Below are 56,584 nucleotides of genomic sequence, written 5' to 3' on the forward strand. Positions count from 1 at the left end.
ATTCAAGCTTTCTGAGTATCGTTTGAGACTCAGAGTCACTGACTCGAATAGGAAGTTCAATAATAAACGTCGGACCGGGCATGGAAGCTCATTTTACTTCAACGACTCACGTCGTTGCACGGATTCCTCCCTCTGTTAAAACAGAGGGCTTCCTCCGTGATTATTCTGCGAGAGAAGACTTCCTGTGCATGAAGCAAAGCTCCGGCTTGCCAAGGCCGTGTGCTAAAGGCGAACGCCTAGCAAAGTCAATGTGATCGGGATCAAAACCGCCGAGAGTATGGTTGAGACAAAAATTGCATTGCTCGCAGCTCCTTCTTCGCTACGAAATTCCGTTGCCATCAGATAAACATTGATGGCAACCGGAAGAGCAGCTGTCAGAACGCAGGCGTTTGTGGTGATTTCATCCAGGCCGATCAATCGGGCAATGATGTAAACCAAAATCGGGTGGATGACGATCTTTAAAGTTGAAATGGTGAAACCCTTAGGAAGTGCGGCGGAGAAGCTATGCCTGGCAAGACCCATACCGACTACGATTAAGGCAATCGGAGTAGTGGCTGAGGTGACGTAATTTAGGGTGCCCGCGAGAAAACCCGGCAGCTCCCATCCGGTCATGCCCCAGGCACTTCCCGTTAAGATGCCGAGAACAACCGGATTTTTGAAAACTTGCAGCATGGATCGTGCAATTTTTCTGAAGTCTTTATGATCGCTCTCTTTACCCAGTTCCACGCTGGCAATCGCTGTGGTCCATAAAAGCAGCACACTGAAAATGATTAACAGACTGATCGTCGGCATAGCCTCGTTGCCCAGGCTGATCTGCAAAATCGGTACCCCAAGCTGCACGTTGTTGCCGAAAATAGCCGCCATGCCGAAAATAGTTTTGCCGGTATTGTCCAGTCCGAAAAATCGACCCGCTGCACGTCCCAATAGGTAAACGATAATGCAAGAGCCGAAAAAGGCGATGAGTACTCGCCAATCCACAGGAGGCATTTCGGAGAGCCTGCTCATGAGCGAAAAAAGCAAAGCCGGCATCAGAAACCGAAAGGTGAAACCTGAGAGTGCCCGGACAATAGTTTGATCAAATAGCTTTCCCTTAATCAGAGCCCAACCGACAATAACCAATAGAAAAAGCGGTGAACAAACTTGAAGGTGGTAGATAAAAAGATCAAACATGATCGTATCTAAAATGGGCAGGGAACCTCTATTGTCAGAAGCTCTCGTGTCGTCGGATGAATAAACCGAATGGCTTCGGCATGAAGGTACAGCCTGTCGGCCGCATGCCCATAAAGATCATCTCCTATGATCGGGGCAGCCAGCCCTTCGGCGTGAGCAGCATGTAATCGCAGCTGGTGTGTTCGGTCTGTTTTGGGGTAAAAAGCCACGCGTGCTTGTCCGTTTTCATTGACATTGAGCACTTTATAGACTGTCTGAGCAGGCTTCCCATAGGTGTACTCGACCATTTGGCGAGGTCGTTCATAAGGATTAAGACAAAGGGGAAGATCAATTTCTCCGCTTGTCTGCGCAGGCGCTCTTTCCAATAAAGCGATATAGCGTTTACGCACTGAACCGTGAGCAAATGCCATCTGTAAAGCACGGTGCGTTGATTTATTTTTAGCGAAAAGTAAAACGCCGGAAGTAGCCATATCCAGTCTGTGTAAGAGCATGGGGCCTGTTGCTTCAGGATAAAGCGTCATCGCCACGGAATAGAGATCATTAACCGGAAGTTTACCGGGAACCGAGAGCATTCCTGCCGGTTTATTAAAGGCGACGAGATCGTCATCTTCGTAAACAATTTCAGGTTTCCAGTCTTTGAAGGTTTGAAGCGATAACTGATTTTTCTCTAATTTTTCGCCCTCGAGCAGGAAGTTGAGCAATTTTTCATGTCGTTCACGAGCAAAACCGAAAAATGTTCCTTCTCCCCGAGCGTCATAGCTTGCCACCGGGCCCCACCAAGACTGCCCCATTGCCACAGGCGCAACCTTTTCGGCATAGGCAACATTCAATAATGCCGGTAACGCTGATCGTAAAATCGCTTTAAGCAGATCCTCTTGATTGAGATAGCCTGACAGAACGTCTAATAAAGTTGCTTTTCGACCGAGTTTATTTTGAAGTTGAATGCTTCCGAGGCGTCTTTTCCATTCATTTTCAACCGCAATGTGAGTGCGATGCTGAAAGTCGGATCGCGCCGCCTCTTCAGCCTGAAGGGCCAGGATGTATTTCAGTTTTAATCGGTCAAGTTCACCGGAATCAAATTGACTGGATGCGATCAGGGCTTCAGGGTTAAAGACGCCGCTTGCTCTTTGACGTTGTCGGTGTTCTTTACGTGCATGTGCAGCTTCTTTGAAATTGAGATATTTTTCCTGAGCAGCAATTTTTTCTTCAAAAGCTTTTTCAATTCGGTCGGTATTAAGCGGTTTTAATTCCTCGCTCGGTAACTGTTGCCAGAAGGTTTTTTCAAAATAGGAATCCGTACAGTCAAATTGATCACAAGCAGCGATAAACCCAAGGACACCATCAGGCATTCGACCGACCAAAACGGCCACCAGGCGTCCCGCTTGGCCGCAAGCGTGTTCATTTAAGTGTTGACGCACGAAGTTGGCCGCCTGAATAACAAGCGGGTGTGCTCTGTAGTGATAAGGATAGGTGAGCACGCCGGAATCGTCCGTGCACTCAGCGTGCTCCAGTTCTTTAAACATGTCTTAACTGAAAAATTTTCTATTCCGAAAGTCTAGCAAATACAAATGTCGAAAGAGGCATAGGAAAAATCGGCCTCATCATTATTTGATGAGGCCGAGAAACATAACCGAACTCGATTATGAAAGGCCTACGATTTTGCCGTTGACTACATCAATATGCAAAGCGGCAGGCTGCTTGGGCAGACCCGGCATGCGCATGATAGCTCCGGTCGTAGCCACCACAAAACCGGCACCTGCATTCAAAATCAGGCGTTGCACCGGAAGGGTAAAGCCCTTGGGAGCTCCTAACCAAGTGGGCTCATGAGAGAGCGAGTAAGGTGTTTTAGCGACACACACCGGTAAGCGATCAAAGCCCAATTCCTGAATTTGCTTGAGGTCTTTTTTGGCGGCAGCGGACAATTCAATATCCTTGGCGCCATAGACATTGGTGGCAAGCTTTTCAATCTTCGTGACCACGTCGTCATCGGTCTCATAAGAGAAGTTCAGAGGCTTGGGTTCGCCGGCCGCGGCTTCCATCACTGCGCGTGCCAATTCAATGGCGCCTTCGCCGCCCTTGATAAAGCCGTCGCAGACCGCAAAGCGCACGCCCTTTTCGGCGCAGCGCTGACGGATGATTTCAATTTCTTCATCCGTGTCCGTGGCGAAGTGGTTTAAGCTCACCACGATTTCAGGACCGAAGTGCTTGAGGTTGTCGATATGCGCATCGAGGTTGCACAAGCCCTTCTTCAAAGCTTCAACATTGGGTTTGCCGATATCGGGCAGCGGCACAAGACCATGCCACTTGAGCGCCTTGGTGGAAGTGACAAGCACAACGGCCGAAGGCGTGAGGCCGGCGGCGCGGCACTTGATGTTGATGAATTTTTCTGCGCCCAAATCACTGCCGAAGCCGGCCTCCGTGATGGCCCAATCACCCAAGGTCATGGCAGCCTTCGTGGCAACGACAGAGTTGCAGCCGTGAGCGATGTTGGCAAAGGGGCCGCCGTGAACAAAGGCAAGATTGCCTTCGAGCGTTTGCACGAGGTTGGGCTTCATGGCTTCAAGAAGCAGCGCCATGAGAGCGCCCGTAGCGCCCAATTCTTTGCAGGTGAAAGCGGAGCCGTCGCGCTTGATGCCGACCACCAAACGATCGATGCGGGCGCGCAGATCGTCAAGGTCGGTTGCCAAGCAGAGCACTGCCATCAATTCACTGGCTACCGTGATGTCAAAACCGGTTTCCGTCGGAATGCCGTTTGCCGGGCCGCCGAGACCGGTGACAATGTTGCGAAGCATGCGGTCATTGACGTCGAGCACGCGGCGCCAAATGACGGTCTTCAAATTGACTTGGCCTTGATGGCGGGCGTTGTCGATCATGGCGGCCAACAAGTTGTTGGCGGCTGTGATGGCGTGGAAGTCACCGGTGAAGTGCAGGTTGATGGATTCCATCGGGAGCACTTGAGAGTAACCGCCGCCGGCGGCACCGCCCTTCATGCCGAAGCACGGTCCCAGAGACGGTTCGCGAAGCGCGACCACAGCCTTTTCGCCTAAGCGCTTAAGACCTTGCGTGAGCGCGATGGAAGTGGTCGTTTTGCCGGAGCCGGCCGGCATGCCGGAGGTAGCGGTGACCAGAATCAGTTTTCCATGGGGTTTACGATCCTTGTGCAAAGCAACCTTGGCTTTGTCACGTCCATAGGGTTCAAATTCATCATCAGACAGACCGGCACTATGGGCTAAATCGTCAATACGGATCAATTTTGCCTCTTGGGCGATCTCGATATCAGACTTCATAGAAAAAACTCCAAAAATAAAAAACAAAAACAAAAACCTAACCTTCGGCATTGAACAACAATCACTGCCGACAGACAAGCATCCGACAAAAGTTTCTGAAGTTGCCGGCCTGCTTTTAAACCATGGGAAAAGTATGCCTGAAAAAACGTATTCGGCGGAAAAACAAAAGAATATTTTTTCTTTAGATTAAACGATTTTTGCTGATCAGTTGATTTTTTCCAGATAGTGTTTATTTCGATCGGGTTACACTTAAAAAGTACGGCAGAAGTTTCTGCCTTCCCCTATGACTGAAAAGGAGAGTTTTATGTGGGATCTGTTAATCAAAGGCGCCACGGTTGTGGATCCGCTCAATCGAATTGAAGCCGTTCGTGATGTAGCGATTGAAAACGGTCAAATCGCTGAGGTCGGAGTGGATTTGCCGGGAGGTTGTGCCCGTGTGGTTGAAGACTACACCGGTAAGGTGTTGCAGCCGGGAATTGTGGACAGCCACGTGCATTTGGGGGAAATGTGGGGTTCGCCCTTCGGTTTTAAGATGTTGGCGATGGCAGGCGTGACGACCTGTCTGGATATGGCAGGCCCCCTTGATAATGTTCTGAAGAACATTCCGACTTACGGCTCCGGCATTAACTGCGCCATCTTGCAATTTGCTTCTCCTCCCTTTACCTTCAAGACCAATGAACCGTCCAAAGAAGAAATGGATGCATTAATTGATCAGTCTATGAAGGAAGGTGCTTTGGGTGTGAAGCTTTTGGGCGGACACTATCCGCTCAAACCCGCGGTCTCTTCTTTACTTATTAAGACGGCCCTTGAACATGGCGCCTATATTGCTTGGCATGCCGGTACCAGTGAACACGGATCCAATATTGAAGGGATGCGTGAAGCAGTGGAATTGAGCCAAGGTAATTTCCTGCATTTGGCTCACATTAATGCCTACTGCCGCGGTGCCATTCGTCCTGAATTGGAGGAAACGAAAGAAGCCATTGAGTTACTTTTGGCGAACGATCACATCCATTGCGAAAGCTACATTTCACCCAGAAACGGTACGCGTCTGACTTGCTTTGAAAACGGCAAGATTCAATCGAAGGTGACCGGAAACTGTCTGAAGCGATTCGGTTTTACCGATGACCGAGACGGTGTTGAGGCAGCATTTAAGGCCAATAAAGTTTGGGCCGTGTATGACGCGGGCGGCTATTCCGATCTGGTAACCGGAGAAGCGGGTCTGAAACTTTGGAAAGAACACAACACCGATGTGGGCGGCTCCTTTAACGTGAATCCGCCGCTTCCTCGTGTGTGGTTGGCAGAGGCCAAACGCCCGGACGGCAGTTTTGTGGTCGATGCAATCTCTACCGACGGGGGCTGCATCCCGCGTAATGTGATTCTGGAGCAGGGACTGTCGCTTGTGAAATTGGGCATCCTCACTTTGTCTGAATTTGCGGCGAAAACTTCTTTGAATCCGGCTCGTATGTTGCGTTTGGATACGAAGGGACACCTGTCAGTCGGCGCCGATGCGGACATTACGATTTACGATCTGGATACGCAAAAACCGGTTGCTACGTTTGTTAAGGGTAAGACGATTTTCAAAAACGGAAAAGTCTACGGCTCAAACGGTACGGTAATTTGCACGAAATATGGTGAAGAATTCGTAAAAGGCTTGGGAATCAATACGCTTGTGGTTGATCCCGGTAAACCCGTTGCCGATCGTTTCGTTGCCTAAAGTCATCTACTGTTAAGATTGAGGGCGCACTGAAGTGCGTCCTCATCGGAACTATTTCTTTTCGTCCAACAACATGACCCCTTCGGGAGGATTAGCGTTAATAGCGCCGACAACCGGGTGAGGGACGTAGCATTGTTCTAAATAATTCATTTCCTCTTCACCGAGCTTAATGTCCATAGCTCTGACAGCATCATCGATGTATTGAGTTTTTGTCGCGCCGATAATAGGCGACGCTACACCTTTGGCCCATAGCCAGGCGAGAGCAATCTGGGATGCTTTGCAGCCTTTTTGCTCAGCCAACTGACAGACTCTTTCAACGATTTTGATATCGGCTTCCTGCATACGATCGTATTTGCCATGTACAACACGATCGGTTTGGCCGCGAAGCGTTGAGCTTTCCCAGGTTGAACGTGCCAGATGACCGCCGGCTAACGGGCTGTATGGCATGAGCGTAACCCCCATTTGTTTGCAAATAGGAATGAGTTCCCGTTCGTCTTCTCGATACAGAAGGTTGTAGTGGTTTTCCATGGCAGAAAATGGAGTCCACCCATGGTCTCTCGCAGCAATCTGCATATTGTGGAACTGATAACCGTACATAGCTGAGGCGCCGAGTGCGCGAACTTTCCCGGCTTGTACCAACTCATGCAGTGTTTGCATGGTCTCTTCGATAGGCGTGTTGTAATCAAAACGATGAATGATGTAGAGATCTAAATAATCGGTTCCGAGACGCTTGAGACTGCCGTCGATTTCTCGAAGAATGGCTTCTCGCGACAATCTTCCGGGATTGAAATACACCTTAGAGGCAATGATCACTTTGTCGCGCTGTACGTTACGTTTCAGAATACGGCCTAAAAATTCTTCGCTAGTCCCTGCCGAATACCCGTTTGCCGTATCGAAAAAATTAATACCTGAATCGAGTGCATGCCGAATAATTTTTTCGCTTTCTGTTTCATCAAGTGTCCAATCGTGCATTAATCCGCGTACACCGAAACTCATGCAACCGAGGCAGATTTTCGAAACCGAGATATCGGTTTGACCTAATTTTGTGTATAGCATTTCTACTCTCTTGGATAAGGATTGACACAAGTCATCTTATCGCCAAAGGACAGAAAAAAGGGTTAGAAATTTTTCAAAAATTTGACTGATCCTCTACGTTTTTTTAATAGAGAAAAAATGGCAGCTCTGAGGCTGCCGGATAAGAAAGTTATTTTTCTCTTAGTACTTTTAGATTGTCCTACTTCCATCCATAAAAATCTTTGACGGTTTTCCAAGCAATGCTTTGTAGGAATTGAGCATCTTTTTGTGCCAACGGTTTTTCACAGCCTCCTAAGAAGTTTGCACCTTCCGGAGAAGAATGGGTGAGCGCAGCATAGATCACAGCTCCTTCCAGATAGGAGCCTGCCGCTGTCGGGTGACGGTTATCCGCAACTGTCATTTTCAGATCAGGACGATCCTTAAGAGCATTCGCAAAAGCAAGTCCAACAGGGATGACCATTGCTTTGTTATCGTTGGCTACTTTAATTGTGGCATCGGCCAGCTGCTTGGTCATTTCCGGACGATCAGCATAAGCCCATGTCATCAGAAACACGGGCTCGGCACCTGTTGCACGGATGTCCTTACTGTGAATAGCAGCATATTTTTCAAAGAACTTTTTCAATTCCGGGTGAATCGGGCCCTGACTGTTGTCCTGAAGAACAACGGCATCGAATACTTTTCCTCCCGGATAATTGTTGAAAATCAGCTTATTGCTACCGTCATTGAGCGTGGAATAACTCAATAGACCATTGGGGCGAAGATAACTCTTGACATCGTGCCAATCCAGACCGGCTCCCCCGATCGTTGCCATAGCCGTGGTGAGCTTGGTCTTTTTATCCTTGGCAATTCCGCTGATGTAGCCACCGACGCCGCAGTTGTAGTACATGAAGGAGTTGCCGACCAAGAGAACTCGATCCGGTTTGCTTTTCAGCCCCTTCACCAGAGGTTCTATTGAATAATTTTCTGCAGCATAAGTCGCAGAGGCAAAGCCAAGAGCCAGTAGGGCGCTGGTTAAAACGGTGAATTTTCTCATCATGAATTTTCCTTTCGCAAACAGAAGTCAGTGGCTATTTCACAGTACGAAGCCACATTTTCAAGTCTTCGGTGAAATGATCACCATCAGGGAATGCTTCGGTTTTTTCAGCTCTCCAACCGTGATTGCCAGAGGGGTATACGTGTAGAGACACAGGCCTGTTGTTTTCAACCATGGCTCGCGTGTACAGCATAGAGCCTAGGCTTCCGGCAAATTGGTCTTGAGCGGAAACTGCAATAAAGGCCGGAGGCGTAGTCAAGCCAACGTGTTTGTAGGCTGAATACGTTGTGTCATATTGGACCGAGCGGTCAGGACCGATCAGATTGTTTCTGCAAGAGCTCTTCGGTTGAGTTTCTTCCTGCATCATCGAAATATTGGGATAAATCAAAATTGAGAAATCCGGGCAGGACTTGTCTTTACACGATACGCTTGACATGGCTGCAAGATGTCCGCCGGCACTCGCTCCCATTACACCCACCGTGTGCAGCTTGTATTTTGAAAAGAGTCCTCGGACTGTTTCGACTGCTTTATTGGCATCGGAAAGAGGAACGATCGGATTACCTTTAGGCAGGCGATACTTCAAAACGAAGGTCGTAAAACCCTCGGAGCGGAAAAGAGGAGCGAAGCTTTGCTCAATGCTACCCATGGAAAGGTTACTGTAACCTCCGCCCGGCATCAGAATAATCGCTTTACCATTGGGCTTTTCCGGCACTTCGACTTCCAGACGGGCACGTGTGACATTGAAAATATTGCCGTTGGCATCGGTTTTCTCTGCCTCAGTAATCGTGCTCTTGTTCGGGGCGCCATTAGGCCACAATTCAATAATCTCAGCTGCCGATAGTGCAGCCGAAGTACTCATTCCAAAAACGGCGATGAGGGGTAATAAAAAAACTTTGACTCGCATTATTAAGCTCCTGTCAGGTTGGGACCGTTTTGAAGTTTATTTACTTAATTATTACAATACAATAATTAAATACTTTTGATTGATAATCAAAAACTAATTTATATGGGATTCAGCGCTTTAGAAATTTTGACTGCCATTGAAGATGAAGGAAGCTTCAGAGGTGCAGCGGAGGCTTTAGGAGTCACGCAACCCTATCTGTCTCAGTTTGTGCAACGATTGGAAAATGAATGTCAGGGAACGATTGTCGATAGAACGAATCGCCCGTTGAGACTGACAGAGCTGGGACAATTTTATTTGGAAAGCCGACGACGAATTGCAATGATTGAGACAGAAACGTCTCGATTTTGTGCGGACTATGCCCATCTTCAAATCGGACATATTCGTATTGCAAGCAATGGCGAGAGAACCAATGCGATGTTGGTGCCGGGGGTATCGGAATTTGTCAGGCGTTATCCGGGTATTCATGTGGAATTAACCTTGGAAAATCATCTGGAAGAAATACCGGATATTCTTCTGGCAGGCAAAGCGGAAATCGGAGTTCTGTTTGAAGGTTTGATGAAAAAAGGTTTGAATGCCTATCCGCTTTACCGTGAGCGTTATTTATTTGCCGTGCCGGATACGGAATTTTTCGCCGATGTCGGATGTCGATATAACGAAGAAAGACAATACCCGAAGTTTTTGGACGCAGATTCTAAAAAATTAACAACCCTACCCTTGTTGCAGACTGTTTTGCACCACGAGCGAACGCTTTTGCTCAGTCGTGCGGTGGGACGAGAATTTACGAATCTGAATATGGATGTTCGACAGTTGGGAACCCGACTGGAATTTGTTGCAAGCGGCATATGTTCAGCGATTTGTCAGGAAAGTTTAATAGGGCCTTATGCAGCAAGAACCAATTGTCGTTTTCTCAGTATGGAAGACGTTTTACCTATACAAACCGTGGTGATTGCTTGGAATGAACATGTTTATCAAAGTCGTGCTTCGAAAATTCTCTGCGAAATGATTAAGGAAGGATTAAAAGGACAAAAACAGTACAAAATCTGAGCAATATCAACCGAATAGTCGAAGAGGTGAGCATCCTATGCAAAAAAGTTAAGCTCAGGGCTTGCATTTTTTTTGGATGATCTATAAAATGCGTCATCTCTTACGGGGGTATAGCTCAGTTGGTAGAGCACTTGCATGGCATGCAAGGGGTCAGCGGTTCGAATCCGCTTACCTCCACCACAATTGGATCGCGTCTCCATCGTCTAGAGGCCTAGGACACGACCCTTTCACGGTCGGTACCGGGGTTCGAATCCCCGTGGGGACGCCAATATTTCTTCCGGCAATCCATTAGGATTGCTTTTTTATTTTCCGATTTATGTAGTTCATTTTTTCTGTGAACTTTCTCCAGGGGCTTGTTAAATCGGATTTCCCATTTTTCACAATAATCTTCAGAACTTCCTGATACAGAGGGCTGTTTTTATTTTCCGAACGACAGTAAACATGTGCTTTGGCAACAGGACGATGCCATTGTGGCATCACGGCGGTAACTGAACCGTCATTAATTTGAGCGCGTACCATGCCAAGGTTAAGATCGATAGCAATGCCGGCTCCGGCTAAAAGCATCTCTTTACAAGTCGTTGCATCTCCGTAATTAATCTTCTCACATTGCCTCAGTTTAAATTGATCAACGCCGTTTTCTATGAAATCAGCATAGTAAGGGCTGCTTGGATAACGAAGTAAAATCGGGCTTTTTATGAGTTCTTCAATTTTTTCGGGCGCTTGGTGCTGATTTAAAAAATTTTGACTGACTAAGAGAAATGTATAGAAATCGTCGACAAAAGTTTCATGCAATCCGGGTTGATTCGATGAATAGAAGCAGAAAGACAGATCGGTTTGTTTATTGAGTAAGGCCTGGAGGCCTCGGTCAGCAGAAATTTCGAAATGAATCTCAGGATGCATAGACTCATACTCGAGTAGAGCAGAAAGAATAGGCGTTCGATCCATATTTACAGGCAGCGATATCCGAAGTGTTCGACGCATCCTGAGATCTTGCTCCTTTCGGATACTCTGCACTGAAGATAAAAGTGCCTCGTGATCTTGTACGAGCCGTTTAATATGAGGAATAAGTTCTTGGGCCTGTGCTGTCAAAGTGGCCGGACGTGTGCGTCGATCAAGAAGAAAAATTTCTAATTCATCTTCAAGACACGCCAACATACGAGAGGCGATCGGAGGGTCAAGCCAAAGTTTCTCAGCTGCCTGCTTTAGTGAACCTAAATTGTCAATGCTCAGTAAAACTTTCCAAGCTAAAAGATTGTCAATCTTTTTCATTTTCATATTAATTGTTTTTTTGACAATTATAGGTTAAAGATCTGTCATTCTCTTTTGGAGTATATCTTCCTACAATTACTAAAACGAAATTCTCTAGGAGAAATATGATGGAAGAGTACGGCAGTACAGATTTTTCGATGGTCCGATATGTTCCATACATGGGGGTGATTTGGACAGTTAACGAAGCCTCGAAACTTGGCTTTTATAACGGTCATCCAGATTGGTGCAATGTGGGGCAAGGTCAGCCCGAAGTGGGAACGATTGAAGGGGCTCCCGATCGCATTGAAAACCTCAAGCTTGAACCCAGTGATGCTGCCTATGGTCCTGTCGGCGGGACTCTTGAAGTCAGAGAAGCCATCGCTGATTGGGTTAATCGCACCTATCGAAAAGGCATGAGCCAATACACTGCAGAAAACGTCAGTTTTGCCTGCGGCGGCCGACTGGCTCTGACACGCTTATACAGCATCTTTAAAGACGGTACGCGCATTGCTTACAAGAATCCTGATTACACAGCCTACGAAGATTATCTTTATCCCCTTCGTCACAATTGTGAATTGATTGAATTACGTGCTGAAGAAAGGGATGGCTTTACGATTCCCGTGGATCGTTTTGAAGACTTTATGCACGATGTGCGGCCGAATGCTTTTGTCTTTTCCAATCCCTGTAACCCGACCGGACAGGTGATCAAAGACGAAGCGATGGATCGCTATATTGATGCAGCCAGAAAAGAAAATTGCTTGCTGGGTGCCGACGAATTCTATGCAACCTTCTCGTATAACGAAGATGGTACACCGGCAGAAAACGCTGTCTCTGCCTTACCGTATGTGAAGGATATTAACCGGGATCCGGTCATTGTTTTTGACGGTATGACAAAGGGGTTCCGTTACCCGGGGTGGCGCGCCGGTTGGGCAATCGGCCCGAAATACCTCATTGAAATGATTAATTGTGCGGCCAGTGCCGTTGACGGTGGCCCGTCCACCATGGTTCAGCGCGCAGTCATTGAAGAGCTCGCGCCGGGGCATGCAGAAGCAGAATTGCTTGCCACACGCAAAGAATTTGCCGTTAAGCGCAAGATGATGATGGATGGCCTAGCGCAGTTGGGTATTCATACACCTGCCAACCAGCCCTTGGGAACTTTTTATCTTTGGGCCAGTATTGAAAACTTGCCCGGCAAGCTTTCCGATGCCGACAACTTCTTCTATGCCTGCCTGCAAAAGAAGGTGATTACGGTTCCGGGGCACTTCTTCGATGTGCGTCCTTTCCGCGTCCGTCCGACAAAAGAACCGTATCGTCATTGGGTACGCTTCTCTTATGGTCCGAACCGTCAAACGATTAAGACGGCCCTTGAACGGATCGAACAAGTAATTAAGGAATACAAGTAATACAACAATAACGGGCTTTGATGCCCGTTATTTTTTAATGGATGGGTGAGTCTATGTCAGAGTCTTTCCACGAACAGCTCGTCGAACAGAGAAGATATTTGCACCAATTTCCCGAAGTGGGATGGACCGAGTTTGAAACCACTTGGTACATTGTTCAGAAGTTGCAAAGTTGGGGATTCAATGTGCATATCGGACGCGAGGTGATTGACGAAAAATCTATACGCGGACGCAATCTTGAATTGGTCAATGAGGCTCGGTCACGGGCTGCCGCCCATGGCGTGCCCGAAGCATTCCTGCAAAAGACCGAAGGTTTGACAGGCTGCCTTGCCGAGATGGACTTTGAAAAAAAGGGCCCTGTTTTAGTCTTTCGATTCGATATTGATGCTTTACCTGTTCAGGAAACAGATTCCGTTGACCATCTTCCCAATCGGGAGGGTTTCCGCTCTAAAAGAGAAGGCATCATGCATGCCTGCGGACATGATTGCCACACTTCAATCGGACTGACAGTGGCTCGCTGGATAGCTGAACACAAAGACGAGTTGAGCGGAAAAATCAAAATTATTTTTCAGCCGGCAGAAGAAGGTTCTCGCGGAGCAAGGACAGTCGCCGCTTCCGGCATCATCGATGATGCGGACTTCTTTTTTGCAAGCCACATCGGTATGCAGGCTAAATACGGAGAGGTGATCATCGATCCTTATGGATTCCTCTGCGGCTCGAAATATGACGTCACTTTCATCGGACGCTCTGCTCACTTGGGAGCCGACCCTCATAAAGGTCGAAACGCTATGGCAGCAGCTTGCTCAGCTACATTGCAGCTTTTGGGCATTGCCAGACACGGCGATGGGATGACCCGAGTCAATGTCGGAACTTTTCATGCCGGCCGAGCCCGCAATGCTATTCCAGATCGTGCCACCATTGAGGTGGATATCCGCGGAGAAACGATGGCAATCAATGACTATATGTGCGAAGAGGCTCAAAATATTTTCGCCGGTTGCGCCAAAAGCTACTCTGTCGGTTTGGAAGTCATCGATCAGGGAACCGTGTGTGATTTGGTCAATGATCGGGAATCAGTTGATGTATTGAGACGCTGTGCTCAAAAAATACCGGCAATCAAAACGATCATTGAAAAATCGGATTTCGGGGGCTCAGAGGATGCGGCGATTTTAGCTCGCCATGTACAGTCCAAGGGTGGATTAGCGGCTTTCTTTGTGGTGGGCGCAGATCATTTGGTTGGACATCATCAGCCGGAATTCGATGTCAACGAAGAGGCACTTGATGTCGGCTTTGAGATGTACGTCAACCTTGTCAAGGAGATTTGCGCAACCTCTTTAGCCTGATTTTGAACGCGCCAACAAAAATACTGTTGCCAAAATACAAAGTGCTCCGATGGCCTCGGTCAAACCAAAAGTGGCTCCCAATAAAAGCACAGAGAGCACAACCGCAGAGAGCGGTTCAAAGCAGGTGAGCATTGAGGCGATCGGAGGCGCGATGAATTCCATACTTTTTAAAAAGCAGCAAAAGGAGACGATGGTGCCGCAAAGCACAATGTGAAGGTAGCAAATGATGCCCATCGTATTCCAGATGACGTTGGTTTCAAAGGGATTGTTGTAGAGACAGGCCGCTGCACCGCTGAAAGTCATTGCCCAGCCGATAACAGGAAAAACAGTCAGTTTTCTGACGACGCGCCCGGGTTGGATCGTACCGACTGCTCCCAACATGGCAGAAGCCAAACCCCAGGCAACACCGGCCATAGAAAATTTCATTGTGTCCCAGTTGCCTTTTGTGATGATGAGAAGAACACCGACCATGGCCAAAACCAAGCAGATCATTTCTAGTACCTTGATGCGTCTGTGATGCGCAATAGCGAGGTAAGCAATGATGAAAAGAGGAGAGGTGAGTACCATGATTGTCGCGGTGGCTGCATTTGAACTCGAAATCGACAGGAAAAAAGTTGATTGAGAACAAAGCAGAGCAAAACCGTAGATCAGAATATCTTTGAAATTCTCTATCTGAAAAACAGCCTTAATGTGTTTGGTACGGTTCCAAAAGAAATCAAGCAAAATCAAAACCAGGCCGGCCCCCAGCAGTCGAATGGACGTTAAATCCAAAACGGTGAATTGGCACTGTGCCATCAAATACTGCGCGGCCACTCCCATTGAGCCCCAGCAGATGCCGGCAATGGAAGCAAGAGTGACACCTTTGAGAGTTTTAATTTCCATGAAAGTTAAATGGTACGGTTTTGTTGTTGCTTGATTGTATGCCTGTCTGTGGGATCTTAGACAAAATAATTATCGGCGTTTTTCAAAGAACAGGTACATTGTTTAGAATCGAGAAAGTTAATTGCTCGAAAATAATTTTGAATATGCGTGTCAAGCGACTGGCAGTGTGGTTTACGTTACTGGGTGCGTTGCCCCAAGCAGTCTCGGCCTTTGAAGTTCAGGTTCAGGGAGTGAGTGGGGACGTACGCGCTAATGTCGAAGCGCTTTTGGGGCCCGTGAGGGAAAATAGCATCACTGAAATCAGACAAACTTATCGTGCTCAAGTTGATCGGGCCATTACTAGAGCATTGCAGGCACTCGGCTACTACCAAAGCATTGTTCATTATTCATGGCGGGAAGCAAAAGGAAAAGATCCGGCCACTCTGATTGCCAAAATTCATCTGGGTGAGCCCGTCCGAATAGACGGGGCATCTTTGACAGTCAGAGGAGAGGCTGCCGAAGAAGAAGCTTTTGAGAAGCTGAAAAAAAATCTGCCTGAAAAAGGGCGGCAGCTCAATCATGGAGAATACGAGAGTTTTAAATCGTCAATAGAACGGGCGGCTGTGCAAAACGGCTATTTTGACGGAGAGTTTTTAGTGAGCGAACTGGGCGTCAATGCCGTTGAAAATAAGGCCTACTGGAGACTCGATTACGATGCGAAAACCCGATATCGTTTCGGAGATATTCATTTTCGTGGCAGCCAAATCAGAGAACCTGTTTTGGTTAATCTCTTACCTTTTAAAAAGGGAGAACCCTACACTTCAGACGATATTTCAGAGCTTAACAGACGACTTTCAGCAACAGGTTGGTTTAATTCCGTAGTTGTTTCTCCCGATATATTTTTAGGTCGCTCGAGTACCGATAAATCTTTACCGGTATATGCCAACGTCACACCGAAAAAAGAAAATGCCGTCGAAACAGGGCTAGGTTTTTCAACTGACGTGGGTCCCAGAGGATCGGTGACATGGCGCAAACCATGGCTTAATGATTCCGGTCATAGTCTTGAGACTTCAACTGAACTATCTTCAAAAGAGCAGTTACTTGACGTAAGCTACAAAATTCCGCTGGAAAAAAGTGCACTGGAGCACTACTGGATTGTCCAGGGCGGTATTAAAAATGAAGATTTAAACGATACGAAATCAAACTCTGCCTCAGTGATGGTCTCTCGGCATTGGGCGCCTTACGAAGGTTGGCAAAGAGATGTACATCTGCGCTGGTCGCTCGATAAGTTCGATCAAGGTGAAATCAGTGATCACACGATGCTGATTTATCCCGGGGTCAGTTTTTCAAAAACAGCTGCCGTCGGGGGACTCATGCCTTCCTGGGGCTTGTCTCAGCGATACACAGTGGATTGGTCCAATGCGATTTGGGGCTCTGACATTGACTTTGTAGTATTGGAAGCACAGCACGCCTTAATAAAAACTTTTGCCCACCGACATCGCGTGGTTTTGCGCGCTCACGTAGGCTGGATTCAGACGGACGACTTCGATCAGGTGCCTCCTGATTTGCGCTTCTTCGCCGGTGGCGACAGAAGCGTTCGGGGCTACAAATATGAGTCTATTTCCCCTGAGGACGAGAACGGGGACTTGACCGGTGCAGAAAAATTGGTGACTGCCAGTGTGGAATACCAATACAAGGTAAAAGGCAATTGGTGGGGAGCGGTATTTTTTGATATCGGTCAGGCAGTCAATAATTTCAACGATCAGGATTGGAAAAAAGGCGTGGGTGTGGGTGTTCGTTGGCAATCGCCCTTAGGGCCCATCAAACTGGATATTGCCAAACCTGTGGGAGACCCTGATAAGCATGCTGTGCAGTTTTATATCGGATTGGGGCCTGAGCTATGAGAGCGGTTAAGATTTTTTCACTGGTCTTTGTGAGCGTCATGGCCCTACTTTGTGCGGCAGTCGCATTTTTGCTCACTACTGCTCCCGGTCTCCATTTTCTGATCGGTCAGGCAAAGGGTTATTTCCCGCAGCTCACGCAAGGGACTTTTAACGGCAGTGTTTTAAGTTTGGATGCGAAGGAAGTCGTCTGGGAACAATCCGGATTGCGTTTTACCGGAGACTTCGGTTGGCACATGGATTTCAATAGCCTGCTCGCAGGCGAAGTTGCCTTTAACGATTTCTATGTTCAAAATGTCCGAAGTACAGTCAAGACAGGCGAACTGGCTTCGGGACAATCCTCAAATGTTAACAGTGGGAGCTCTGCCGAATTCTCTTCTCAGACTGATTTGCAGGCACCGCTGCCGGTACACGTTCACAAGATTACCTTTAAAAACATCTCGATTGATATTGATGCAGAGGTATTAAATCTTCAAGAACTTCAATCTGCTTTTCATTGGACAGGTGACGGGATTGATATCCCTAGCATTGATCTGAATGGTTCTTGGAAAGAATTTCCGCTTACTCTCAAAGGAGCTTTCAGCACAAAACAAGGCGGCAAACTCCTGCATTTGTCTGATGTTGCCATGCATTTTGGCAATAACCGACTGGAAGTTAAGGGAGATGTTCGCTTCCATGCAACGGTGCCGAACCTTGATTTGGCAATGAATATTGATGCAGCAGATTTTTCAGAAATACTAAACGATATCAGAGGGCGTGCCAAAGGCAGACTGCAGGTAAGAGGCCCGGTTTTGATGCCTTTGATTAATGCCGATATGACGGTTCGTGATTTGTTCGCTCAAGGCGTCTCTGTCGGCTCTCTTCGCTTGACGGGAGCAATGAGTGCTGAAGAAAATGTTTCGGGCGGTGCCCGTTTAGCAGTAAAGGGCATTGAATTGCCCGGACTTCGTGTCGATAGCTTTGACGCTGACCTTTCCGGCTCGCAAACGGCTCATGAATTAAAAATTGCCGCTGACTCACGGCTATTTCGGTTAAATGCCGGTTTTAACGGTGCTTTAAATGCGGCGATGGACGCATGGAAAGGGACGTTGAGTCACTTTGAGGTGAAAACCGATTACGGTCCCGTCGCCCTTCGGGATCAGATGCCATTGTCGTTTGATACCAAGGGTTTGCTTTTGGATGTCGGTCAGTTCTGTTTGATTCACCCGCATGCTCTGATCTGCCTGCAAAACGATTTACAGCTTGATTTGCTCAATAAAAAAGCCTTTGATCTTCATGTTGCACTGCAAAAGTTTGATCTTAGCTTTTTCAAGCGCTTCATCCCCGGACAATTTGAGGCGACTGGTGTTGTAAAAGCCGATGCCATGCTCAGGGTGCCTCAAGGGTTTAGCGGTTTGCCGACGGGATCGGTTACCCTAGACGGTCAAGCGCTCTCGACTCGTTATAAGCTCGAACAAAGCGACTTTATGATGGACTTTGACTCAATCCGATTGGGTTTTGCCAATGACGGAGAAAAAATCAATTCGAAGTGGACAGTGAAGTTAGCGCAAAACGGTGAACTTTCGGGTGATGTGGACATTATTGATCCGATGAAAGAGAGACGTTTGGCAGGCAATGTGCAAATTGAAAATCTTTCTGCTTCTGTCTTTAATTCACTACTGTCTCCGGGAGAAACGGCCGAGGGGACTTTGTACGGTGATTTGAGACTGGCAGGCACCTTATCTGAACCTCAGGTTTTCGGTCAGGCCGGTATCCGTCAAATGAGGGTTGACAGTACGAAGTTGCCTTTTGAAATGTTACCCAGTTCATTTGAGTTGGCTTTTAATGGCAATAAAAGCACACTTTCGGGAGAGTTGAAAACACCTAAAGGCGGGTTGACGTTGCAAGGTGATGCCGACTGGAAAACACTGGCTCAAGGCAGCACGAGAATTGCCGCAAAAGGTGTCAAGATGCGCGTAACAATGCCGCCTGCTGTTGAATTTGACCTGACAACTGATGTGCACTGCGAGGCCAGTGCTGAAAAAATTTCTTTAAACGGCTTAATTGATTTACCTTGGGCACGGGTTCAGATTTACGATTTGCCCGCCAGTGCGACGGATGTGAGTGCCGATACGGTTCGCCTGGATCGTCCAAGACTGAAATCAGACGACAATTCCGAGGCCATTCCCATTGAAAGCAATCTTTTTATCAATATCGGCGAGGATGTACGGGTAGATGCCATGGGACTGAAAGCCCGTATGACCGGAAAATTGCATGTTGTTCAGAATAACGGCAAATTAGGTTTGACGGGACAAATAAATGTTCCTCGGGGGCAGTTCAAGGCTTATGGTCAGGACTTGATTGTCAGACGCGGTGAATTCATGTTTGCAGGAGCTGCAGATAATCCTCTTATCAATTTAGAGGCTATCCGAAACCCCGATAAAACGGCCGACGATGTGATTGCGGGGATTCGGGTAACCGGTCAGGCTGATATGCCAGAGGTGACGATTTTTACAGAACCGGAAAAAAGTCAGACTGAATCGTTAAGTTATCTTATGCGAGGTGAAGGACTTGATCCGGCCGGCGAAGATGACAACAGCATGATTACGTCTGCCCTCATTAATTTGGGATTGAGTCAGGGCAGTCGGGCAATTGAAAGCTTAGGCAATGCTGTCGGCATCAGTGGTCTTGGAGTGGATACTGAAGGTGTCGGGGAAGGTTCTAAAGTGGCCGTAAGCGGTTATGTTTTGCCGGGATTGAAGGTGAAATATGCTGTGGGGCTTTTTGACTCGCTCGCTACGCTTACACTGCGCTACCGAGTAATTCCGCGGCTTTATATTGAAGCGGCCTCCGGTGTCGATCAGGCACTTGATGTTTTGTATTCTTTTGAGTTTTAGTGGGCAAAAAATAGGTAGGAAAAAAGAGGTTTTTGCTTTTTAGGATCGTTAAACTGAAAACAGTTTTAAGGAGAGAAAATATGCGTCCTTTTATGGCAGAAGTGGATTTAAATAAGGCCTATCGCCTTTTAAATGTCGGCGGTACAACGCTTGTTTCAGCAGCTTATAACGGAGTCTCCGACATTATGCCTGCAACGTGGGCCTGTGCATTGGATCTGGCACCGACAAAGGCTACTGTCGTGGTCGACAGTTCTCACTTTACGCGTCCTTTAATGGAAAAAAGCGGTTATTTTTCTTTGCAGCTTCCGACTGCCGCGATTGTGAAAGAAACCATGCGTTTGGGAGCCGTAAGCAAATTCGATATGCCCGATAAGGTTGAAAAAAGCGGAGCTAAACTCTTTACTATGCCCGGCTTTGACATGCCTTTGGTTGAGGGGTGCGCGGCCTGGATGATTTTTAAAATTTTATCCGAACCGCACAATCAGAATCAGTATGACCTCTTTATCGGTGAATGCGTTGCCGCTTGGTCCGATACCCGAGTTTTCTCAAACGGACACTGGCATTTTGAAAAGGCTCCCGCTGATCTGCGAACCCTGCACTATGTGGCGGGCGGCCATTTCTATACCATTGGCGAGCCGCTCGTCATTGAAGGCATTCTCCCCGAAGAGGATTAATGCCGGAGCTGACATTGTATGAGGCATTGGCCGGACTTTTTACTTCGGCCTTTGTCTCTGCCACACTTTTTCCGGGGGCAAGTGAGGCGGTATTGCTCACGCTTGTTTCTCGCTGGCCGGAATCGATTTGGACGGCTGTTGCCGTAGCCGCCGTTGCCAACACCTTAGGCTCCATGACAAGCTATGTCATCGGACGATTTTTCCCGAAAAAGGTTTCTAGCCGTGCTTTGGACTGGCTAGCAAAGTGGGGTGGATGGGCGCTGCTTTTTGCTTGGTTGCCGGTGGTGGGTGACACTTTACCGCTTGCGGCCGGTTGGCTCAGAATTTCCTGGTTTAAAAGTTTGATTTTCATTTTTATCGGGAAAGCAGCCAGATACAGTGCCTTAGCCTTTGGATTTGCTCAACTTTTCTAACAAAATTGCTTCACATTGCTCCCGCTGATGCGATAAGATTCAGTGAGTTATAACGGCCGATAAAAATGGTGAATCAACGGCCGTATCGGTAGGGATATTCATGAGAATTTTGATTTCCAATGACGACGGGTATTCAGCACCCGGGATCCGGGCGCTTGCCAAAGCGATGAGACGTTTCGGTTATGTGACCGTTGTAGCTCCCGAATTTAATCAAAGCGGTACCAGTAACGCTTTAACACTGACTCGTCCTTTGCAGGTCCAGGAAGTTGAACCCGGCGTATTTGCTGTAAATGGAACACCGAGTGACAGCGTGCATCTGGCGCTCACAGGGCTTTTGGATGAAAAACCTGATTTGGTTCTCTCCGGTATTAATTGCGGACAAAACATGGGCGAAGATACCATGTACTCGGGAACTGTTGCAGCTGCCATAGAGGGTTATCTGTTTGGGATTGATTCGATTGCCTTTTCACAGATTGAGCGCGGTTGGGGGCATCTAGAGGATGCCGCTACAATGGCACAGGCCATTGTCGAGCGCTTTCTTGAGCGTAAAAAGGACGGAGAGCCGCAACTGCTCAATGTCAATATTCCCAACTTGCCCTTGTCTCAATTGCAGGGGATTGTGGCAACACGGCTGGGACGCAGACACCATGCCGAAAGTGTCATCAAAGAAGTTAGTCCTCGAGGTTTTCCGATTTATTGGGTCGGTGCGGCCGGCAAACCCAAAGATCGTGCCGAAGGAACAGACTTTTGGGCAGTCGAACATAATGCTGTTTCTGTGACTCCGCTTCAAGTGGATTTAACCAATTACTCCGCTGTTCGTTCAGTTGGGCAATGGTTGCATTCAGACAGCAAGCAATAACTGTATGCATAATGTGTAATGAATTGAGGTTTTGGATATGAAATTAAGAGTTTTAGCTGTTGCTGTGATGGCCGGCGGTTTGTTAGCCGGTTGTGCACTGCAGGAAGTGGGTGCTCCCATTTACAACCGAACCGGTTCGACAGGTGTCGGCACCTCGGGAATGGTCTCTGTGACGGGTGATACCTATACGGTTCAACCCGGCGATACGCTCTACAGCATCGCTACTCGCAACGGTTGCAATCCGACCGAATTGGCTCAAGCCAACGGTATTACGGATCCGACTCTTTTATCTCCGGGCACTGTTTTGCGTTTAACCTCTGCCCGCACGCAGCCGGTTACTTCGGTGGCTGTTGATGTTCCGCCGCCTGTTTCGACAGAAGTGACGATCGGTACGGACGTGACGACAGCTACGACGCCCTCAACAACCGATACGGTGACGTTGACGGGAAATACAACAACCGTTACAACTACGCAAAAGATGCTCGGCAACACCCAGCTTTCCTGGCCTGTGGCCCGCGGTCAGATTTTGCGTCAGTTCACCGATGAAAACAGTAAAGGTATTGAAATTGCGGGTAACTTAGGTGATGACGTTCGTGCGGCAGCGGCTGGTCGAGTGCTCTATACCGGTGAAAACGTCAGCGGATACGGTAAACTCATCATTATCACTCACGGTCCCGGCGCTGTAACGGTTTACGGTCACAACAGTGAATTGCTTGTCAAACGTGGTGACAATGTGACCAACGGACAGGTCATTGCCAAGATGGGCAATAGCGATAGCGATTCGGTCAACTTGCTTTTTGAAGTGCGACACAATGATCGACCGGTTAACCCGATAGAATACCTGCCGCAATAAAGTTTTTGTATAAATTCGGTCGGCACAAACCGACCATGACGCAGCGTCCGCTTTGACTACTTGAATGTGTTTCCTTTCGGTCTTTGTCGGGCGCTTCTTTTTTGAGGGAAATTTCCAATGGCAAGAGCCCCTAAAGTTTTAGAAAAATTTACCGTTGATATCGAATCGTTGGATCAGGACGGACGAGGAGTCGCGCACCGAGAAGGCAAAGTTGTCTTTGTTGAGGGAGCTCTCCCCGGCGAGACTGTAACGTATGAGCGTTTCCGCAACAAAAACAGTTATGAGTGCGGTCGTGCCGTTTCTATTGAAAAAGAGTCTTCCCTTCGTGTGAAACCCGCCTGTAAGCATTTCGGACTTGAACCCGGTTGTTGCGGGGGCTGTGCGATGCAGCACTTGGATCCTAACGCTCAGGTAGCCATCAAGCAGCGTGTGCTTTTAGACGCTTTGTGGCACATCGGTAAAGTTAAACCTGAAATGATTTTGCCTCCGATTTTCGGACCTTTCTGGGGGTATCGTCATCGGGCTCGTCTGACGGTGCGTGATGTCGAAAAGAAGGGCGGAGTGTTGGTGGGTTTCCACGAACGATCCTCAAGCTACGTGGCCGATATGACAGAGTGCAAGATTTTGCCTCGAGCTGTCAGCGATTTACTCATCCCGCTTCGCCGTTTGGTCGAAAGTCTTTCTATTCGTCAGCGCTTACCGCAAATTGAAGTGGCCATGGGTGGAAACGGAGCCATTGCGTTGGTTTTCCGTGTGCTCGAAGAACCGACTGAAGCGGATATGAATGCCTTCGAGGCGTTTTCCCTTGAGCATGGCGTCAGCGTCTGGTTGCAGCCCAAGGGACCGGACTCCTGCTATCCGATGCACCCGAGTGATCTCACGGCGCTCAAACTTGAATTGCCGGAATTCGGTGTACACATTTCTTTTAAACCCACGGATTTCACGCAAGTCAACCATCGCTTAAATGAAACGATGGTCTCCCGCGCCATTAATCTGTTGGACGTCAAGCCTGAGCACCGAGTCGCAGACTTTTTCTGCGGTTTAGGCAATTTCACGTTGCCGTTGGCTGTACGAGCCAAGACTGTGGTGGGAATTGAAGGTAGCGAACAGTTGGTCGAACGCGCTCGAGCCGGTGCAGCCGACAACGGTTTGGCTCAAAAAACGCAATTTGTGGCCCGCAATCTCTTTACGTGGTCTACAACAGATTGGGATGCACTTTGGGAACAATTGGGTGGTATTGACCGCGTGTTGATTGATCCGCCCAGAGAAGGCGCACTGGAATTGGCCCGTACGCTTGCGGCGACCGATAAACGACCGCCCCGGATTGTTTACGTTTCCTGTAATCCGGCAACGCTTGCCAGGGACTGCGCTATTTTGCACCACGAGGGTGGATGGCACATTCGAGCCGCCGGTGTGATGAACATGTTCCCGCACACGGCACACGTCGAGAGTATGGCAGTGCTCGAGCCCGGTCCGAAACCTGAAAGAGTGCCCGAACCCGAACAACCGGATGAGGCAATCGCTCAAGTGAGCGAGCCGTAAAAAGTATCCATCAGAAAGACCGACGGGCTTCGGTCTTTCAATGGAATTTCTTACAACGATGTAATTTTTCTTTGAGCGATACTCATGGATTGGGATCTTCATCTTAGCCATTACAAACAGCGGCCTCTGAAAGACGTCATTAAGGAGCTCGCGGAATTTGTTTGGGTGCGAATCCAAGAGACTCAACTCAATCAGGTGGCATCGTCTCTGACATTAACGACCGTTTTATCACTTGTGCCTCTGGTGGCGGTTATTTTGGTCAGTTTTGCGGTGTTTCCCGCCTTTGAAGCACGTCGCGCGGAAATGGAAGCGCTGCTTTTTTCCAGCCTTTTGCCCGAGGTCTACAGCCAGCAGATTATCAGGTATGTTCGGGCTTTTGCCGAGCACGCTCAAGGGTTGACTATTTTCGGTTTGGCCGGTTTAACCATTACGGCTCTCATGTTGATTAACACGGTTGACGGGGCGCTTAACCGCATTTTCCATGTGCGGCAAATGCGACCGATCACGCAGCGGGTGTTGATCTATTGGGCGCTTTTAACCTTAGGCCCTATAGCAATCGGTTTCAGCCTTGTCCTGACTAATGTGCTGACTCAGATTGAAGTCGGCGTTCAGGGGTTGCTGCCGAGTTGGTCTCTTGTGGCGCTTCAGCTTTTGGTGCAGTCCCTTATGTATGCCGCACTTTACGTTTATGTGCCCAACTGTAAAGTGAAGTGGCTCGATGCTTTTATCGGCGGCTTTTTGGTGACAATTGTCGGTGTGGCGATTAAGTGGGGCTTCAGTTATTACTTGAGTACGGGTCCCCTGACCACGATTTACGGCTCATTTGTGTTGATTCCCGTGGTGCTTTTGTGGATATATATTTCCTGGCTTTTGGCACTGTCGGGCGCAGCGATTGCGGCAACAGTGCCGATGCTTACCACCGGTCGGTACAGCGACATGAATAAAACGGGCAACGATTTCATCACCGGGGTGGCTCTTTTGCATGAACTCATGATTGCTCAGGAAAAAGGAGAACCTTCGGTTTCCATTCATGTGCTGTGTAAGGCCGTGGACTCGTACCCGGAGGCTGCCGGTGCCATCCTGGAGCGATTGGCTGAGGTGGGGTATGTGGGTAAACTCAAGGATGACCGCAAGTACGATGAGCACTGGAGTTTATTGGTTTCTCCCCAAACGACTACACTGAGCGCGGCTTTTGATGCACTGGTTGTGGATCCGAGTAACAGCCTCATCTGTCGGGAAAATTCACCGCTTTATGATTGGTACTGTCTGGTAACGGACGCAGAATGGAAAAAGCGGCCGATGGTGGAAACGTTGCGTTTCATCCATCCGATTAACTGAGAAAAATTGAAAAAACAAAAAAGGCGTTGGGACTGAGTCGTCAACGCCTTTTTCTGTAATAGAGTCCCGATTATTTCAAAGCTTCAAAAACACGGTTTTTGATTTCTTCAATCGAGCCCAAGCCGCTGATGCTGCGATACTGCGGAGCAGAGGCTTCACCGGAAGCGGCCAAATCACCGTAGAACTTCACCAAAGCTTCGGTTTGAGCATGGTAGACAGCCAAACGCTTCAAGACGACTTCTTCCTTGTCATCATCGCGTTGGATCAACGGATCACCGGTGATATCGTCTTTGCCTTCAACCTTCGGGGGATTGTAGACAATGTGGTAGGTACGTCCGGAGACCGGGTCTACACGACGACCGCTCATGCGGGTGACGATTTCTTCATCAGGAACGGAAATTTCGAGCACGAAATCAATCGGGATACCGGCAGCCTGAAGTGCTTCAGCCTGAGGAATCGTGCGCGGGAATCCGTCAAACAAGAAACCGTTGGCGCAGTCCGGTTGCGTTAAGCGTTCTTTTACCAACCCGATAATGATGTCATCGGAAACCAATTGGCCCTTGTCCATGACTTCTTTGGCGGCTAAACCGAGAGGGGTACCGGCCTTAACGGCGGCACGCAACATATCTCCCGTGGAGATCTGGGGAATGCCGAACTTTTCTTTGATGAAAGCGGCTTGCGTGCCCTTACCGGCACCCGGGGGTCCAATCAAAATCAAACGCATAATAACAACTCCTCGTTTACTTTCCGATGACTCAGGGATTTGAGTCATACCAACATTTTTATTTTAGACATCTTGCCGGGCGTTCGCTCTGCCCGAAAAGATATATTTCAGATTTTGCCTTGAGCGTATACCTCACGTACCCGATCGAGATCTTCCTGGGTGTCTACACCTGCAGGGAGCGCTCCGGGTAAGACCGCAACAGCGATTTTTACTCCGTAATACAAGGCACGAAGCTGCTCGAGGCTTTCCCATTTTTCGATCGGTGCCTGTTGCCAGTGCGGGTAACGCTTTAAAAATTTCACACGATAGGCATAAAGACCGATATGACGAAGGGGATTGAGACCATCAGGCAGTTTGGTCTTGTCCTCGCGGAAGGCGTCGCGCGGCCAGGGAATCGGGGCGCGGCTGAAAGTGATGGCATTACCTTGTGCATCACGGACGACCTTGACCACATTGGGGTTCATGAATTCTTCAATATCCTCAATGGGGTGGCCTGCAGTAGCCATTTCACATTCGGGGTGGGCCGCCAAAAGCTCAGCCACTTCACGCACGACAGCGGTAGGAATCAAAGGTTCATCGCCTTGAACATTGACAACAATGGCTTCATCGTCAAGTCCTAGCTTGGTGACTGTCTCGGCTAAGCGATCCGTACCGGTGGGGTGGTTTTCGGAAGTGAGAACGACTTTGACGCCGTAGGTTTCGCAAGCTTTGACAATATCGGGGTGATCGGTAGCTACGATAACGTCAGTAGCGCCAGACGCCAGAGCCCGTTCAGCGACACGCACGACCATAGGACGACCCGCGATGTCTTTGAGCGGTTTCTCAGGCAAGCGGGTTGACTTCATACGTGAAGGAATAATGGCATAAAAAGCAGTCATATCATGCCCCTCGTACCATGGATAAACGTTTGGCGTATTCTCGGGCTTGTTCATCCGAGAGCGGCTTAGCCTCTTCGGCAATCATATTGGGAATATTATCTTTGACTTCAAAAGCCAGTTTGCAGCGCGGGCAGACCAACACGGAATTGTCCGCATCCCATACGATTGCTCCTTTGCAGAGCGGGCAAACCAATGTGGCGGTTAATCGAGGATCAAGAGCCATTTTATTTTTGAACCTTTTGCTGAAGTTTGTGTTCAATCAGATCCACAAGATAGGGATCAATATCAACGATGTATTCGACGGTATAAATTCTAGGGTCAGCGGCGATATCAGGGCGCTGACGACACTTGACGGCATCCTTACCCGTGATGAGAATGTATTCTTCTTTCACGTTTTTGAACGGATTGTCATCAAACGCGTAGTGATCGCCCAGTTCCATCTCCGGCCCTTCAATGTCGTGGGCTCGGAGCATGGCAAAAAAGCGTCCCGGAGCAGCGATACCGGCTGCTGCCAATACGGGCTTACCCTTTTGGGCAATTTCTTCAAGCGTCAATGATCGGGTACCGTCCAAAGATTTCGCCAGTCCCAGTGTGGCGGTCGCTGCAAAGCGCGGAGTGCGGCTGTCAAACGTATCTTCCGTTGCATTTAAGACAATCGCATCCACTTCATCGAGCCGTGAAGGCGGCTCGCGCAGGGGGCCGGCAGGTAAAACCCAGCCGTTACCCAAACCGCGGGCACCGACCACGGCAAGCTCAACGTCACGAGCCAGTGCGTAGTGCTGCAGACCGTCATCCGAAATAATAATGTCGCACTCAGGGTGCTTATCCAAAAGTAAGAGCGCGGCAGCAACCCGATCACGTGCAACAGCAACGGGTACTCGTGTTTGGCGAGCGATCAGAAGCGGTTCATCGCCGACACTTTGAGCCGGGCTGTCGGGTAAAACCATGAGCGGTTTGTCATGTTTGCGTCCGAAGCCTCGAGAAACAACACCGGGATGGTGACCTCGTTTGATGAGTTCTTTTACGAGTGCAATAGTGACCGGTGTTTTACCCGTGCCGCCGACATAGATATTGCCGACTACAACCACCGGAACCGGCAATTTGTGCGGTTGAGTTTTTAAACGGCGGTTGCGAGCCACGCATAAGAAAATCAGTGAAAGTGGAGATAAGGCCCAGGCAAGCAGACCGCGTTTGGTCCACTGACGATGCAGCCACGACTCAAATGTGGCTCGCATGGTTGTCTCCGATTAAATGAAAAAATGACTCTCGACCCTCAGGGCCGGAACTGTCAGAAAGCATATGTTTTTACTCTACCTGCTTGAAAAAGCTAATTTTCTAATGTTAGCAAATCTGAAAGCGAACGACACAGACGCACAAACCGATCGGCGTTGAACGTTGTCGTTTTCAGACCAATCGGTTCAGTTAATCAAAATTTAGAGCTCAAAAACTTTTCGAAGTTCTTCAACGGTCAAGCGTTCATCAAAGGGAATAAATTCTCCTTTGGAATTTTTAAACACTCCGTAAGGGACGGCTCGACATCCTGCACGGCGGTGCAGCTTCGTGTTGGTCCAGACTTTATCACGGACATCAACCGGCAAGTCTTCAACTTTTCCATATCGGATGCCGCAAAACTCAATGTCGGTGAAATGCGCAAAATGCTCTTCAAGCTTAGCCAGAGGATCTTTGTCGATCAAGATGGTCGTGGCCTGCGGCTCCGAATGAATATTCATGAAGGCAATCGGGCAGAAAATAAATTCGATTTTGTCTAAAAACGGAACCAGTTTTCTGTGCAGTTGCCAACAGTCGCGACACTGAGTATCAAAGGCCACATAGGCTTTGGGGCGGCCCGTCGGTCCTTTTGAAGAGATACCGGTTGCCTCTTTTTCAAAAGACTCGAACATTTTCTTTCCGTCCCAAATAACAGGAACGTTAGCCGGTTCGGCATAAACGGTCGGTACGGCTGCGGAAGCCAAAGCAGCTAAGGCAGCCCCCAGAGCCTGTCGACGAGAAAAGTTTTGCATGGTGACTCCAAAGAAGACTTGGGTTTATTGTAAGCGTATTTCGACGATTGCTTTTTTTAATTGTGTAACGGGATGCCAATCCTGTTTGGCTTTGCGCAGACCGGGTATCCCTAAATCTTCTTCTCGATTTAAAAATTCAATACAAAGGGGAAGACTTTGCGCAAAGGCCTGGGATAGAGCCGGGTAGGCACCGGGGACCTCTCGGGTGGCTTTTTCAATGTGTACGGAAAGGATGTCAGGGGCACTGCGTGCACCGTATGTCAGACCTAAAATGCGACCGTTTTCGTGCAGAATACCGCCGTAGACCGGAAGCTCTTCCCAGTGTGACAAAACAGATTCAATGGCAGCCCGTTCCTGCAACAGACTGTCATTCATTTCACGCTCTGCATACCAATTGTCCAAAAAGGCATGACAAGCTTCTCGTTTATCCGGCGTGTAAACATCAAAACGCGCCTGAGGACAAGCTTTAAAGAAACGTTTGATGAAGTTTCTTTTGCTGTGAAAATGAGAACCCGGCAGTTCAACAAAATCGGAACAGGCGTAGATATAGTCCCAACGGTCAGGATTGTTTTCAACAATTAATTGAGCACCGGGATAGGCTTGGGTAAGAGTTTGCTCAATAAGGTCAATTCGACCGAAAAATTTCAAAGCGAAATTTTCACTAAGGGCTTTTTGCTGCAAAAGTTCAAAAAGTTCCTTCGGTGTTTCTTGCTGACCGATCGGCATAAAAAAGACTGGATTGTTGGATTCATCCAGTGTGCGTTCAAGTACCAGAAAAGAATGGTCGTATTCAAAAAATCGGATATGCGAATTCACCCCCCGGCTCAGTAAAGAGATCAAACTTAAGTCACAGTCGCCGTTGCCGAATTGAGGGAGATATTTTTTCAAAAGCGGCAGATCGCTAAAAGTTAATTCAGAGAAAGTCATAAAACGAAACCATAACCAAACCTCTGAACATTACGACAGCCGTTCTCAATTTGCAATGAACTTTTCGCTAGAATTTCTGAAAAACTATCAGGTTCATTGATATGTATAACCAATCGGATTTTCACAACCCTGAAAACGTGGTGTGGACTGTCTCGGAACTTAATGATCGGGTATCGCAAACCTTATTTACGCATTTTCCTCCGTTATGGGTGGCAGGAGAAGTCAGAGGTTTTACTCGAGCCGCCTCCGGTCACTGGTACTTCACCCTCAAGGATGCGACCGGAGAGCTCGCCTGTGCAATGTTTGCCGGTCATAACCGCAAAGTCGGTTTTCTTCCTAAAACGGGAGACCATCTGGAGGTACACGGTCAGGTCAGTATTTACCGCGCCAGAGGTTCGTACCAAATGGTTGTGGATTCGGTTCGGCAGGCAGGACTGGGTCAACTGTACGAGCAGTTCTTAAAACTGAAAGAAAAACTGCAGGCTGAGGGTCTTTTTGACAGCTCCCGTAAAAAACCGCTCAAACGAATCTACACAAAAATCGCAGTTGTCACGAGTCTGCAGGCTGCCGCTCTCAGAGATGTACTGACGACGTTAGGGCGCCGCGCTCCCTATGCGAAGGTGATGGTATTTGAAACGGCTGTCCAGGGTGAGGAGGCGCCGGAGGAAATCATTCGGGCCCTGCAAAAGGCTGAGGGTAGTACCGATGTGGAAGTGATTCTGCTTGTCAGAGGAGGGGGATCACTTCAGGACTTATGGGCTTTTAATGATGAACGGGTGGCACGAGCGGTAGCGGCATTGACTAAACCGGTGATTGTGGGAGTAGGCCACGAGAGTGATGTGACGATTGTCGACTGGGTGGCGGATTTACGAGCGGCGACACCGACGGCTGCAGCTGAACATGCAACCGAGAGTGTGGATGTTTTGCGCTCAGAAGTGCTGCAGGCACAAGACAATGTGCGTTTTGTTTTTAACCGCTATTGGTCAGAACTTTCCCAACGGATCGATTCTTTCATGAGAGAAATCCCCGATCCGCGACAAACAGTCAAACAAGCTCAAGAGCGACTGCAAGATACCGATCAACAACTCCGATCATTGATCAAACTCAGTTGGCAGATGCGCAGCCAAAGGCTTCAGCATTGCTCCGAAGCACTCGTTCATCCCGCTATGCGACTTGAAGCAGAAAAAACGACGTTTGTCCGATTAAATCAGGAGCTGTCGCATTCGTTTTCGTCTAAATGGCGTAATTGTCAGCGCGATTGTGTTTCACTGACAGAGCTGTTGACAGAGTTAAGTCCTCAAGCCATATTGCGGAAAGGTTACAGTTATGTAACTGATTCAGAGGGGCGTTTTATAAAGTCAAACAGTGCGGTTAATGTCGGAGAAAATTTAACCGTTCATTGGCAGGATGGACAGTCGCATGTCTCTGTCATAGATAAAACTAATGACGATCCTGCCCATTAGCTATCGAGTCATCTTTTAACAAAATTTTTCTATAGAATCGATCCGAATACATAGGAGAGAAAGAAATGGCATTTCAATTACCCACTTTAGCCTTCCCGATGAATGCGTTGGCTCCGGCCATGTCTGAAGAGACTTTGCAATACCACTACGGTAAACATCATCAGACGTATCTCACCAATTTGAATACGGCTATTCAAGGCACGCCCTTTGAACGCATGTCCTTGGAAGAAATCGTATTGGCGAGCGACGGTATCAATCAAGGTGTTTTCAACAACGCTGCTCAGGCCTGGAACCATGCCTTTTTCTGGATGTGTCTGTCCCCGAAGGGTGGAAAAAAGCCCCAGGGTGAGCTCTTAGGTAAGATCGAAGAGCGTTGGGGTTCTTTTGAAGAATTCAGAAAACAATTCACCGCTGCAGCAGCCGGTAATTTCGGCTCCGGTTGGACGTGGTTGGTTCTCACTCCCCAAAAGACGTTGGAAATCGTCAATACCTCTAATGCAGGCTCACAATTGGCAAGCGATAACACGCCCTTGATGGTGGTGGATGTGTGGGAACATGCCTACTACATTGATTATCGTAATTCTCGTCCCAACTACCTCAATGCGCTTTTCGATCATTTGATCGATTGGGAATTTGTGGCTAAGAACTACTACAACGCCAAATAATTCTGAAAAGGCTTCGAAGAATTTTTTTTTCGAAGCCTTTTTAATAACGAAGTTGCGCACCTTCACGGAGTTTTCTTTTTTCATACCAGCCGCCCGGCATCTCCAGGGCCCATTTGATTTCCTGCGGTGAGCAGTGGGTGTTTCGTGTTTGAGCCTTCATTTGACGAACGGCGATCAGTCGACCGCTTTCATCAAAAAATCCCACATCTAAATCGATTGGCACATCTTTCATCCACATGCAGACTTTTTGTTTTTGAATGAAGATAAAAAGCATGCCTTCGTTTTCTCCCAGCGCCTGAACGCCTTGAAGGCCTTTGTGTTGTTCTTCCGGGGTAATCGCTACCCTAGCCTCGACTCGGTATTGGTCAATAAACAGAGTTTCAGCCAGAACGGGTTGGCAAAAAAGCATCAAACAGACAACAGAAAAACTGCGCGTGTAACGCAAAGTTACTGACCGCGCAGTTTTGAGCTGAGAATAAACAGAGCTCATGGACACAGACAATCCTCTAGCTTGCAGCGTCTTCGGTCTTCATGGGCGAAGGAATCACGCGTGTGGCGTGCAGTCCGCGTTCGGATTGTTCGAATTCAAATTCAACCCGTTGATTGGTCTGCAAAGTCTTGCGACCGGGCATTTCAATGGAACGGAAATGTACAAACACTTCGCGATCTTGACCGTCGGGAATGATGAACCCGTAACCTTTGGCATCCGAGAACCATTTCACAGTACCGGAATTCATAAAAAGTCCTTAAAAAGAAAGCATAGGCAATCTAGAGAGAGTTCTAATTTGTCTGCCTTCCATTTCATCATAGGCCTATTTCTATATTTTGAGTGAAGTTTTTTGAAATATTTTAAGATTTACCGGTGGAACCGAAGCCACCCGCTCCGCGATCACTGGCTTGAAAGTCTTCGACAATATTCATTTGCATCTGAACAACGGGCACAATGACAAGCTGGGCAATTCTTTCCATCGGCTCAATGGTGAAAGAATCCTTGCCTCGGTTCCAAGTGGAAACCATCAGTTCACCCTGATAATCCGAGTCAATCAGACCGACCAGGTTACCCAAAACAATACCGTGTTTATGACCTAATCCTGAGCGGGGAAGGATTAAAGCGGCGTAACCGGGATCGGCCAAATGAATAGCCAATCCGGTTTTAATCAATTTTGTTTCCCCGGGCGCAAGGGTGAGCGGCTCATCGAGCATAGCCCGCAGATCAAGCCCCGCGGAACCTGCCGTTGCATAGGCGGGCATTTTTTCTTTGACTCGAGGATCCAGAATTTTGACATCGACTTGCATGGGAAACTATCTCCTGCGTTTATGACGAACAATGTTCGAAAAAATGGTGATAAAAACGATGAATATGGCTGTGAAGATGAGTTCTTCATCGCCGGTCATCCCACCGTAGGCAAATAATGCGAAGGCCGAGAAAATCAGCATCATTGAAGAAATATTACCGGCCCGGGTAGCGACATTGGTTCGTTTGGTCGGGTTCGGGTCCGGAGAGTCCACTTTAAAAGCATCTTCAGGCTGCGCAATGACCGTATCTCGGTGAGTCGGTACCGGATCAAGCTGATTTTTGGGGCCGGGATTGCCGGTCCATACGCCGGAAGCTGCGCCGTTGAGCTCACTGTTGATCTGTTCGCGCATTAATTCATCATTGACTTGCAACGCTTTTAATTCGCGAACGCTTTTCTCATTGAGCTTTTCAACAAAAGCGGCGAAATCACCGTTTTTCGGTTCCAGCTCGGAAGGATCAAAGCGCTTTCGCATCAGTTAACCTCCTGGGCGATTTTGGCGATAAGAGCCTGAGCGATATGCTCCTTGGTTGCTTTGGCAAGAGGCGTGGCCGCATCGCGCTCGACAAACACCACGGCATTGGTGTCTTGATTCATGGCGTCGCTGACAAGATTGGCCACAATGAGCGGAACGTTTTTACGGAATAATTTGGCCCGAGCATTATCAATCAGATTGTCAGTCTCGGCGGCAAAGCCCACGCAGTAGGGAGCGTTTTCAAGCGCAGCAACGCTAGCCAGAATATCCGGGTTTTCTTCAAAAATGAGATCGGGCGTGCCGGCGTATTCTTTTTTAATTTTATGATCGCTTGCGTTGGCTACACGCCAATCGGCCACTGCTGCCACACTGATAAAGATTTCGTGTTGTGATACTTCGTGCATGACCGCATCGTACATTTCGCGAGCAGTCGTTACATCAATTCGTTTAACACCGGCCGGAGTTTTCAGATCTGTTCGGCCTGCTACGAGCGTCACCTCAGCGCCAGCTAAAACCGCCGCTTTAGCAATGGCAAAACCCTGTTTGCCGGACGATAAATTGGTGATACCGCGCACGGGATCAATGGGCTCGTACGTGGGGCCGGCGGTGATTAAAACACGGCACCGATCCAAAAGTCTCGGTGAGAACGCACCTTGTAAGAGCTCAATAATCTCATCGGGCTCCAACATGCGGCCGCTTCCGCTGTCTCCGCAGGCTTGTTCACCACTGGCAGGGCCCAGGAAAATGGCACCGTCTTGGGTGAGCTGAGTGACATTGCGCTGTGTGGCTTGGTTGTGCCACATGAAGGTGTTCATAGCCGGGGCGTAAGCAACCGGACAGCGGGCAGCCAAAATGGCGGCACTCAGTAAATCATCGGCAATTCCCTGAGCAGCCTTGGCCAGAATGTTGGCTGTAGCCGGCGCGACCAGAAGCAGAGAAGCGTTTCGAGTGGCTTCAATATGGGGGATGGCACTTGAGGTTTGATTCCAATCGGCTGTGTAAACCTGGCTTGCCCCCAGGGCTTGAAACGTAAGGGGAGTCACAAACCGTTGAGCAGCTTCAGTCATAATGACCGATACCTGTGCTCCACGTTTGATGAGCAGTCTGAGCAATTCACAGCTTTTGTAGGCGGCAATTGATCCGGTGACTGCCAAGACAATTTTTTGTCCGCTGAGCATGACGCTATCCTTTATTCGTTTCGAGTGAAAAAGCTGTCAATGATTAACAGTGCGGCTCCGCCAACAATAGCCATATCCGCGACATTGAAAGCGGGCCAATGCCAGTATTGATAATAAAAATCCAGAAAATCAATTACATAACCATAGATTATACGGTCAAACAGGTTGCCCGAGGCTCCCCCCATGATGAGTGCAAGAGCGAGGCAAAAAAGATTCTCTTTTGAATGACGGATGATTAATCGGGTACAAATCACAATGGCAGCCACGGCAATCAGCGCAAAAAAGTACATTTGCCAACCGTCGTGATCGGCCAGGAATGAAAATGCTGCTCCGGTGTTATGAGCCAACACCAGGTTAAAAAAAGACGTGATCGGCCGCGTTTCACCCAGAAAGAAATTGCTCTCAAAATAAAATTTGGTTGCAATATCAATCAGGAAAACAACGGCCGCAATACCCGCCCAGGGCGCTACGGCTCGGGCGGGATGAGGCTGGACATTGACCATGTCAACCCTTTATTTAGGCAAAGCGACGGGTTTCACCGGCACCGAAAAGATTTTCGGCACAACGGGCACACAGCGTCGGGTGCTCGGCAACCGTGCCGACAGAGCTGACATAGTGCCAGCAGCGGGCACACTTCGGAGCCTGAGACTGATGTACGCGGATAGCCGCTTCGCCCTTATGCAGATCGGCGCGGCTAGTGATCATCACAAAGCGTAATTCATCGCCGAGGCTGGCAAGAGCTTCGTACGTTTCGCCATCGGCGGTGATGTCAAGTTCGGCCTGCAGACTCGAACCCACTTTACCTTCGGTGCGCAGATTTTCAATTTCCTTTTGAACATCGGTGCGAACCGAGCGGATCTTTTCCCACTTCGTCAACAGTTCTTGAGCATGAGCGATTTCGGGAAGTTCAAAGAATTCTTCCGTAAAGATGCTCACTGACTTATTAGGCTCAAAGATCGCGTAGGCTTCTTCGGCTGTAAAGGAAAGAATCGGAGCCATCAGACGCAGATAGGCAGCCGTGATGTACCACAAGGCTGTTTGAGCCGAGCGGCGTGCAAAACCGGTTGTTGCCGTTGTGTAGAGACGGTCTTTGAGGATGTCAAGGTAGAAGCTACCCAAATCGTCACTGGCAAAAGATTGCAACTTCGCCACGATCGGATGGAAGTCGTTGTTGTCGTAGAGTTCAACCACTTCTTTTTGTAATTGAGCCACTCGTGCGATTGCCCAACGGTCGAGTTCAATCATGTCTTCAAACTTGACGGCATCCTTGGTGATATCAAAGTCACTTGTGTTGGCCAAGAGGAAGCGCAACGTGTTGCGGATGCGGCGATAAGAGTCGGTGACGTGTTTGACGATGGTCTTACCGAAACTTAATTCGCCGGAGTAATCGGTTGAAGCAACCCACAGACGCAGGATTTCCGCACCATAGGTCTTGGTAGCATCCATCAATTGCACGGTGTTGCCCAAGCTCTTACTCATCTTGCGGCCTTGCTCATCCACGGTAAAACCGTGGGTCAGAAGCGCATCATACGGGGCGCGGCCATCGAGCATGACGCCGATCAGAAGCGAGGAGTGGAACCAACCGCGGTGTTGGTCGCTACCTTCAAGGTAGAGATCGATTGGGAAGTCGAGCTTATCTTTATGTGAGCCGCGAACCACCGTGGCGTGCGTCGAGCCCGAGTCAAACCAAACGTCAAGAATATCAGTGGTCTTGACGTAGTCTTTGGCTTCTTCGGCACTCATGAAGTCTTCGGCCTTCGATTGCGTCCAGGTTTCGATGCCGCCTTTTTCAACGCGTTTGGCGACTTCTTCCATGATTTCAAGCGTACGAGGATGAAGTTTGCCCGTTACCTTGTGGGTAAAGAAAGGAAGCGGCACACCCCAATTGCGCTGACGGGAAATACACCAGTCAGGACGGTTGGCGATCATGGCATGCAGGCGGTTGTAGCCCCAACTCGGGTAGAACTTCGTGGCATCAACTGCTTCAAGAGCTGCTTCACGAAGGCTCTTGGGCTGCTCGGTGCCGATAGCCGGACGTGTGTCTTCCGTGCTCTTATCCATACGGATGAACCATTGGCTCGTGGCACGATAGATCAGCGGAGTCTTGTGGCGCCAGCAGTGCATGTAGCTGTGCACTTGAGTGCCGTAATGCAGGAGATTGCCCGATTCTTTGAGTTTTTCAACGATGACCGGTTGGGCCTTCCAGATGTGCAAGCCACCAAAGAGGGGAAGATCATCGGAGTAGACTCCGTTGCCTTGCACAGGGTTGAGGATCTCGTCATTATGCATGCCGTACTTTTTGCAGGTATAGAAGTCATCTACACCATAAGCAGGTGCAGAGTGAACGATACCGGTACCGGCTGTGGAGTCTACATACTCAGCCAATTCAACGGGGCTGAAGCGTTTATAGCCGGGATGCATTTCAGAAAGCGGATGCATAAAGCGCACCAGGTCAAAAGCCTGACCTTTAGCGCTAGCAACAACTTTTCCTTCTTTTTCGTAGCGCTTCAAGCAGTCTTCCACGAGCTTATCGCACAAAATGAGATAGCGATCGCCGCAATCGACCAAGGCGTAATCGAGTTCGGGGTGCATGTTGAGCGCTTGGTTGGACGGAATGGTCCAGGGTGTTGTCGTCCAAATAACGGTGTAGACCGGTTTATCAAGCGTATGGTTGAAAATCTTTTCAACGCGTTCTTTATCTTCACCGGCCAAGGGGAAGGCCACGTCAATGATCGGGCCTTTGATGTCCTTATATTCAACTTCAGCTTCAGCCAAAGCAGATTGACAGTCAAAGCACCAGTTCACAGGCTTCAGACCACGATAGACGTAGCCCTTTTCCATCAACTTGGCAAGCACTCGAATTTGAGCAGCTTCCGTGTCATAACGAAGGGTCAGGTACGGATCGTCCCAGTCGCCTAAAACCCCCATGCGTTGAAAGCCCGCTTTTTGGCGTGCCACTTGTTCATGAGCATATTGACGGGCCTTGGCTTGAAGTTCAACGATCGGAAGGTTCTTGCCGTAGAGCTTTTCGATTTGAATTTCAATCGGCATGCCGTGGCAGTCCCAACCCGGAACGTACGGAGCGTCATAGCCCATGAGTGTACGGGACTTCAAAATAATGTCTTTTAAAACCTTGTTGACACCATGGCCTAAATGCAGGTCGCCGTTGGCGTACGGAGGACCATCATGCAAAATGAAATGCTTACGGCCTTTTTTTGCTTTGCGAATAGCGCCGTAAATATCTTTTTCCTGCCATTCTTTGATCCAATTGGGTTCACGGGCGGGCAAGTTGCCGCGCATCGGAAAAGGTGTGTCAGGCAGATTAAGCGGGTATTTTTGAGCCTGATCTTCAGTCGTTTTTGTCATGATGTCTCCTTGGTCCCCTCGGACTCTTCAAGGTTTGTTAAACACAAAATGCGTGTGAATTTTTAGGCTTCACACTAACCGTATTGTTCGGTAAGTTGTACGTCCGAACTTGCCATGCCGACCAACGCACGAGCCTTTTGGGCATCAGCGTTAATAGCGGCTTTTAATTCTTCAAGGTTGGCGAACTTTTTGTCGTCACGAAGCTTATCTAAAAATTCCACCCGGACGATTTTGCCGTAGCAGTCCTGGTGGTAATCAAAAATGTGCGTTTCAAGCAGGTACTTTTTGGGCTGTCCTTCGGTAACAGTGGGGCGGCATGTGATGGTTGCTACGCCTCCCAACGGATAAGGAGCAAGTCCGTGTACAAATACGGCGTATACCCCTTTGACGGCAGGCTCTCCGTTTTTGTCAACAGGAATGCAGTCCATATTGATTGTCGGAAAGCCCAGGGTACGGCCTAATTCCTGACCGTGGACGACGCGGCCCGTAATATGGTAATGGTGGCCCAGAAGTTGATTCACTTCAAATAAGTCATTGTCAAGCAATGCTTTTCTTAAGCGCGTACTGGAAATGCGGCTTGTACCGTGAAAGAGTGTAGGAGAAACCCACACTTCAAAACCCAGTTCTTTGCCGAGCGCCTTGAGATCCTCAACTGTTCCAAGACCCTTGTAGCCGAAATGAAAGTCTTCTCCGACAGTCACCCAACGGGCGTGCAGTCCTTCAACCAATATTTCTTCGGCAAACTGACGAGGTGTCATTCGGGCCAGGCGCTCATTGAAATTCAGGAAAATCACGCGTTGTATACCGCAGGCACCGATATCGAGCACTTTGTCGCGGATATTGTTGACTCGTGCCAGCACCTGATGGCCATGTGGGTACACTTCTTTGGGGTGAGGCTCAAAAGTGACTGCACAAGGAATCAGTCCACGAAGATCGGCTGCTTGTACAACTTCGGCAAGCAGAGCCTGATGACCGCGATGAACGCCGTCAAAATTGCCGATCGCAATCGCACAGTCCATCCTTTTGAGATACTGGGGAACGCCTCTGAATACTTTCATGTCTACAAAACCAAATATAAACGCCAAATTCTAACAAATATATAAAGCTAGGATTTGAGCGTTTTGTACTAGTCCGATCTAAAAAAAGTTCATTTGAATGATTCGCTACCGTCAGTCGTTAAAGAGCGGAGTCAAAAATAATTCAACGTACTTCAATATCGGAGAAGTCGAAACGGTACAATTTGAGAATACGATTACTTACTCTTTGGAAAAATGAAAAAAATAGTCGTTTTAATTTCCGGCCGTGGCAGCAATTTTGTGGCTATTCAGGAGTGTGCACTGCGTGAAGACTGGGAACACACAATTGAAGCTAAGATTGTTGCGGTGATCTCTAATCGTCCCGACGCAAAGGGATTGGGATTGGCTCAAGGTTACGGTATTGATGCGTTGTGTGTGGATCACAAAGCATTTGAAAGCCGAGAAGCGTTTGAAGAGAAATTATTTGAGGTGATTTCCCGTTATGAGCCGGATCTCATTGTATTGGCCGGATTCATGCGTATTTTGACGGCAACCTTCGTGAATCGCTTCGAAGGGAAGATTCTTAACATTCACCCGGCGCTGCTGCCTTCCTTTAAAGGACTCGATACTCATCAAAGAGCAATTGACGCGGGCGTTCGTATGGCAGGTACGACGGTGCATTATGTCTCGGCAGCATTGGATGGCGGAGCCATTATTGCTCAGGCAGCAGTACCGGTATTGCCATCAGACGATGCCCATACCCTGGCCGATCGCGTACTTGTTTTTGAGCATCAAATTTATGCCAAGGCCGTTAAGGCGTGTGTGACCGGTCGGGTTCGTTATGAAAATGAGCGGGCCGTCATGGATGATGAAACTGCCTTGGAACTCACCTTATTCGGAAAGAACTAAATCATGCAGGAAAAGAAAAGATCTTCGCGTCGTCCCGCAGGAACACAACGTCAGTTGACCGAAAGACAAAGGGCAGCCCGTACGCGTCAGATTCTTGAAAGTCGCTCCATGAGTAAAGAGGAGCGGCGAAAAAAGGCGGGCGCCCATCACAGTGTCGCCGAGCGTCAATCTCGTTCGGGCGGTCCGCGAGTGACCGGCTTGATCGTTGATGAGTTGGGTAAAGCGCTCGCAACGGTTTTAAAGCTTGACGGTCCGGCCGATGTGTTGATGAGCCGCTTCTTCAGACTTAACCACAAGCTGGGTTCTCGTGACAGGAGCATTATCGCTGAGGCTATTTTCTTTACACTTCGGCACCTGTCGACAATTGCCTGGCAGATGAAACCCATCGTTCCGGCTCGCGCCCCGAGGTTGACGGCAATGGTGGCGTTGGCCCGTATTTACGGTCGTGACGCTTTGGATGAACGGACGGTCGGCAATGATGCCGGACCTCTGGATAACATTTTGCGAAGCAAACCCGAAAATGCCACGCCTTTTGTGCAGTCGGAATTGCCCTACTGGCTCTATGAGCGATTAAATGAGCAGTTCGGTGATGAGGCTCCCGCTCTTTTTGAATCCATGAAAGAAGGGGCTCCGCTTGATTTGCGTGTTAATCTGCTTAAGGCTAAACGCGAAGAAGTGATTGCGGAACTTACTGAACATGGCGTACAGGCATTGCCGACTCCTATGTCTCCCGATGGTATCCGCTTGCTCACAAAACCCGGCTTGACCAGTTGGCCGATTTATCGGGAAGGCAAAATCGATGTTCAGGATGAAGGCAGTCAATTGATTGCTCGCTTGGTTCAGCCCAAACGGGGTGAGATGGTCTGTGATTTTTGCGCCGGTGCCGGCGGAAAAACATTGGCATTGGGTGCATTGATGCGCTCGACAGGCCGTCTTTATGCTTTTGATGTCAATGAAAAACGCCTGTCCGGTTTAACGCCTCGTATGCGCCGCGCCGGATTAAGTAATGTCCACCCGATTGCGATCAAAACGGAGCGTGATACACGTGTCAAGCGTTTGACCGGTAAATTTGATCGAGTGTTGGTTGATGCCCCCTGTTCAGGAACGGGAACCTTGCGCAGAAATCCTGATCTACGCTGGCGCATGAACGAAGAGGAACTGGCCCGTATTAATTCGATTCAAGCCAATGTGTTGGAATCTGCTTCGAGACTCGTCAAATCAGGCGGACGCTTGGTTTATGCCACATGTTCGTTGCTTGAAGTGGAAAATCAAAGGGTGGTGGAAGCATTTTTGTCCAAACACCCCGAGTACGAAATTATGGACGCTACCGATGTGTTGGCTAAACAGGGAGTGAATCTTCCCGAGTGTGCCAAGGCCCATGCGCCTTACTTTGTGATGGCCCCGCACCAAAGCGGTACCGATGGTTTCTTCGGTGCAGTGTTGGTGAAAAAGGAAATGCGCCAATCTTAACTTTGTGAAAAAACGCTCATCTTGACAGGTGGGCGTTTTTTCCGAGATTTTCTTTTCATGCTTTTTTCCGTTCCTAAATCTTTGGCTTTTCTGTTAGCGATGTGTTCCATGGTGGGACCGCTCTCAGCCAATACCTATATGCCCGGTTTGGGCATGATTGCCGAGGAGTACGGAGTCGGTGAAGTTGCTGCCTATCAGACATTATCCAGTTATCTGATTTGTTTTGCCCTTTCTTCATTATTCGTAGGAGCTATTTCCGACAGTTTAGGCAGGCGCTCCGTTATGATGGGTGGGCTGCTGAGTTATGCGTTGTCATGCATGATCTGTGCGTTCAGCCCTAACTACGAGTCTTTTCTTGTCGGAAGAATTCTGATGGGCCTTTTTGCCAGTACCGGAACGGTGCTGGCCATGGCGGTTACGCGTGACCTTTTCAGTGGCAGACAGGCTCAGGAATTGACAAGTTTGATTGCCGTTATTTTTGCTTTGGCTCCGGCATTTGCCCCCATTATCGGCGGGTGGCTCGTTGTGCTTTTCGGTTGGAGAAGCGTGTTTTTCTTCTTAGCGGGTTTTGCTTTTCTAATGGCTCTTGCCACCTTCTTTTTACTGAAGGAAACCCATCCCGAAGACAAAAGAACGGCTTTTCATTTCGTACCGCTTGTGACGACTTATGCTCATTCCTTTAAGAATGTTGCGTTTACCGCGGGCGTTTTCTGTAACGGTTTTGTTTTTATGGGTTCCATTCTGTTTTCTGCCGGCGCACCTGACTATGTTGAAAATGTCATGGGCATGGGTGTAACAGATTTCGGTTATCTCATGCTGCCATTGATCGGTTTTTCAGTTACGGGCTCTATTTTCTGCACAAAAATTGCCGCCAGATTGGGCGAAGTCAAAGCCATGTGGCTTCAAATTGCTTTGATGTACATTGCAGGCATTGCCGGCGTGGTGATGAATTACATCTGGCACGTGCCTTATCCGCTCTGCCTTTTTGCCGTGATTGTCTATAGCACGGCAATGAGCGTCATTCGTCCGATCATGACGGTCTATAACCTGGACTATTTCCCGCAAAACAGAGGAATGGCAGCAAGCATTCAGCAATTTTTCCAAACATCGGCTTTTGCCATTTGCGCCGCTTTATGGGTTCCTGTTGTCATGGGGCAGGCATGGAAGTACGATGCTGTGCTTTTGTTCTGCGGCGTAATGGTCAGTGTTACGTGGATTATTGTCCTGAAAACCCGTCCGCGCTGCTTGCCTAAAGGCTTTCAATCAGAGAACTGTTAAAAGGGTTGACACAATCACAACACTGCAGGCGACCGACAGGGAGTTAAGGTTGGCAGCCATCGAAGGATTGCACTTGGCTTTAATACAAAAGATTAAACCCACCACCGGAATCGGAGCCCAAGCAATCAGTGCGAGAATTTTTCGGATTTCTTCGGGAAACGGTAAGAGATAGTACATCGCAAGCGACATCACCAGCGAGCCTAACAGGCGAATGCCAAGCAGGCGAAAAAGTTCCTTTAATTGTTCGGCAGGCATTGCAAATCGTATACTTTGCCCCAGGAGAATCATAGCTAAGAAGGCATTGGCATTGGCGCCGATTTGAGCCCAATCTACGATTGTTTTCGGAAAAGCGAACCCTAAAACGGAAAGCGCCAACATAACAAAATACGAGCAAATCGGGCCGGAGCTGAACATTCGTTTAAGGATCGTTTTCACAAGCGCTAAACCCGTACCGGTTCCCGAGCCCAGTGCATAAGTCGTGCCGGTACACATGATGGAGTTGCCGATATCGAATAAGCAGATAGACAAAAAGCCCATTGGTGTGACAAAAGACTGCAGAAACGGCATCACAAATGTACCGATGTTAAACCCGGACAGGTTCAGCATGTCAAAGAGTCTCTTTTGCGGCTGTTTCCGACTGATCAGACAGGCAATACCGATCATGAAAAAGTTCGTCAAAAGTCCCAACCCGATTAACCAGAGATAACTCCACTCGAGATGCAGGCCGTTGAGGCAGACCAGGATCAGGCACGGTAAGGTTACATAAAGCAAAAGACCGGACAATGCGTGGACGGTATCTTCTTTGAGAACATGGACGCGCTTGAGAAAGTAACCGATGCCGATAAAGAGTACAAAACCTAAAACTTTAATGAGACCATCCACGTTAGTGTTCCTTGTTTGCAGACTGAGATAGGCATTGTACGCTGACCGATACAGAAGGATGTTAAGCACAAAAATGTGAGAAATTGAGACCAGAAAGATAATTTGGCAAAAAGAGATGAAAAACAATCAATATTGTGAAAAGGATTTTTCCTAAAATTAGAAAGACACATGTTAGGGGTTTTGAATGATTAATTCCGGAAGACGGTTTTATTTAAAAGCGGCCGCAGCGACGGCACTTTATTTGAATTGGCCTTCTTTTGCTTTGGCTCAAACGGGTTCTTTTGGATTGACTGATCTTGTCGGTCGTTCAATTGTTTTGACTCAAAAACCGCAACGTTTTGTTGTGGCCAACTACATTGCCAATTTTCTTTTTGTCGGCGGAGCAGAATCAGTCAATCACATTGTCGGCATAACGGCTGACGGTTGGCAAAGCACGCGCTACGCCGAATATGTTCGTTTAACACAAGCCTTTCCTCAATTAAAAAATATTCCCAGTATCGGGGGCTACCATGATGACATTCTTAATACGGAGAAGATTCTTGCGTTAAAACCCGACGTGGTGATACTGGGACAAACACAGTATGTTCAGAATGCACGAAGATTAAGCTTATTGGAAAAGGCCGGTATTGCAGTGGTGGTGCTCGATTATCACGCGATGAAATTGGAAAATCACGTAAAAAGCACCCAATTGCTCGGAAAGTTACTTGATCGTGAAAGTGTCGCCAAGGAACAGATCAGCCGTTACAGTGAGATTATTCAAACGATACAAACACGCATTGTGAGGGCTGATGCCGTGGCGAAACAGGTACCAGTTTATGTCGAGTGCGGAAATTTAGGCATCGGTGCCTATGGAAATTCCTACAATAAATCGGTCCTGTGGGGAGGTATTCTCGATCGGCTACAGGCAAATAATATTGCCGCAGATATGCAGGCGCCTTATGCCTCATTGTCCAGAGAGTTTGTCTTAGCGAAAAATCCGGGGATTATTTTTATAGCGGGTAGTATTTGGCAAAATGCTGCAGAAAATGATCAAATGCGGATGGGCTTGATGGTTTCAAAATCAGAAGCTCTACAGAGATTGTCCGAGTTTATCAAACGTCCTTTATGGGACAGACTTCAGGCGGTGAAAAATAACCGTGTGTACGGTGTTGACCACGGAAGCCTGCGTTCAATGCTCGATTACTCCTTCTCACTTTTTATGGCCAAAGTGATTTATCCGGGGCTGTTTGATGATTTTGATCCGGAAGCGGAAATTCAGGCGTTTTATAAACGTTATTTACCTGAAGTGGATTCTTCAGGCACGTTTACTTTGAAACCTTAAAACTCATGAGTTGTCATTTACATTACCGTCAAACCAATCACAAACGCACGATGATTCTGTGCGCAGCAGCGTTGCTGCTGCTCATTGCTGTGGGTTTGGATTTGGCTGTCGGTTCATCGGCCATGCCGCCGTCTACTCTTTTGAGTGCGCTTTTTTCCGGTCCCGAGGCCTCTGATATCAATGCCACTATTGTTTGGTCCCTGCGACTTCCGATGACGCTCACTGCGCTTTTTGTCGGGACGTCATTAGCGATGGCGGGTCTTCAAATTCAAAATATCACGCAAAATGCCTTGGCAAGTCCTTCAACGCTGGGTATTACCTCTGCGGCCAGCTTCGGCGCAGCGCTTGCTATCAGTTTAGGTCTGAGCGTTTTCGGACAATTCTGGTTTGCAACGGCAACGAGTGCGCTCCTTTTTGCTCTGTTGGTGTCTTTTGCCATTTATTTTTTAAGTGCTCGTCGCGGGATGACTCCGGAAACCGTGATACTAGCGGGTATTGTTGTCAACTTTTTCTTCCTGGCTTTGCAGCAGGTACTGATTTACCGTTCCAGTCCGGAAGTGGCCCAAATTATCAATGGGTGGACTTTCGGCAATTTGGAAAGAGCATCGTGGTTGGCCGTCGGTATCAATGCTTTGCTGACGTTTTTAATCGCTGTTTTTTTACTTAAACGTAGCTGGGCCATTACCGCTTTAACCTTAGGTGAAGAAAGAGCGAAGAGTTTAGGGATCGCCGTCAAACCTCTTCGAATTGAAACCTTTTTCCTTTCGGCATTGCTCATTGCCGGCGCTGTCGCTTTTATCGGTACGGTCAGTTTTGTAGGACTTGTTGCACCCCATATCGCAAAGCTGCTTTTGGGAGAAGATCAGCGCTTCTTGTTGCCCGGCACACTTTTATCCGGCGCACTGCTGATGGTTTTAAGTTCCTTGTTTGCCAAACTGATATCGGCCGGCGCCATCATTCCGGTGGGAATTATTACCTCTTTGGTCGGGGTACCTTTCCTCTTGGTGTTGCTTGTTCGTTATAGCAGCAGGAGGTTTCAATGATTGAGCTGACATTGGATAAATTGGGCGTGAGTTATGGGCAAAATCCTGTCCTTTACGATATATGTGCCAATGTGACAGGGGCTCAGCTCATCAGTGTGATCGGTCACAACGGCAGCGGCAAGACGACACTTTTAAAGGCTATTGCCGGTTTGGTTCATCATCAAGGAGAGGTCTCTGTCAAACAGGACGGACAAGATGTTCCTGTTTCTGCCATTCGATATGTGCCTCAGTTATCGAACATAGCGTCGGCTTTAAGTGTTTTTGAAATGGTTTTGTTGGGGCTTGTTAAAACACTGTCTTGGCGAGTGACTCAGGACATATTTGATAAGGTTGATGCAACGCTTCATGCGTTGGAAATCGATAAACTGGCTCACGTACCTGTCAACAGGCTCTCGGGCGGGCAGCGTCAGCTGGTGTTCTTGGCTCAGGCCTTTGTCTCTGAACCCAAAGTGCTGCTTCTTGATGAACCGACAAGTGCGCTGGATCTTCGTCATCAATTAATTGTGATGAATGCCGTGCGTGAATATACGCAAAAAAATGAAGCTATCACACTGGTGATCATGCATGATTTGTTAACGGCGGCAAGATTTAGTCAGCAGATTTTGCTTTTGGAAAGAGGAACGCTATCCATATTGGATGAGCCGGAATTGGTTTTGCAGGCTCAGCGATTGGAACGAATTTATAACGTGAGCGTGAGTATTGAAAAAACAGCTTCAGACTTTTTGAATGTGGTTCCGATTAAACCGCTCTAAAGCACAGGATCATTCAAAATCGTCGTTTTTTGGGAAAAAGGCAATAAAAAAGCTCGGAACTTAGCCGAGCTTTTTTCTGGTCGGTACGATACTCAATTACTTGAGCTTCGTTTCCTTATAAACCACATGCTTGCGAGCTACCGGGTCGTACTTGGAAATTTCCATCTTGCCCGTGCTCGTACGCTTGTTTTTGGTCGTCGTATAGAAGTGACCCGTACCAGCGGTCGATTCTAACTTGATCTTTTCACGGTTACCCTTTGCCATGGTGAACTCCTATTAGATTTCGCCGCGGGCGCGGAGGTCCGCTAAGACCGCATCAATACCGAGCTTATCGACCGTACGAAGACCTGCCGCCGTCAGACGCAAACGAACCCAACGGTTTTCGCTTTCAACCCAGAAACGACGATATTGAAGATTGGGCATGAAGCGACGCTTGGTTTTGTTGTTTGCGTGAGAGACGCGGTGGCCGACCATCGGCGCTTTGCCGGTGACTTGACACACTCGTGCCATCGCTAACTCCAGTCAAAAAATTAAAACAAAAACAACCCGCCCGAAGTAATACATCTCACCTCGGTGGGGTCAACGGTGAGGTGCATTATACGCACCTCACCCGACATAAGCAAATGATGTTTAGGGCGAGCTCGAAACATGAACAGCAGAAGTTTATGTGAACTGACGGAGTGATTTAATTTTTCTTAATTGTGTTATCAATCGGAGTCGTTTCAATACAATGACCCCACCAGAAATATCAATTTGTCATTTTCCTTTCCGAATTGGTCTTTGACCGATAATGGAGTTTCTACACTGCAAAAGCAGTGCCTCGCCCACTTCGGTGGGCTTTTTCTTTAGTTTTAATGGTATTCAAATTAAGAAATACTAAATCTTTAACGCGTTAACTTAACTTTATCTAAAATTGGACGAGTCACTGAAATGAGTAACGACTGCTTTTTACAGTTTTGAGGGATATAAACCATGGTCGATGCAAGCTTGGATATTAAACAGTTGAAAATGTTTTGTTTGGCCGCCCGGTTGCAAAGCATCAAATTAGCAGCCAACCGACTGTCAGTCACCTCTTCGGCCGTTTCTCAAGCGATTGCCAATTTGGAAAAATCACTGGATTCAAAACTTTTCTCAAGAAATGTCCGACCTTTGCAATTGACGGTAAAAGGTCGAACATTACTTTGGGAGGCAGAAAAGTTAATCAAACAAGAGGAGCTACTCAGAGCCAAACTCACCGAACCCAGTGCTTCGTTGGTCACTCTCCGATTGGGTATTTCTGAGGCAGTCAGTTCAAGTATCGGCCCTTGGTTGTTGGATCATTTATATAAAACAGTCAACAATCTGACCGTCTATTCACATCTTTCCAATGAATTGCTGAAAAAACTTTCCCGAAATCAGTTGGACGTAGCCTTGTGTTCGGGTTTTCAACCGGAGGGTGACAATTGGTATCAAAAGGAAGTATGGCGGGAGGAATTTTTGATTGTAAGCTCAAGATCATTGGGCAAATTTGATGCCAAATTGTTAAAGACACTTGCCGGTCAAATTCCTTTTATTTGTTACAACAGTGACTATCAGGATCAGTATCGTGCCGAACGCCTTCTTAGTGCAATGAATATTGATCCGGTTCATCGAATCGCGGTTTCCTCCAGTTATGAGTTAATGGGTTTGATTTCTCTGAGAGATGGTTTTGCCATTGTTCCTCCGACAAACATATGGTGCGGACGAGAATTTTTTAAATCGGTTTACGTCAGCCGTTTACCGATCAATCTGCGCACTTATCGAGGAATGTGGGCAGTAGGAAGTGCATTGGATCGATCCGAAGCTACGGAGTTGGTTTACTGGGAAGCAAGGAGCCGGATGCAGCATTTTATGTCTGAATTTTTGGCCGGTTCCTGCCCAGGGCTTGAGCAATATATTCAGTTTGAGTAGCTTTCGAAATTTTTAAAACGGTATGCCAAGACGGGATTCGGCAAAGCGAGGCAAGTGGACAAGAAAAGGGGAGGACTTGGGAAATGTTAAGAAAAATTCGAGCCTTAAAACATAGCCCGGTCGCGGCAACCCTGATCGGATTGGTGGCTCCGGTTGCATGGGCCATGAATGTTCCGATTATGAGAGCCATTGTTGAAGGTTTCGGAATGGCTCCCGGGGAGTGTTTGCTCTATGCAATGGCAACGGTCATTGTGGCCCTTTCTCTAAGAATTCCCGATGTGAAAGCTGCCGATAAACGGTATTCGGCATCGGCAGTGCAGTTGCTTGTACGATCTGTCTGGTGTTTGCGGTCTACTTTTCAGTCGGTGGTGCACAAACGCTTGAAGTCGGGATGGTGAATTATTTATGGCCGGCTCTGACAATTGTGTTTTCTGTGCTTTTGACCGGTGTCAAGGCTAATTTTTGGTTAATCCCCGGACTGCTAATTTGTATATCGTCTGTTTTCTGGATCGTCTCCAACGGAGAGTTTTCACTCTTACGATTTATTGCACACGTAACTGAAAATCCTTTGAGTTATTTATTGGCTCTGGGGGCAGCTCTATTTTTGACTCTTTACTCTATCTTTACGAAATTGTGGGGAAGGGGACAAAATTTCAGTACGATCATTTTGGCCTTGGATTCGATTTTCTTTGCATTCTTATGGATCGCGGGTTTCGGAGACGATACCGTGGTGACCGTCAAAGGTGTGGTGAGTCTTTTAGTCGGCGGTTTTGCGATAGGACTCGCTTACGGTTGTTGGACCCATGGAGTTCTGCACGGGAACATCACCGTTTTATCAATGGCATCGTACTTTACTCCGGTAATGTCTTGTGTGTTCGGAGCGATTTGGTTGGGAGCACAATTGAGTACAAGTTTTTGGATCGGCAGTCTATTTTTGGTGTTTGGTTCAATTGTTTGTTGGTTCTCAACCAAAGAGGCTAGTGCAGGTAATCAAAAACCAAAATAAAGCGTTAATCTTTATTGATGACAAGCGCAGGCTGCCCATCGTAACCGTAACGGCGGCGATTGGCAGCAATCAACACAACACTCAGAATAAAAGTCAGAGCCTCAGCAACCGGTACGGCTAACCACAGACCGATTTCACCGATTAAATTCGGCAGGCATTCGATAGCCAAAACAGTGAAAAGAAATGTACGACAGAATGAAACCAGAGCGGCGCGTTTACCGTCTCCCATTGCCGTGAAAAGGTAGGCGGCAAACATATTGGGGCAAAGTAAGAGCAGAGACAGGGCAAACAAACCGAAATTGGCAAGAACCAAATCAAAAACAGGCGAAGTCTCGGGCGTGAAAAAAGCTAAAACCGGTTTGGCAAAAATAATGGATAAGCCGTATGCCCCCAAGGAAAAAACGGTCATGATGACGAGGCTGTTTTTAAAAACGTGGGCCAATTCCTTCCAATTTTGTTCCCCGTATTTGTAACCCAAAATGGGGCCTGTTGCTTCACAAAAACCGTAAAAAATGGAATTGAAAACGTACGTTGAGTACGAGGCAATGGTCAGAGCTGCCACACCATCGACTCCTAACCAAAGCATAAAAGCCGCATTAAAAAGGTACAGCGTGACAGAAGACGAGAGGCTGCCTACCATCTCTGAAAAACCGCTGCGGCAGGCGCCTTTGAGCGCTGCCCAGTCCGGAGCGGTCACAATAATTCTGATGGGAGCATTTTTTCTGCAAAAAAACAAAGCACCGGCCGCAGCCGCTACGATCCATGAAATCACGGTAGCCAGTGCCGCACCCCACATTCCCCAGCCTAACGGGCCCATAAAAACAATATCTAAAACAACGTTGGTGAGTCCAGAGGCAATGGAAACCGCCAGCCCCAGTTTAGGGAATCCGGCTACGGTGAAAAAGGTCTGAGATAAAACACTCAGTAAAAAGAAAGGCATGAATAAGAGCCAAACAAACTGGTAGTCATAAGCGAATGCGTACTGTTCTTCGTTAACATGCAAAAAGCCGAGCAACGGATCCAAAAGCAGAATCCCGATAATCCCCACAACCAGACCGAAAACGAATTCGGCATAAACTAAAGAGCTGAGCGCCCGATCGGCGCCGTGAGAATCTCCGGCTCCCAAACGTCGTGAGACAACCGAGCCGCCGCCGGCAGAAAGCATGATGCCGACCGCTCCCAGGAAAATGGCGAGCGGAAAAATCATGTTTAAAGAGGCCAGGGCCACGGTTCCCATGTAACGGCTGATCAATACACCGTCTGCCACCATATAGCTCATGATGAAAAGAGACATCAACATACGGGGGAAGGTAAAACGCAGCTGCCCCGCAATGCTGAAGTGTTGTCCGAGAATGGTGTTGGTGGCTCTCATTCGAAAAGAAAATAAAAACAATTATCGCAATACTAGAGCAAGATACGTATCCGTGTTTGCTCAAATACAGCGAAAAATTCTCCAATATTTGACAGTTGTACTCGAAAGAAACCGTTTGAAACGGTAGACTTCTGAAAATACATCTTAAGGAATCGTTATGCAGGTTTTATTAGCTCAGCCTCGGGGGTTTTGCGCGGGGGTCAATCGTGCAATTGCTATCGTAGAAAAAGCACTTGCGGTCTACGGACGTCCTATTTACGTTCGCCACGAAATAGTCCACAACAAGACAGTTGTTAATGAATTGAAAGCAAAAGGGGCAATTTTTGTAGACCATTTAAGTGAAGTGCCCGATGGCGCAACAGCCATTTTGTCGGCTCACGGCGTACCTCAAAAGGTAAAGGATTATGCTGCGACGCGCGACATTCGTATTTTTGATGCCACCTGCCCACTGGTCATGAAGGTTCATCGGGAAGTCATCAAGATGCACAACGACGGCCTGAGTGTGATTGTGATCGGGCACAAAGGACACGCGGAAGTGGAAGGTACAATGGGTCAGGTCAAAGACAATATTTACCGGGTTTGTTCAGATGAGGAAGTGGACGCACTTCAGTTGCCCAATCCCGACAAAGTCGGCTATGTGACGCAGACCACGCTTTCAACGGATGAAACAAAAGAAGTGATTGCACGGTTGAAATCGAAGTTTCCCAGCATCCGTTCATTATCGAGCGCAGACATCTGTTATGCCACGCAAAGCAGGCAGGAGGCGGTCAAGAAACTGGCCGCAGAAGTGGATTTGGTGTTGGTGATCGGTTCAAGTACCAGTTCAAACTCTCGTCGCCTGCGTGATAAAGCCCAAAGAGAAGGCGTGAGGGCATTTTTAATTGACAGCGTGGAGGATATTGAACCTTCTTGGTTTGAGGGGGTTCAAAGGGTCGGGTTGACTGCCGGCGCTTCTGCGCCTGAACATTTGGTTCAGGGGGTGGTTGAATACCTCAAAGCAAACGGTGCCACATCGGTTGAGACCATGCCCGGAGTGCCTGATCGCATTGCATTTCCGTTGCCCGCAGGACTCTAATAAATTTCTCGAATTTAAGAAAGGATTGAGATGGCTAAAGAAAAACACCAAAGTGCAACGCCTGCAACCGATTGGTTAAAACAGCATAAAGTCACGTTTGAGCCGCTTTCTTACGAGTACGTTGACCATGGCGGAACGGCAGTGGTGGCTGCAGCCTTCGGACTGGATCATCACACTGTAGTCAAAACTCTGATTATGGAAGATGAACACGCTAAACCGCTTGTTATTTTGATGCACGGCGATTGCGAAGTCAGTACCAAGAATCTGGCTCGCCAAATCGGGGTTAAACATATTGCGCCCTGTAAGCCTGAACAAGCACAAAGAAACAGCGGCTATCAAGTCGGCGGCACCTCACCTTTCGGAACCCGAAAGCGCATGCCGATTTATGTTCAAAAAACAATTTTGGATTTACCCGAGATTTACATCAACGGTGGTCGACGCGGATTTATCGTAAAAATTAATCCCGCAGTCTTAGTCAATGAGTTGGGGGCAAAACCTGTTGATTGTGCAAACGCGGATGAATAGTGATTGACTCAACAATCCGGAGTCGTTAAATTTTGCGAAGAAAGTTGAGAAAGCTTTCTTCGCAAAAATTCAGCCCACAATGTCTGCTGCCGCTTCTTTTAAGCGCCAGCGGGGTTTGACGCCGAATTTCAGGTTTTTGAAGTGCCGGTTAATGTCTTCGTCAGACATATGTTTGATGCGTTCCAGTCCCGCCGTGGCAATCATGGCGCCGTTGTCCGTGCACAGTTTGATGGGCGGGAAGAACACCTGCATGCCTCTTTTTCTCATTTCGTAAACCAAGCGGTTTCTGAGTTGTTTATTGGCACTGACGCCACCGGCCACAACAAGCGTTTTCATCTTTTCCTGTTTCATGGCTTTGACCACTTTGGCCGCTAAAACATCCACAACAGCATCAACAAAAGCACGGGCCAGATTGGCTCGGAATGTCTCATCGTCAGGATTTTCAGCATTTTTTACAGCGGTGAGTACAGCGGTTTTTAATCCCGAAAAACTCATGTCCAAATTAGGAGAGTGAATCATTGGTCGGGGTAAATCGATTGCACCCGAAGTACCTTTTTCAGCCAATGCGCTGACGGCAGGACCGCCCGGATAGCACATACCGAGTAACTGTGCGGTCTTATCAAAAGCTTCGCCGACAGCATCATCGAGCGTATCGCCTAAAAGCTCATAGTCACCGAAACAGTTCACTTTCATAATTTGAGTGTGACCGCCTGAAACCAAAAGCGCAATGAAGGGGAATGTCGGGGCGGGGTCAGCCAGAAGGTTGGCTAAGAGGTGACCTTCCATATGGTGGATGCCGATAACCGGAATGTCCAAAGCAAAAGCCAGCGCATGAGCTACGCTTACACCGACCAAAAGCGCACCGGCCAGTCCCGGGCCTTGCGTGACAGCAATGGCGTCTAAATCTTCTTTCTTTTTTCCGGCCTCCTCCAGTACCTGCTCGATGAGGGGAATCACGCGACGAATGTGATCGCGACTGGCTAACTCCGGTACAACGCCCCCGTACAGGCGGTGCATATCAATTTGAGTGTGCACGGCATGCGCAAGCAAACCTTTTTCGTTGTCAATCAGGGCAACGCCCGTTTCGTCGCAAGAGGACTCCAAACCGAGAATAAGCATAAATATCAAAAGAATCAGTCAGTTAGACTGATTTTTCCAGAAAAATGAGAAAAAAATTAAAGGATTATTTCCTTTTAGGCGTATTTTATGCGAAAATACGGAACTTTCGGAGGTCGTGTATACGTTTCGAAAGAGGATCGTATGCTCTGATCAGATCGGTAAAACATTACCGTAACCTTTTTTATTGACAGGTAAGGTGCCTGATGCCCACTATTCGTGTTAAAGAAAACGAACCGTTTGAAACCGCTCTTCGCCGTTTCAAGCGTACCATTGAAAAGAGCGGTCTTTTGACCGAATTGCGTGCTCGTGAGTTCTATGAAAAGCCCACGGCCGAACGTAAGCGTAAGAAGGCTGCTGCCATCAAGCGTCACTACAAGCGCTTGCGCAGCCAAATGTTGCCGAAGAAGCTCTACTAATTCTCGGACCGCATTGAGTAGACGGTCCGATAACGCGAAGGGGCCGTCCGGGCTTGAGCTTTGTGCTTAAAGCCGAGATCACGCGTGCAAAGCTCTGGTTTGAAGGAGTGGTTGCACGCGTTTTTTTTGAAGGATAGGGAAATGACGATTAAAGAACAGATCATGGCCGATATGAAGGCCGCAATGAAGGCTCATGATGCCTCGCGTTTGGGTGCCATTCGTTTATTGATGGCTGCCATCAAGCAAAAAGAAGTTGACGAACGGATTCAGTGCGGTGATGCAGAGATCATTTCAATCATCGCCAAGCTCGTCAAGCAACGTCATGACTCGATCGAGCAATACACCGCCGCTAATCGTCAGGATCTGGCCGATAAGGAACAAGCTGAAATTGATGTGTTGTCCACCTATTTGCCTAAGCCTTTAACAGAAGAAGAAATTCAAGCCATCATTGATGAAGCGATTGCCACGCTCGGTGCAAGCGGTATGGCTGCAATGGGTAAGGTGATGGGTGCCGTCAAGCCGAAATTGACCGGTCGTGCAGACATGGGGAAAGTTTCCGCTTTGATTAAGCAAAAACTGACCGCTTAATTTTTCCGCCGCATGATTCCCGAGAGCTTTATTGAAGAGGTTTTGTCCCGTACCGATATCGTTCAGGTGATCGGTCGGTATGTGAAGTTGCAACATAAGGGAAGCAACTGGATGGCCTGTTGTCCTTTCCACAAGGAAAAGACACCGTCTTTTGCCGTGAATCCGAGCAAACAGTTTTTTAAGTGTTTCGGCTGCGGTGAGCACGGCACGGCCATCACCTTTTTAATGAAGTTCAAGGGATTGAGTTTTCCAGAGGCCATTAAAGAATTGGCAGACGATCTCGGCATGGAAGTGCCTGAAGATCGACAGGCTAAAGTTCGGCAAGCAAGGGCCAAAACTTTAACAGACTATCTGGCTCAGGCAGCCGATTTTTATCACCAAAACCTCTTTCACGACCTTCATGCGATTGAGTATTTGAAGGGGCGCGGTATTACCGAAGAAACCGTCAATAAATTTCAGCTCGGTCTGTCTCCGGACGGATGGCAGGGACTGCAGGAAATTTTTAAAGACAAAGCCTACGATGATCCGAAGTTGGAAGAATCCGGTCTGGTGATCGCCAAGGACGGACATCGGTACGATCGCTTCAGAAGCCGGGTGATGTACCCTATTCGTAATCCGCGGGGACAAGTGATCGGTTTCGGTGCCAGAACCATGGTTGCAGGCGAAGAGCCGAAGTATCTCAACTCTCCTGAAACGCCTGTTTACCATAAGAGTCAGGAACTCTACGGCTTGTTTGAAGCGCGAGAGGCCATTCACAAAAAAGGACGGGCGATTGTCTGCGAAGGGTACATGGATGTCATCCAAATGTCCCAGGCAGGTTTTTTGGAGACCGTTGCTGCCCTCGGAACCTCCATTACTCCGGAACATGTCAAAAAACTGTTCCAGCTCTCCGATCACGTTTATTTCTCTTTTGACGGTGATGCGGCCGGTTTTAAAGCCGCTCGGCGTGCAATGGAATCGACGTTATCGATCATCACCGATACGCAGACGGCTCACTTTGTTCTCTTACCTCAGGACGAAGATCCGGATAGCCTGATTAAATCTCAGGGACCAGAAGCATTTGAAGCCCAACTTCGGGGGGCGTATCCGCTCTCAAAATTTTTCGTGATGGACATCGTTCGGGAAGTCTCTCAAGGCAGAGGACTTCGTACTGCAGAAGATCGGGCTCGAGCCATCGCCGTAGCCAAGCCGCTTTTGCAACGCATGAGTGCTCAGGCACTGCGACAGCTCTTGGTGCAGGAATTGTCTTCTGCCGTACGAATGGATCCGGGAGAGCTCGCCGCTTTGTGTGGCGTGACGTTATTGGAAGTGCCGCAAACGGCCAAACCCGCCCAGTCCCAGGGCTACGGACGAGACACCAGACAAGGTGAACGCTACAGACGTCCTGTTCGTCCCGTGA

General features: G+C 48.2%; 55 protein-coding genes and 2 tRNA genes (1 of these 57 cut by a window edge). 30 read left to right on the forward strand and 27 right to left on the reverse strand.

Translation table 11 applies throughout. The features are described 5' to 3' along the window. Positions 1–222 precede the first annotated feature (222 nt). From H5985_RS07105 to H5985_RS07115, 3 genes are all read right to left on the reverse strand, one after another. On the reverse strand, positions 223–1,170 hold the full coding sequence (locus tag H5985_RS07105; protein WP_205050621.1) for an AEC family transporter: 948 nt from the start codon (positions 1,168–1,170) through the stop codon (positions 223–225). 8 nt (positions 1,171–1,178) lie between these two features. Beyond that, positions 1,179–2,693 carry an RluA family pseudouridine synthase gene (locus H5985_RS07110; RefSeq protein ID WP_205050622.1) on the reverse strand — a complete coding sequence of 505 codons (1,515 nt, stop codon included), beginning with the start codon at positions 2,691–2,693 and terminating at the stop codon, positions 1,179–1,181. 117 nt (positions 2,694–2,810) lie between these two features. Then, positions 2,811–4,457, reverse strand: a complete 1,647-nt coding sequence (locus tag H5985_RS07115; RefSeq protein ID WP_205050623.1) for a formate--tetrahydrofolate ligase — start codon at positions 4,455–4,457, stop codon at positions 2,811–2,813. A gap of 304 nt (positions 4,458–4,761) precedes the next feature. On the opposite strand from H5985_RS07115, the gene H5985_RS07120 reads away from it, so the two are divergent. After that, on the forward strand, positions 4,762–6,171 hold the full coding sequence (locus H5985_RS07120; protein WP_205050624.1) for a dihydroorotase: 1,410 nt from the start codon (positions 4,762–4,764) through the stop codon (positions 6,169–6,171). A gap of 51 nt (positions 6,172–6,222) precedes the next feature. Here the strand turns inward: H5985_RS07120 and H5985_RS07125 are convergent, their stop codons facing one another. The 3 genes from H5985_RS07125 to H5985_RS07135 form a co-directional block, all read right to left on the reverse strand. Beyond that, on the reverse strand, positions 6,223–7,227 hold the full coding sequence (locus H5985_RS07125; RefSeq protein WP_205050625.1) for an aldo/keto reductase: 1,005 nt from the start codon (positions 7,225–7,227) through the stop codon (positions 6,223–6,225). Between the two features lie 178 nt (positions 7,228–7,405). Continuing rightward, positions 7,406–8,242, reverse strand: coding sequence for an SGNH/GDSL hydrolase family protein (locus H5985_RS07130; RefSeq protein WP_239481694.1), 837 nt, complete (start codon positions 8,240–8,242; stop codon positions 7,406–7,408). A gap of 31 nt (positions 8,243–8,273) precedes the next feature. After that, positions 8,274–9,143 carry an alpha/beta hydrolase gene (locus tag H5985_RS07135; RefSeq protein WP_205050626.1) on the reverse strand — a complete coding sequence of 290 codons (870 nt, stop codon included), beginning with the start codon at positions 9,141–9,143 and terminating at the stop codon, positions 8,274–8,276. Positions 9,144–9,245: 102 nt separating this feature from the next. Between H5985_RS07135 and H5985_RS07140 the strand changes: the two genes are divergently transcribed. The 3 genes from H5985_RS07140 (at position 9,246) to H5985_RS07150 (ending at position 10,455) form a co-directional block, all read left to right on the forward strand. Beyond that, entirely contained in the window at positions 9,246–10,187 is a 942-nt protein-coding gene (locus H5985_RS07140) for a LysR family transcriptional regulator (protein ID WP_205050627.1), read from the forward strand. A 104-nt stretch (positions 10,188–10,291) separates the two neighbouring features. Further along, positions 10,292–10,367 (forward strand) — tRNA-Ala (locus tag H5985_RS07145). 12 nt (positions 10,368–10,379) lie between these two features. Beyond that, positions 10,380–10,455, forward strand: a tRNA-Glu gene (locus H5985_RS07150). Positions 10,456–10,475: 20 nt separating this feature from the next. Here H5985_RS07150 and H5985_RS07155 read toward each other — a convergent pair. Next, on the reverse strand, positions 10,476–11,456 hold the full coding sequence (locus tag H5985_RS07155; protein ID WP_205050628.1) for a LysR family transcriptional regulator: 981 nt from the start codon (positions 11,454–11,456) through the stop codon (positions 10,476–10,478). A 104-nt stretch (positions 11,457–11,560) separates the two neighbouring features. Here H5985_RS07155 and H5985_RS07160 point away from each other — a divergent pair, with 104 nt between their 5' ends. Together H5985_RS07160 and H5985_RS07165 are read left to right on the forward strand one after the other, a co-directional pair. Next, positions 11,561–12,838: a pyridoxal phosphate-dependent aminotransferase gene (locus H5985_RS07160; RefSeq protein ID WP_205050629.1), complete on the forward strand. Its 1,278-nt coding sequence runs from the start codon at positions 11,561–11,563 to the stop codon at positions 12,836–12,838. 53 nt (positions 12,839–12,891) lie between these two features. Next, complete coding sequence (locus tag H5985_RS07165) at positions 12,892–14,175, forward strand: amidohydrolase (protein WP_205050630.1); 1,284 nt, start codon at positions 12,892–12,894, stop codon at positions 14,173–14,175. Here the strand turns inward: H5985_RS07165 and H5985_RS07170 are convergent. Then, positions 14,167–15,057 (reverse strand): DMT family transporter, encoded by an 891-nt coding sequence (locus tag H5985_RS07170; protein ID WP_205050631.1) that lies wholly within the window; start codon positions 15,055–15,057, stop codon positions 14,167–14,169. The genes H5985_RS07165 and H5985_RS07170 overlap by 9 nt on opposite strands. A 143-nt stretch (positions 15,058–15,200) precedes the next feature. Between H5985_RS07170 and tamA the strand changes: the two genes are divergently transcribed. The 8 genes from tamA to H5985_RS07210 all read left to right on the forward strand — a co-directional run bounded on the left by tamA (position 15,201) and on the right by H5985_RS07210 (position 25,492). After that, positions 15,201–16,940: an autotransporter assembly complex protein TamA gene (gene tamA, locus H5985_RS07175; protein WP_205050632.1), complete on the forward strand. Its 1,740-nt coding sequence runs from the start codon at positions 15,201–15,203 to the stop codon at positions 16,938–16,940. Then, positions 16,937–19,813 carry an autotransporter assembly complex protein TamB gene (gene tamB, locus H5985_RS07180; RefSeq protein WP_205050633.1) on the forward strand — a complete coding sequence of 959 codons (2,877 nt, stop codon included), beginning with the start codon at positions 16,937–16,939 and terminating at the stop codon, positions 19,811–19,813. The genes tamA and tamB overlap by 4 nt, the downstream gene beginning before the upstream one ends. 80 nt (positions 19,814–19,893) lie before the next feature. Next, positions 19,894–20,487 carry a flavin reductase family protein gene (locus H5985_RS07185; RefSeq protein ID WP_205050634.1) on the forward strand — a complete coding sequence of 198 codons (594 nt, stop codon included), beginning with the start codon at positions 19,894–19,896 and terminating at the stop codon, positions 20,485–20,487. Further along, positions 20,487–20,900: a YqaA family protein gene (locus H5985_RS07190; RefSeq protein WP_205050635.1), complete on the forward strand. Its 414-nt coding sequence runs from the start codon at positions 20,487–20,489 to the stop codon at positions 20,898–20,900. Before H5985_RS07185 ends, H5985_RS07190 begins: the two co-directional genes overlap by 1 nt. A gap of 100 nt (positions 20,901–21,000) precedes the next feature. Further along, a complete protein-coding gene (gene surE / locus H5985_RS07195; RefSeq protein ID WP_205050636.1) occupies positions 21,001–21,759 on the forward strand; it encodes a 5'/3'-nucleotidase SurE in 759 nt (252 codons plus the stop codon). 37 nt (positions 21,760–21,796) lie between these two features. After that, positions 21,797–22,612, forward strand: coding sequence for a peptidoglycan DD-metalloendopeptidase family protein (locus H5985_RS07200; protein WP_205050637.1), 816 nt, complete (start codon positions 21,797–21,799; stop codon positions 22,610–22,612). Between the two features lie 117 nt (positions 22,613–22,729). Next, complete coding sequence (gene rlmD / locus H5985_RS07205) at positions 22,730–24,154, forward strand: 23S rRNA (uracil(1939)-C(5))-methyltransferase RlmD (protein ID WP_205050638.1); 1,425 nt, start codon at positions 22,730–22,732, stop codon at positions 24,152–24,154. A gap of 84 nt (positions 24,155–24,238) precedes the next feature. After that, positions 24,239–25,492, forward strand: a complete 1,254-nt coding sequence (locus H5985_RS07210; protein ID WP_205050639.1) for a YihY family inner membrane protein — start codon at positions 24,239–24,241, stop codon at positions 25,490–25,492. Between the two features lie 70 nt (positions 25,493–25,562). Here the strand turns inward: H5985_RS07210 and adk are convergent, their stop codons facing one another. From adk to H5985_RS07240, 6 genes are all read right to left on the reverse strand, one after another. Beyond that, positions 25,563–26,216, reverse strand: a complete 654-nt coding sequence (gene adk, locus H5985_RS07215) for an adenylate kinase (RefSeq protein WP_205050640.1) — start codon at positions 26,214–26,216, stop codon at positions 25,563–25,565. A 107-nt stretch (positions 26,217–26,323) separates the two neighbouring features. Further along, a complete protein-coding gene (gene kdsB / locus H5985_RS07220; protein ID WP_205050641.1) occupies positions 26,324–27,094 on the reverse strand; it encodes a 3-deoxy-manno-octulosonate cytidylyltransferase in 771 nt (256 codons plus the stop codon). Between the two features lies 1 nt (position 27,095). Further along, positions 27,096–27,317, reverse strand: a complete 222-nt coding sequence (locus H5985_RS07225; RefSeq protein WP_205050642.1) for a Trm112 family protein — start codon at positions 27,315–27,317, stop codon at positions 27,096–27,098. 1 nt (position 27,318) lies between these two features. Then, positions 27,319–28,329, reverse strand: coding sequence for a tetraacyldisaccharide 4'-kinase (gene lpxK / locus H5985_RS07230; protein WP_205050643.1), 1,011 nt, complete (start codon positions 28,327–28,329; stop codon positions 27,319–27,321). Positions 28,330–28,527: 198 nt separating this feature from the next. Then, complete coding sequence (locus H5985_RS07235) at positions 28,528–29,115, reverse strand: thioredoxin domain-containing protein (protein WP_205050644.1); 588 nt, start codon at positions 29,113–29,115, stop codon at positions 28,528–28,530. 24 nt (positions 29,116–29,139) lie between these two features. Next, the gene (locus H5985_RS07240) at positions 29,140–30,042 is read right to left on the reverse strand and encodes a DUF2156 domain-containing protein (protein WP_205050645.1); all 903 of its coding nucleotides are present in this window, start codon (positions 30,040–30,042) and stop codon (positions 29,140–29,142) included. A gap of 101 nt (positions 30,043–30,143) precedes the next feature. Here H5985_RS07240 and xseA point away from each other — a divergent pair, with 101 nt between their 5' ends. Further along, a complete protein-coding gene (xseA, locus tag H5985_RS07245; RefSeq protein WP_205050646.1) occupies positions 30,144–31,505 on the forward strand; it encodes an exodeoxyribonuclease VII large subunit in 1,362 nt (453 codons plus the stop codon). Positions 31,506–31,570: 65 nt separating this feature from the next. Continuing rightward, the gene (locus tag H5985_RS07250; RefSeq protein ID WP_205050647.1) at positions 31,571–32,170 is read left to right on the forward strand and encodes a superoxide dismutase; all 600 of its coding nucleotides are present in this window, start codon (positions 31,571–31,573) and stop codon (positions 32,168–32,170) included. Between the two features lie 40 nt (positions 32,171–32,210). On the opposite strand, the gene H5985_RS07255 is transcribed toward H5985_RS07250, so the two are convergent. The 8 genes from H5985_RS07255 to H5985_RS07290 form a co-directional block, all read right to left on the reverse strand. Next, on the reverse strand, positions 32,211–32,660 hold the full coding sequence (locus tag H5985_RS07255) for a DUF192 domain-containing protein (protein WP_205050648.1): 450 nt from the start codon (positions 32,658–32,660) through the stop codon (positions 32,211–32,213). 16 nt (positions 32,661–32,676) lie between these two features. Further along, a complete protein-coding gene (locus H5985_RS07260; RefSeq protein WP_205050649.1) occupies positions 32,677–32,907 on the reverse strand; it encodes a cold-shock protein in 231 nt (76 codons plus the stop codon). A gap of 112 nt (positions 32,908–33,019) precedes the next feature. Further along, complete coding sequence (gene dut, locus H5985_RS07265; protein WP_205050650.1) at positions 33,020–33,466, reverse strand: dUTP diphosphatase; 447 nt, start codon at positions 33,464–33,466, stop codon at positions 33,020–33,022. 6 nt (positions 33,467–33,472) lie between these two features. Then, positions 33,473–33,940 carry a hypothetical protein gene (locus tag H5985_RS07270; RefSeq protein ID WP_205050651.1) on the reverse strand — a complete coding sequence of 156 codons (468 nt, stop codon included), beginning with the start codon at positions 33,938–33,940 and terminating at the stop codon, positions 33,473–33,475. Continuing rightward, the gene (gene coaBC / locus H5985_RS07275) at positions 33,940–35,118 is read right to left on the reverse strand and encodes a bifunctional phosphopantothenoylcysteine decarboxylase/phosphopantothenate--cysteine ligase CoaBC (RefSeq protein WP_205050652.1); all 1,179 of its coding nucleotides are present in this window, start codon (positions 35,116–35,118) and stop codon (positions 33,940–33,942) included. Before coaBC ends, H5985_RS07270 begins: the two co-directional genes overlap by 1 nt. Before the next feature lie 11 nt (positions 35,119–35,129). Next, on the reverse strand, positions 35,130–35,621 hold the full coding sequence (gene lspA, locus H5985_RS07280; protein ID WP_205050653.1) for a signal peptidase II: 492 nt from the start codon (positions 35,619–35,621) through the stop codon (positions 35,130–35,132). A 13-nt stretch (positions 35,622–35,634) separates the two neighbouring features. Continuing rightward, positions 35,635–38,484: an isoleucine--tRNA ligase gene (gene ileS / locus H5985_RS07285; RefSeq protein ID WP_205050654.1), complete on the reverse strand. Its 2,850-nt coding sequence runs from the start codon at positions 38,482–38,484 to the stop codon at positions 35,635–35,637. Between the two features lie 74 nt (positions 38,485–38,558). Further along, a complete protein-coding gene (locus H5985_RS07290; protein ID WP_205050655.1) occupies positions 38,559–39,542 on the reverse strand; it encodes a bifunctional riboflavin kinase/FAD synthetase in 984 nt (327 codons plus the stop codon). Between the two features lie 213 nt (positions 39,543–39,755). Between H5985_RS07290 and purN the strand changes: the two genes are divergently transcribed. From purN to H5985_RS07305, 3 genes are read left to right on the forward strand one after another with little or no spacing between them, the layout of a single operon-like run. After that, entirely contained in the window at positions 39,756–40,409 is a 654-nt protein-coding gene (gene purN, locus H5985_RS07295) for a phosphoribosylglycinamide formyltransferase (RefSeq protein WP_205050656.1), read from the forward strand. A 3-nt stretch (positions 40,410–40,412) separates the two neighbouring features. Further along, positions 40,413–41,879 carry an RsmB/NOP family class I SAM-dependent RNA methyltransferase gene (locus H5985_RS07300; RefSeq protein ID WP_239481696.1) on the forward strand — a complete coding sequence of 489 codons (1,467 nt, stop codon included), beginning with the start codon at positions 40,413–40,415 and terminating at the stop codon, positions 41,877–41,879. Between the two features lie 57 nt (positions 41,880–41,936). Next, on the forward strand, positions 41,937–43,157 hold the full coding sequence (locus tag H5985_RS07305) for a multidrug effflux MFS transporter (protein ID WP_205050657.1): 1,221 nt from the start codon (positions 41,937–41,939) through the stop codon (positions 43,155–43,157). Here H5985_RS07305 and H5985_RS07310 read toward each other — a convergent pair. After that, positions 43,143–44,039 (reverse strand): AEC family transporter, encoded by an 897-nt coding sequence (locus H5985_RS07310; protein WP_205050658.1) that lies wholly within the window; start codon positions 44,037–44,039, stop codon positions 43,143–43,145. The genes H5985_RS07305 and H5985_RS07310 overlap by 15 nt on opposite strands. Positions 44,040–44,223: 184 nt before the next feature. On the opposite strand from H5985_RS07310, the gene H5985_RS07315 reads away from it, so the two are divergent. The 3 genes from H5985_RS07315 to H5985_RS07325 are packed head-to-tail and all read left to right on the forward strand — an operon-like array spanning position 44,224 to position 47,155. Next, complete coding sequence (locus H5985_RS07315) at positions 44,224–45,360, forward strand: ABC transporter substrate-binding protein (protein ID WP_205050659.1); 1,137 nt, start codon at positions 44,224–44,226, stop codon at positions 45,358–45,360. Between the two features lie 5 nt (positions 45,361–45,365). Continuing rightward, positions 45,366–46,403, forward strand: coding sequence for a FecCD family ABC transporter permease (locus H5985_RS07320; RefSeq protein ID WP_205050660.1), 1,038 nt, complete (start codon positions 45,366–45,368; stop codon positions 46,401–46,403). Next, complete coding sequence (locus H5985_RS07325; protein WP_205050661.1) at positions 46,400–47,155, forward strand: ABC transporter ATP-binding protein; 756 nt, start codon at positions 46,400–46,402, stop codon at positions 47,153–47,155. Before H5985_RS07320 ends, H5985_RS07325 begins: the two co-directional genes overlap by 4 nt. Positions 47,156–47,251: 96 nt before the next feature. On the opposite strand, the gene rpmG is transcribed toward H5985_RS07325, so the two are convergent. Together rpmG and rpmB are read right to left on the reverse strand one after the other, a co-directional pair. Then, complete coding sequence (rpmG, locus tag H5985_RS07330; RefSeq protein WP_022472349.1) at positions 47,252–47,419, reverse strand: 50S ribosomal protein L33; 168 nt, start codon at positions 47,417–47,419, stop codon at positions 47,252–47,254. A gap of 12 nt (positions 47,420–47,431) precedes the next feature. Beyond that, positions 47,432–47,665: a 50S ribosomal protein L28 gene (gene rpmB / locus H5985_RS07335; protein ID WP_022472348.1), complete on the reverse strand. Its 234-nt coding sequence runs from the start codon at positions 47,663–47,665 to the stop codon at positions 47,432–47,434. A 462-nt stretch (positions 47,666–48,127) separates the two neighbouring features. Between rpmB and H5985_RS07340 the strand changes: the two genes are divergently transcribed. From H5985_RS07340 to yddG, 3 genes are all read left to right on the forward strand, one after another. Continuing rightward, positions 48,128–49,084 (forward strand): LysR family transcriptional regulator, encoded by a 957-nt coding sequence (locus tag H5985_RS07340; RefSeq protein ID WP_205050662.1) that lies wholly within the window; start codon positions 48,128–48,130, stop codon positions 49,082–49,084. Between the two features lie 83 nt (positions 49,085–49,167). Beyond that, positions 49,168–49,482, forward strand: a complete 315-nt coding sequence (locus tag H5985_RS07345) for a hypothetical protein (RefSeq protein WP_205050663.1) — start codon at positions 49,168–49,170, stop codon at positions 49,480–49,482. Then, the gene (gene yddG, locus H5985_RS07350) at positions 49,425–50,090 is read left to right on the forward strand and encodes an aromatic amino acid DMT transporter YddG (protein ID WP_205050664.1); all 666 of its coding nucleotides are present in this window, start codon (positions 49,425–49,427) and stop codon (positions 50,088–50,090) included. The genes H5985_RS07345 and yddG overlap by 58 nt, the downstream gene beginning before the upstream one ends. Before the next feature lie 4 nt (positions 50,091–50,094). Here yddG and H5985_RS07355 read toward each other — a convergent pair whose 3' ends face one another. Then, a complete protein-coding gene (locus H5985_RS07355; RefSeq protein ID WP_205050665.1) occupies positions 50,095–51,483 on the reverse strand; it encodes an MATE family efflux transporter in 1,389 nt (462 codons plus the stop codon). Positions 51,484–51,619: 136 nt separating this feature from the next. Here H5985_RS07355 and ispH point away from each other — a divergent pair, with 136 nt between their 5' ends. Together ispH and H5985_RS07365 are read left to right on the forward strand one after the other, a co-directional pair. After that, positions 51,620–52,537: a 4-hydroxy-3-methylbut-2-enyl diphosphate reductase gene (gene ispH / locus H5985_RS07360; RefSeq protein WP_205050666.1), complete on the forward strand. Its 918-nt coding sequence runs from the start codon at positions 51,620–51,622 to the stop codon at positions 52,535–52,537. 30 nt (positions 52,538–52,567) lie between these two features. Beyond that, complete coding sequence (locus tag H5985_RS07365; RefSeq protein WP_205050667.1) at positions 52,568–53,062, forward strand: aminoacyl-tRNA deacylase; 495 nt, start codon at positions 52,568–52,570, stop codon at positions 53,060–53,062. 69 nt (positions 53,063–53,131) lie between these two features. Here H5985_RS07365 and tsaD read toward each other — a convergent pair whose 3' ends face one another. Continuing rightward, positions 53,132–54,181, reverse strand: coding sequence for a tRNA (adenosine(37)-N6)-threonylcarbamoyltransferase complex transferase subunit TsaD (gene tsaD, locus H5985_RS07370; protein WP_205050668.1), 1,050 nt, complete (start codon positions 54,179–54,181; stop codon positions 53,132–53,134). A 203-nt stretch (positions 54,182–54,384) separates the two neighbouring features. Between tsaD and rpsU the strand changes: the two genes are divergently transcribed. The 3 genes from rpsU to dnaG form a co-directional block, all read left to right on the forward strand. Further along, complete coding sequence (gene rpsU / locus H5985_RS07375; protein WP_022472342.1) at positions 54,385–54,597, forward strand: 30S ribosomal protein S21; 213 nt, start codon at positions 54,385–54,387, stop codon at positions 54,595–54,597. A gap of 141 nt (positions 54,598–54,738) precedes the next feature. Beyond that, positions 54,739–55,185, forward strand: coding sequence for a GatB/YqeY domain-containing protein (locus H5985_RS07380; RefSeq protein WP_205050669.1), 447 nt, complete (start codon positions 54,739–54,741; stop codon positions 55,183–55,185). 12 nt (positions 55,186–55,197) lie between these two features. Then, positions 55,198–56,584 carry the 5' portion of a DNA primase gene (gene dnaG / locus H5985_RS07385; RefSeq protein ID WP_275096586.1) on the forward strand. The gene runs 518 nt beyond the window's last position, so only the first 1,387 of its 1,905 coding nucleotides appear in the window; the start codon lies at positions 55,198–55,200; its stop codon lies beyond the right edge, outside the window.

This window comes from Parasutterella secunda (genome assembly GCF_016901835.1).
In the GTDB taxonomy this organism is placed as follows: Bacteria; Pseudomonadota; Gammaproteobacteria; order Burkholderiales; family Burkholderiaceae_F; genus Aphodousia; species Aphodousia faecavium.

What these genes read in the sequence shown, in the direction of transcription:
- H5985_RS07105 (WP_205050621.1), bottom strand. Translation starts at nt 1,170, where the DNA reads ATGTTTGATCTTTTTATCTACCACCTTCAAGTTTGTTCACCGCTTTTT.
- H5985_RS07110 (WP_205050622.1), bottom strand. Translation starts at nt 2,693, where the DNA reads ATGTTTAAAGAACTGGAGCACGCTGAGTGCACGGACGATTCCGGCGTG.
- H5985_RS07115 (WP_205050623.1), bottom strand. Translation starts at nt 4,457, where the DNA reads ATGAAGTCTGATATCGAGATCGCCCAAGAGGCAAAATTGATCCGTATT.
- H5985_RS07120 (WP_205050624.1), top strand. Translation starts at nt 4,762, where the DNA reads ATGTGGGATCTGTTAATCAAAGGCGCCACGGTTGTGGATCCGCTCAAT.
- H5985_RS07125 (WP_205050625.1), bottom strand. Translation starts at nt 7,227, where the DNA reads ATGCTATACACAAAATTAGGTCAAACCGATATCTCGGTTTCGAAAATC.
- H5985_RS07130 (WP_239481694.1), bottom strand. Translation starts at nt 8,242, where the DNA reads ATGATGAGAAAATTCACCGTTTTAACCAGCGCCCTACTGGCTCTTGGC.
- H5985_RS07135 (WP_205050626.1), bottom strand. Translation starts at nt 9,143, where the DNA reads ATGCGAGTCAAAGTTTTTTTATTACCCCTCATCGCCGTTTTTGGAATG.
- H5985_RS07140 (WP_205050627.1), top strand. Translation starts at nt 9,246, where the DNA reads ATGGGATTCAGCGCTTTAGAAATTTTGACTGCCATTGAAGATGAAGGA.
- H5985_RS07155 (WP_205050628.1), bottom strand. Translation starts at nt 11,456, where the DNA reads ATGAAAAAGATTGACAATCTTTTAGCTTGGAAAGTTTTACTGAGCATT.
- H5985_RS07160 (WP_205050629.1), top strand. Translation starts at nt 11,561, where the DNA reads ATGATGGAAGAGTACGGCAGTACAGATTTTTCGATGGTCCGATATGTT.
- H5985_RS07165 (WP_205050630.1), top strand. Translation starts at nt 12,892, where the DNA reads ATGTCAGAGTCTTTCCACGAACAGCTCGTCGAACAGAGAAGATATTTG.
- H5985_RS07170 (WP_205050631.1), bottom strand. Translation starts at nt 15,057, where the DNA reads ATGGAAATTAAAACTCTCAAAGGTGTCACTCTTGCTTCCATTGCCGGC.
- tamA (WP_205050632.1), top strand. Translation starts at nt 15,201, where the DNA reads ATGCGTGTCAAGCGACTGGCAGTGTGGTTTACGTTACTGGGTGCGTTG.
- tamB (WP_205050633.1), top strand. Translation starts at nt 16,937, where the DNA reads ATGAGAGCGGTTAAGATTTTTTCACTGGTCTTTGTGAGCGTCATGGCC.
- H5985_RS07185 (WP_205050634.1), top strand. Translation starts at nt 19,894, where the DNA reads ATGCGTCCTTTTATGGCAGAAGTGGATTTAAATAAGGCCTATCGCCTT.
- H5985_RS07190 (WP_205050635.1), top strand. Translation starts at nt 20,487, where the DNA reads ATGCCGGAGCTGACATTGTATGAGGCATTGGCCGGACTTTTTACTTCG.
- surE (WP_205050636.1), top strand. Translation starts at nt 21,001, where the DNA reads ATGAGAATTTTGATTTCCAATGACGACGGGTATTCAGCACCCGGGATC.
- H5985_RS07200 (WP_205050637.1), top strand. Translation starts at nt 21,797, where the DNA reads ATGAAATTAAGAGTTTTAGCTGTTGCTGTGATGGCCGGCGGTTTGTTA.
- rlmD (WP_205050638.1), top strand. Translation starts at nt 22,730, where the DNA reads ATGGCAAGAGCCCCTAAAGTTTTAGAAAAATTTACCGTTGATATCGAA.
- H5985_RS07210 (WP_205050639.1), top strand. Translation starts at nt 24,239, where the DNA reads ATGGATTGGGATCTTCATCTTAGCCATTACAAACAGCGGCCTCTGAAA.
- adk (WP_205050640.1), bottom strand. Translation starts at nt 26,216, where the DNA reads ATGCGTTTGATTTTGATTGGACCCCCGGGTGCCGGTAAGGGCACGCAA.
- kdsB (WP_205050641.1), bottom strand. Translation starts at nt 27,094, where the DNA reads ATGACTGCTTTTTATGCCATTATTCCTTCACGTATGAAGTCAACCCGC.
- H5985_RS07225 (WP_205050642.1), bottom strand. Translation starts at nt 27,317, where the DNA reads ATGGCTCTTGATCCTCGATTAACCGCCACATTGGTTTGCCCGCTCTGC.
- lpxK (WP_205050643.1), bottom strand. Translation starts at nt 28,329, where the DNA reads ATGCGAGCCACATTTGAGTCGTGGCTGCATCGTCAGTGGACCAAACGC.
- H5985_RS07235 (WP_205050644.1), bottom strand. Translation starts at nt 29,115, where the DNA reads ATGCAAAACTTTTCTCGTCGACAGGCTCTGGGGGCTGCCTTAGCTGCT.
- H5985_RS07240 (WP_205050645.1), bottom strand. Translation starts at nt 30,042, where the DNA reads ATGACTTTCTCTGAATTAACTTTTAGCGATCTGCCGCTTTTGAAAAAA.
- xseA (WP_205050646.1), top strand. Translation starts at nt 30,144, where the DNA reads ATGTATAACCAATCGGATTTTCACAACCCTGAAAACGTGGTGTGGACT.
- H5985_RS07250 (WP_205050647.1), top strand. Translation starts at nt 31,571, where the DNA reads ATGGCATTTCAATTACCCACTTTAGCCTTCCCGATGAATGCGTTGGCT.
- H5985_RS07255 (WP_205050648.1), bottom strand. Translation starts at nt 32,660, where the DNA reads ATGAGCTCTGTTTATTCTCAGCTCAAAACTGCGCGGTCAGTAACTTTG.
- H5985_RS07260 (WP_205050649.1), bottom strand. Translation starts at nt 32,907, where the DNA reads ATGAATTCCGGTACTGTGAAATGGTTCTCGGATGCCAAAGGTTACGGG.
- dut (WP_205050650.1), bottom strand. Translation starts at nt 33,466, where the DNA reads ATGCAAGTCGATGTCAAAATTCTGGATCCTCGAGTCAAAGAAAAAATG.
- H5985_RS07270 (WP_205050651.1), bottom strand. Translation starts at nt 33,940, where the DNA reads ATGCGAAAGCGCTTTGATCCTTCCGAGCTGGAACCGAAAAACGGTGAT.
- coaBC (WP_205050652.1), bottom strand. Translation starts at nt 35,118, where the DNA reads ATGCTCAGCGGACAAAAAATTGTCTTGGCAGTCACCGGATCAATTGCC.
- lspA (WP_205050653.1), bottom strand. Translation starts at nt 35,621, where the DNA reads ATGGTCAATGTCCAGCCTCATCCCGCCCGAGCCGTAGCGCCCTGGGCG.
- ileS (WP_205050654.1), bottom strand. Translation starts at nt 38,484, where the DNA reads ATGACAAAAACGACTGAAGATCAGGCTCAAAAATACCCGCTTAATCTG.
- H5985_RS07290 (WP_205050655.1), bottom strand. Translation starts at nt 39,542, where the DNA reads ATGAAAGTATTCAGAGGCGTTCCCCAGTATCTCAAAAGGATGGACTGT.
- purN (WP_205050656.1), top strand. Translation starts at nt 39,756, where the DNA reads ATGAAAAAAATAGTCGTTTTAATTTCCGGCCGTGGCAGCAATTTTGTG.
- H5985_RS07300 (WP_239481696.1), top strand. Translation starts at nt 40,413, where the DNA reads ATGCAGGAAAAGAAAAGATCTTCGCGTCGTCCCGCAGGAACACAACGT.
- H5985_RS07305 (WP_205050657.1), top strand. Translation starts at nt 41,937, where the DNA reads ATGCTTTTTTCCGTTCCTAAATCTTTGGCTTTTCTGTTAGCGATGTGT.
- H5985_RS07315 (WP_205050659.1), top strand. Translation starts at nt 44,224, where the DNA reads ATGATTAATTCCGGAAGACGGTTTTATTTAAAAGCGGCCGCAGCGACG.
- H5985_RS07320 (WP_205050660.1), top strand. Translation starts at nt 45,366, where the DNA reads ATGAGTTGTCATTTACATTACCGTCAAACCAATCACAAACGCACGATG.
- H5985_RS07325 (WP_205050661.1), top strand. Translation starts at nt 46,400, where the DNA reads ATGATTGAGCTGACATTGGATAAATTGGGCGTGAGTTATGGGCAAAAT.
- rpmG (WP_022472349.1), bottom strand. Translation starts at nt 47,419, where the DNA reads ATGGCAAAGGGTAACCGTGAAAAGATCAAGTTAGAATCGACCGCTGGT.
- rpmB (WP_022472348.1), bottom strand. Translation starts at nt 47,665, where the DNA reads ATGGCACGAGTGTGTCAAGTCACCGGCAAAGCGCCGATGGTCGGCCAC.
- H5985_RS07340 (WP_205050662.1), top strand. Translation starts at nt 48,128, where the DNA reads ATGGTCGATGCAAGCTTGGATATTAAACAGTTGAAAATGTTTTGTTTG.
- H5985_RS07345 (WP_205050663.1), top strand. Translation starts at nt 49,168, where the DNA reads ATGTTAAGAAAAATTCGAGCCTTAAAACATAGCCCGGTCGCGGCAACC.
- ispH (WP_205050666.1), top strand. Translation starts at nt 51,620, where the DNA reads ATGCAGGTTTTATTAGCTCAGCCTCGGGGGTTTTGCGCGGGGGTCAAT.
- H5985_RS07365 (WP_205050667.1), top strand. Translation starts at nt 52,568, where the DNA reads ATGGCTAAAGAAAAACACCAAAGTGCAACGCCTGCAACCGATTGGTTA.
- tsaD (WP_205050668.1), bottom strand. Translation starts at nt 54,181, where the DNA reads ATGCTTATTCTCGGTTTGGAGTCCTCTTGCGACGAAACGGGCGTTGCC.
- rpsU (WP_022472342.1), top strand. Translation starts at nt 54,385, where the DNA reads ATGCCCACTATTCGTGTTAAAGAAAACGAACCGTTTGAAACCGCTCTT.
- H5985_RS07380 (WP_205050669.1), top strand. Translation starts at nt 54,739, where the DNA reads ATGACGATTAAAGAACAGATCATGGCCGATATGAAGGCCGCAATGAAG.